The sequence below is a fragment of the Enterococcus rivorum genome (assembly GCF_001742285.1).
Taxonomy (GTDB): Bacteria; Bacillota; Bacilli; order Lactobacillales; family Enterococcaceae; genus Enterococcus_L; species Enterococcus_L rivorum.
This window is the reverse complement of record NZ_MIEK01000006.1, coordinates 1-57,671: the sequence shown is the minus strand read 5'-3', so window position 1 is coordinate 57,671 and position 57,671 is coordinate 1. Positions and strand designations below refer to the sequence as shown.

Below are 57,671 nucleotides of genomic sequence, written 5' to 3'. Positions count from 1 at the left end.
CGCAATTCTTCCATCATACTGGTTTTACCTTTAGTCTTCTCATCAATATCTTTGATTTTTTTGGCTGGAACACCTGCCACAACCGTATATGGCGCCACATCGTTTACAACGATTGCACCTGCAGCAACAACGGCTCCTTCTCCTACGCGAACCCCTTCTAGAACAACAGCATTTGCGCCAATCATTACGTTGTCTTCAATAACGACAGGTTCAGCACTAGGCGGTTCAATCACACCTGCTAAAACAGTTCCTGCTCCAATATGACAATTTTTTCCAACAGTTGCTCGTCCGCCTAAAATCACGCCCATATCAACCATCGTTCCAGCTCCGATTACAGCACCAATATTGATAACCGCACCCATCATAATAACTGCATTGTCTCCAATTTCGACTTGATCTCTAATAATCGCGCCTGGCTCAATTCTTGCATTGATCTCTTTAATATCCAGCATTGGAATTGCCGAGTTTCGCGCATCATTTTCAATAACGTAATCAATAATTTTATCTTGATTTATCTCTAAAAAGTCTTTAACATCTGCCCATTCGCCAAATAATGTTCCTGTTTTACAATTCGTAAAAGCTCTAATTGTTTCAGGGAAAACCACTTCTTTCAAACGACCTTTTAAAGTTACCTTAACGGGTGTTTTCTTTTGGGCATTTCCTATATAATTAATAATTTCATTTGCGTTCATAAATTAACTCCCTTCAAATCACTTTCATTTCTGATTCTTTGTCAGATGTTTTTGGTATAACAAGGTTTCTTTTTTCTAGTTCATGAGCCATATGATTCACAGCTTTTAATAGTTCTTTGCGAGTAATAATCCCTTTGAAGCGTTGCTTTTCATCCACTACAGGAACGAACGAAGCATTGACTAATAGATGGAGAACGTTCTCTAGTTCCCAATCTTCTCTAATGACAGGAACATTCACTTCCATAACATCTGCAACAGTAAACTCATTTAGCTTTTCTAAGTCTACTTTTGTAAGATCAAACATTTTATCTACTACATCGGACAAGCTGATCAAGCCGACAAAACGATCCCCTTTATCTAGAACAGGAATCCGTGAATATTTTACTTGAGACAACACAAGTAGCGCATGACTTAATGGATTTAAGTACATCACATTTGCTACATTTTCTGCTGGTATTAGAAAAGTTTCTTGTTTCTCTATCAATAGTTCTTTTACAGCCATTCCAATCATTGGAGTGCCTCCATTTCTATTTTTCCTCACTACTCTATTCTACCGAAAACGGCTCCAGAAGTCTTGGTTTTATCATTTTTTTTAACGCTATTACGAAAAAATTAACGTTTTTTCACTGTTTATTCAAATTTTCTTCTAATTCTCCATTGTGAGTCATCCTTAATTTGTTGTAAAAATAAAAAGTACCCTTTTCTACAAAATTAGAAAAGAGCACTTTTTTATTCATTTTACATAAGGAGTTTTAGTACACAAGATCTATAATTTTTTCTTCCAACGTTTTTGCCATTTTTTCGGAACGAGTGATAATTAATATCGTATCTATTCCTGCAACAGTCCCAGCAATTTCTTCATATCCTACATCATCCAGATAATTCGTAATCACATCTGCTCGATCGTATTCTGTATGAATCAATAAAATAAATTTGATTCGCTCCATCTTTTTGAAAGCTTCCTGCAATGATTCTCGCAACTTATGTTCATAGTTCTGTTCTTCATCAAAAGCCAAAATGACATATTTTGTTTTCCCATTTTCCAAGTATGTTTTAACAATTTTTAATTCGTAAGCATCTCTAGAAATCGTTGATTGCGTAGCTTTTACTCCATTTTTTTTAAGTAACTCCAGCAACTCTTCTTGTGTTTCAATTTCATTCTGGATGATTAGTTGTTTCAATATTCTTTGTCGTTCATCTTTTTTCATTTTGTACACCTCGAGGTAAGAAGTCAAGTTAAGACGATAGTAGCAACATTGAAATGATTAAAACCAATAAGTTCATTGCCCCAATCGCAATGATTGGTTTTACCATAAATTTTATCCAAGTAGCATACTCGATTTTAGAAATTTCTAATCCCCCCATTACGACACCAGAAGTGGGTGTAATCAAATTGATAAGCCCACAACCTGCTACAAAAATCATGACCATCACATCTGGGCTTAACCCAATATTATGTGCCAATCCTCCCATTACAGGGATTGAAACGTAGGCTAATCCAGAGGTTGAAGGAATTAGGAAAGATAGGAATAAATAAAGAGCGTATGCACCAATAACGAAGAGCACAGGTGATAACCCTTGCAATGCTGTAGCTGATTTATCTAATATGAATAAATCTAAATGAGTGGTTGCCATCAAAACTGAAGCTCCTCTAGCTACTACAATAATTAAAACTACCGATAAGATGTCTTTGACTCCATCAATAAAAATTGAGATTGTTTCTTTTTCAGAGAAGCCATAGACAACTGCTACAATCAGGCTCATTAAGAAAAACCACATGGCAAGATCGCCAAAATACCAATCACCAAAACTATTTCCAGTCAGAAAAGCCGTCCAGCCATCAAAAAAGTGCACATTAAATGAGCCCCAAGGAATTAATGACGTCACCATTACTAAAAAACAAAAAGCAAAAATACTGAGAATCATTTTATGCTTTTTAGAAAATAGGGTAGTTTCATCTTCATCTTGCGAAAAATGCTTTTCCATCTCCTCTTGTTCCTGTAAAGAAAGGAGGGTGGAACCTTTATCTAATTTAACCTTTTTAGCATACTTCATAACATAAAAAATAGAGAATGCAGTCGTTGTTAGCCATAAAATTAGCCCGACAATCAAAATGATCCCCGTATTCGGTTGGACATTGACGCTCTTTAACGCATCCATTGCGACACCTGTTGCAAAAGGATTTACCGTTGATCCAATCACTCCGGAGCCCGAACCTAAAAGAACAATTCCAACGGCAACCAGCGAGTCAAAACCAGAAGCCACCATAGTAACAATGATTAAAGCATAGAAGGGTAACGTTTCTTCTGCCATTCCATAAGTCGATCCCCCGATAGAAAAAAGAATCATCAAAATAGGAATAATAATCAGCTCGTTCCCTTTTAGCTTTTTAACGACAGAATGGATACCTGATTTCAAAGCACCTGTTTGAGTCACAATATTTAAAAAACCACCGAGAACTAAAATAAATACACAAATATCAATCGCATCTCGAAACCCGTTAAAAGGGGACATTACTAAATCTGAAATCTTAGCACCAACGACTTGATCCACTGCTGTTGTTCCTCCGGCAGGAATCGTTGGTGAAAATTGTTGACCTGAAAGTAACCAAGAAACAATTGTTAATACAATGATAATAAGAAACAGGATGCTAAAGGAAGACAATGATTTTTTCTCTTTTTTCTTCAATTTTTATTCCTGAGATTGAGACAAAAATGAGTTCAATCTTAGTAGCAAATTAGCGAGCTATTTCCTCAATCCATATAACTTTTTACCTATCGACTGATTCAACTGTATAAACGAGCAAACTTCTTTTTAATGCACACATTACATACTATCAATTTAAATAGGCTATATTTTTTGAGTCTAATACTTACGCTTTTTTGATGAACAAACATTTTTTCTCACTATTCCTTCCATCACTAAAAACCTGAAAAGATTAATTTATTTGTCCCATTCCCTTTTCCTTTCTATTTTTTTCAGATATTTTAAATAAGAAAAAGTACAGGGAAACCCTACATAGAATCTAAAGAAAAATAATCTGGTTCTAAAAAGGTTAGTTCTTTATGAAAATATTGAATTTTCTTTTTTTTGACAAGTTTTTTTATGACATGACTCGTCGTTTCTCTTGTTGTGCCACTACTATGAGAAATGTCATTCATAGAAATAGGATAAGGCACCAAAATTTGATTGCCATAGGTCCTCTCCCCGATATCATGCATTAGTATAGCTAATGTATTTTTAACTCTTACTGAGGCACTTGATGTTACACAACTTTCAATTTTGAGCATGTGTCTTTTCAATTCGGATGATAACTCTTCAAAATAAAAGAGCAGTAGTTGTTTATTTCCCTGTACAATTTTTTCAAAAATTTTCGTTGATAAATAGTAAACTTCGATATCTGTTGCAGCAATTGCTGAAGAAAAATAATTTTTGTCGGTAAAAAGACCTGCCAAAGGAAATATGACCTCTTCTTTAATAAAATTCAAATAAAAAAGGCTACCAGTAGAATCAATCCTCTCAAATTTCACAAGCCCTTTTTTCAAGATGAACATACGGTTTCTTTCGTCGCCTACATCAAAAAGTACTTGCCCTTTTTTATATGATCTACAATAGATATTTTCTTGGATAAACATAAATTCCTCATCCGTTAATAAAGTACGGGAAATATGATCATTCAATGGTTCTTTCGCGTCGATTACTGTCATTTTTTCACCTCCAACGTATCAATGGCCTTCTGCTACTAAAACTACAACAGAACATTACTTTTTATTCTCCCTTAATCAAAGATAATTTCTGTGCCAACTGAACCTTCGCCAAATTCACTTAACTTTTCTAACGAAGTAATAATCGCTTTGTTTTTTGGTCTAGCTTTTACGTATTGAATTGCTGCTTCAATTTTTGGAAGCATGCTTCCAGGAGCAAAATGACCTTCTTCTTTATAATGTTCCAATTCACTGACCGTAACTTGCTTCAATTGTTGTTCATTTTCTTTGCCAAAATGAATAGAAACGGCATCAACACCAGTCAAAATAACAAACAAATCCGCATTTATCGCTTCCGCTAATTTTTCTGAGGCAAAATCTTTATCAATCACCGCTTCAACACCATCTAGTTCCTTACCGACAACTGGAATACCTCCACCACCAGCACAGATAGGAATAATCTCATTATTTATTAACGTTTGAATGACCTGTTGCTCTTGAATAGCTATCGGCAACGGACTTGGAACAACCTTGCGCCAGCCTCTTCCAGCATCCTCAACATAAGTAGAGCCTGACTTTTCTATCGCTTCTTGTGCCTGTTCTTCCGTTAAAAAAGGACCAATTGGTTTAGTTGGATGTTGAAACGCGTGATCTTCTCTGGCTACAATCACTTGCGTAACAATCGTCGCTACATTTTTCCGAATACCTACTTTGTTCATTTCTTTCACTAACGCATTTTCTAACCAATACCCAATACTTCCCTGTGTCATTGCAACACACGTATCTAAAGGCATCGCAGGATTTTCTTTCGTATTTGCCAATTGCTGTTGCAAAAGAAGATTCCCTACTTGAGGACCATTTCCATGAGAGATAATCAATTGATAGTCTTTTTGAATTAATTTGACTAAATATTTAGCCGTCTCTTTTAATGATTGCTGCTGAGCTTGGGCTCTTGCATCTTTCGATAAAATCGCATTACCGCCTAAAGCAACAACAATTTTTTGCTTTTCCATAAGCAGCCTTCTTTCTTCAAGTAACGTATGCAGAAATTAACTCAATGTAATAAGCTGGCATTTACGATACTTTAGGAATAAATAGATTCCCTAACGTAGCTGCCATAATTGCTTTAATAGAGTGCATTCTATTTTCTGCTTCCTCAAATTGCCTACCGTATTGGCTTCGGAAAACGTCATCTGTAATTTCCATTTCCGTGATACCAAATTTTTCTTCCACCATTTTTCCATACTCAGTTTTTACATCATGAAAAGCTGGTAAGCAATGTAAAACAATTAATTTGCCATTTTCAGTATTTCCTGTTTTATTTACCATATCCATATTGATTTGATATGGTTTTAAAAGATTCACTCGTTCTTCAAACTTATCTTCTTCTCCCATAGATACCCAAACATCTGTATACAGAACATTGGCCCCTCTGACCCCTTCTGCTACATCATCAGTAATCATTAATTGACTGCCTGATTTAGCCGCAAATTCATTCGCATAGTTGATTACTTCTTCAGAAGGGAATAAAGCTTTAGGTGCACAAATGCGAACATTCACTCCCAAAATTGCACCTGTAACCAATAAACTATTTGCCATATTATTCCGTCCATCGCCAACATAAACAAGGGTAATATTCTCAAGTGTATTGAAATTTTCTTTGATGGTCATAAAATCTGCAATCATCTGTGTTGGGTGCCATTCATCGGTTAAACCATTCCAAATTGGAACGCCAGAATATTTGGCTAAATCTTCCACAACTTCTTGGCTGAACCCTCTAAATTCAATGCCATCAAACATGCTTCCCAACACTTTAGCAGTATCTTCTACAGATTCTTTTTTTCCTAATTGGATATCATCTTTTCCTAGGAATTCAGGATGAGCCCCTAAGTCAATGGATGCCACGGTAAAGGCAGAACGTGTCCGAGTAGATGTTTTTTCAAAAAGCAACGCAATGTTTTTCCCCTCCAAATAGCGATGAGGAATTCCTCTTTTTTTCATGTCCTTTAAGTGTATTGAAAAATCTATAAGATAGTTTAATTCTTCTTTTGTAAAATCTTTTTCAGCTAATAAGCTACGTCCTTGAAATACTGAGTTTGTCATAATATTGCCCTCCTTAAATTTAAATATCTTCTCTATAAAACGGCATGCTCATACAGCGCGGACCTCCACGCCCACGGACAAGCTCACTACCCGGTATATAATTTAGCTTTATTCCTGCTTCTTCCAGTTTTTTGTTCGTAATCGTATTTCGGTCATAAACAACCACTTCACCAGGAGCAATGGCCAACGTGTTGGACCCATCGTTCCATTGTTCACGAGCCGCAGCAGTAATATTCCCTCCACCACAGCGAATTAAGGAAACACTGTCTAATTCAAGGTATTTACACAAAATATGCTCTAAAGTACCTGTTTCTTTAGAAATAACTAAGTCCTTCGTTCCCTTAGAAATCGAATAAACAGTTAAATCTCCTTCAATTTCTGGGTGAATCGTAAATTTGTCATAATCCACCATCGTAAAGACAGTGTCTAAATGCATGAACTTTCTTTCCTGACCGATATCAAAAGCTAAAACATGCTCAAATCCCCACTCTTCTTTAAAAATGTTTCTTGCTAGCTTTTCAATAGAAACAATATCTGTTCTTTGCGAAATACCTACAGCAATTACTTTTTTTGAAAGAATTAGTTCGTCGCCGCCTTCAATTCGAGTGTTTTCATTGCGACTATAAACCATTGGAATATCAGCATCTTTAAACATTGGGTGATGATTGAAAATATACTTACCATATAGTGTTTCTCTTCTGCGAGTAACGGAATACATCCGGTTCAATGAAACACCATGACCAATTGTGGCAAAAGGATCTCGTGTAAAGTACAAGTTAGGCATTGGATCAATAATAAACGGATAATCAGATGAAACTAAATCTGAAAGATGCTTTTTTTCTATTTCTGGTAACTCAGATTTTTGAATCCCTGCCATGGTTGTATCAATCAACTCTCTTGGTTTTTCAATGGAAAATAACATGTCAAACAAATATTGCTTAGCTCCTTCTTCTTTAATATCTGCCTCATTCAAATACTCATGAATAAACTGTTTTTTTATATCAGCATCCGTCAAAGAAACCGCTGCCAATTCTTCTAAATAAAGAACCTCTACTCCTTTCTTTCGTAATGTTTCTGCAAAAAAGTCATGTTCTTTTTGTGCTTGCTCTAAAAATGGAATATCATCAAAAAGAAGTGGCTCCAGATAATCAGGCATCAAGTTCTCTAACTCTTTACCTGGGCGATGCAACATTACGGTTTTTAACTTTCCGATTTCTGAAAAAACATTTAATGGACTCTTCATTTCATTTCCTCCTATCCTTTCTGCTTCTAGGTTAACAAAAATAATCGATTAGATTCCTCTCCTTTTTCGAATTGAAAAAATGGAGTATTTCACATTATGCAAAAATAATGTATATTGTTTCAAAGCAAAAAAATAACAGTTGCTAATGAGAGCAAAATGTTTCATACTTATTCTCTTTTTTTGAAAATATACACCATTTTTTTATAAATAATTATTTTCATCATTAAAGAACTTCTAACTTAAGAGGTAGTATTTCTTTTTACCTCTATCGTTTAATCTATTGGAAAAATAAAAAAACATATAAAATTTCCCATGAGAACCATGCCGCAGCGAATATTTCCTAAGGAAAAATCATATGTCTTTATTTAATTATAACTGAATTTTATTTATTTCAAAAAGATAACATGTCAATTCCTAAAAAATTTATCTTATTATCAGATAACTAAGTATGTTCTTCTTTAATATTCATAATACTATGAAAGAACAGGTGTATTGACCCTATTAAGGAGACAAAACAACGTTTCTTCCTCTAGTTTAATCCGTTCTCAAACAAGGGGAACTACCAGTAGTTAGTGCCAGTAATCATAACCAGAAGACAATGTGAAAGACTTGGACTTGCTATTTATTTAGCCTAAGTTTGAAGCTTGAAAGCTCTGAGACCAGACCATTGGGCTCAGAGCAGTACTACGTTTTTTCACTGACAATACCTGCTGGTAGTGCCAACTAATTTCCCTTTTTTAGTTAAAAAATCGGAATTGTCTAACCTTGTTTAGACAACACTAATGGTCTTTGTTTTTATATGCGGCTAAGTCTAGGTTCAAAAAACTGATTTTTTTCAACGAATCTTTTTTTTTATTTTTTTCTATTTCTTGAATAAGAAATGTAGTTCTTTAACTGGTTGATGACCTCTATCAAAATATTGAACATCATAAGATTCGGGAGTACTATCAATTATTGCATAAGATTTAATTTGAATAGGTCCACGTGGTTGGCGAATGCTTCCAGGGTTCAAAAAAAGAGTATTTTGGTGCATTTCACAACCAATTTCATGCGTATGACCGAACAAAACAATAGTAGCATCAACCTCAGCCGCTTTTGAAGCAATAGTCGTCAAACCCGATCTTACGTTAACTAAATGCCCATGTGTCATAAAAATAGTATCATTTCCTATTCTTTTTACAATTGATTCAGGAAATTCGCCATAATAATCACAATTTCCTTTTACCACAATCAAATCGTTCCATAACTCATCTGTCGGATCTAATTCTGAATCCCCACAATGAAACATAGCGTCAACTTTGCCTTTGTATTCATTTACCAAGTCTTCTAATATTTCACGATCGCCGTGATTATCACTTACTACCAAATATTTCATACTGACCTCCTATTTTTTTAGCCATTCTTCCCACTCTTGCTTCAATTTAGCAACCGCTTTTCCTCTGTGACTTAGTTTATTTTTCGTCTCATCCGATAACTCCGCAGCGGTTTTTCCTTCCTCTGAAACAATAAATAATGGATCGTAGCCAAACCCATTCTCTCCTCTTGGAATCGTTCCAACGAAACCTTCCCACTCGTCTTCAACAACTAAACTATCTTTATCAGGTGCAGCAAATGCGAGAGTACAGTGGAATCTTGCTGTTCTCTTTTCTTGTGGAATTCCTGTCAATTCATGCAACAATTTTGCATTATTTGAAGCATCATTGCTAGGTTGTCCTGCAAAACGAGCGGAGTAAATTCCTGGCATACCATTTAGAGCATCAACAATCAAACCTGAATCATCTGCCAAAACAGGTTGCTTCAAAATAGCAGAAATAGTCTCCGCTTTTAAACGAGCATTTTCTTCAAAGGTCTTCCCAGTTTCTTCTACTTCTGGTAAATCAGGATAATCTAATAAAGTTTTTACTTGGTATCCTTTTTCATTAAAAATTGCTGCAAATTCTTTGGCTTTCCCTTGATTGCGAGTCGCTATAACGATTACTTTTTTTTCATCTATTGCTTGAGAACTGTTTTCCAGTTCAATGGTTGGTAATAAGGCCTCTTTTTGGTAGGCAATCAGATGTTCAATTCCTGTTTTTCCATAAAAAAGCAACGCATTCAGTTCTTCCCCAGAAAAAGTTGACTCTTCTCCTGTTCCTTGAATTTCAACAAAATTACCAGATTCTGTCATTACGACATTCATATCTACCGCTGCCGCAGAATCTTCTGTATAATCTAAATCTAAAACACAGTTTCCATCAGGCAAAATTCCAGCGCTTACGGCCGCTAAATGTTCTTTTATTGGGTCTTCTAAAAGAATTCCTTTTTGTAACAATTTTGCTACAGCTAATTTTACCGCAACAAAAGCTCCTGTAATACTAGCCGTTCTAGTCCCTCCATCGGCCTGAATCACATCGCAATCGACTATAATACTACGTTCACCAAGTTTTTCTAAATCTATCACTGCTCTAAGAGAACGACCAATCAGACGTTGAATTTCCATTGTACGTCCTGTTAATTTTCCTTTTGCACTTTCACGAATATTTCTCGTATTCGTTGCTCTAGGCAACATACTGTATTCTGCTGTGACCCAGCCAGTTCCTTCGCCTCTTAAAAAATGGGGAACTTTTTCTTCTACTGTAGCTGAACAAATCACTTTCGTATCGCCAAAAGACATAACTACTGATCCTTCTGGATGCTTGAAAACATTTGTTTCAATCGTAATTTTTCTTAATTCTTTTCCTGATCTACCGTCGTGTCTAATCATTCTTTTTCTCCCCTAATTCAATATGCTGAACTTCTAGTGATTTTATTTCTAACCATTCATCGGCAATTTCTTTAAACATTTTTGAAGAGCCTGTTGTATAAAATTGATTGGGCTCATTTTTAAAGGCTGGTGAATTAGCAATATTAAAATAATCCAACAACATACTGACTTCACTTACCGTTTCAGCTCCCGAATCAATCAATTTTACCGTATTTCCCATGACATTTTGAATAACTGAGCGTAGTAACGGATAATGAGTACAGCCTAAAATCAGAGTATCAATATGTTTTAATCTAAGCGGCTGGAGTGTTTCTGCAACTACTTTTTTTGCTACAGATGAATTTGTTTCGTTACTTTCTACAATCGGTACAAATTTTGGACAAGCTAGACTTGATACATTTACAACCGGTACTTTATCTTTTAATGCTCGTTCATAAGCACTACTTTTAATTGTTCCTACTGTGCCGATAACACCCACCCGATTATTATTTGTTGCTTTAAGAGCTGCCCGAGTCCCTGGTAATATCACACCCACTACAGGTATATCTAATTTTGCTTTGATTTCTTCTAAAGCTACAGCTGTTGCAGTATTACAGGCTATAACTAACATTTTAATTTTTTTTTCTAGAAGAAAATTCGTCATTTCCCAAGTAAATTGAACAATTTGTTCTACTGGCCTAGGACCATAAGGACACCTAGCAGTATCCCCTAAATAGATTAAACGTTCATTTGGTAATTGTTTCAATGCCTCTTTAATGACCGTCAATCCACCAACACCTGAATCTATAAAACCAATTGCTTCATAATTACTCAAATTAATCAAACCTTTTCCGTTTTTTTCAATAAGTCTATTCTCCACTTTTTAGCTACTTTTTTCAAGTTTAATTCTCTCTTTCTTTCATATAGTAGTAATTTCTTTGAAAATCACTAAAAAATTGGTTCACTATAAAAAAAACTGGTAATCCTTTTTTTCATATGTTATAATTTCTAACATTAAGATACAAATAGAAAAATAGTTTTTCGATTAGATTATGAATAAATTACGCTTTGAACAAGAAAATTTATTCCCATTTTGAAAACAACTCATCTTAAAATTGTTTTACTAGATATACACAATTGCAACTAATCATTTTCTAATTATGAATAAATAGACGACTGACTAAAATAAAATTGTTTGTTCTATTTTTTTACTATTCTATTTTTCATTAAAAAAACTAAAAAACATGTTACAAAACACAACATTAGACTACAGGAGGATATTTATGATTTCATTAGAGCATGTGAATAAGTACTTCGGAGATAATCATGTACTAAAAAATATTTCTTTAAATGTGAAACAAGGAGAAAAAATTGTCATTATTGGCCCTTCTGGTTCCGGAAAAAGCACACTGATCCGCTGTATCAATAGATTAGAAAAAGTCACAGACGGCCATATCCTCGTTGACGGAATCGATATCACGGAGCCTAAAGCGCCTGTCCAGAAAGTAAGACAAAAAGTAGCAATGGTTTTCCAAAGCTTTAATCTCTATGCTCATAAATCAATTATTGATAATTTGACACTCGCTCCCATTAAAGTAAAAGGCGTGAGTAAAGCTGAAGCGACTAAAACTGGCATGGAATACCTTGAAAGAGTTGGCTTAGCTGACAAAGCCAATGCTTTTCCCGCGCAACTTTCTGGAGGACAACAACAGCGGGTTGCTATCGCTAGAGCTTTAAACATGCATCCAGAAATTATTCTGTTCGACGAACCAACCTCTGCTCTTGATCCCGAAATGATTCAAGAAGTTTTGGATGTTATGGTTGATCTTTCAAAGCAAAACATTACGATGATTTGTGTTACTCATGAGATGGGCTTTGCAAGGCAAGTTGCTGACAAAGTTATTTTTATGGATCAAGGTCAAATTATTGAAACAGGAACACCAGAACACTTCTTTACTAACACCCAAAATGAACGAGCAAAAGGATTTCTAAGTAAAATCATTCATAATTAGGATGAATCTGGATATCGTGGTAAAATCCCACATTTCCAGAAGCCCTAGTGAAAGCTATTTTTAGATAATTAAATATGAGGAGGAACAACAAATGAAAAACGTAAAAAAAGTATTAGGTGGACTGTCTCTTGTTTTGTTATTAGGTTTAATCGTTGGATGTGGCAGTGGAAAAGATGCTAGTTCATCAGACTCAGGCAAATCAGCTGATCCTATCCAAAAAATTAAAGATGCTGGTGTCATAAAAGTTGGGGTCAAAGAAGATGTTCCTAATTTCGGCTACATGAATCCTGATACCAATAAGAACGAGGGGATGGAACCCGACCTAGCACGTCTAATTGCAAAAGAGCTAACTGGAAGTGAGGATAATGTTGAGTTTGTCGGAGTAACAGCAAAAACTCGTGGACCTTTACTAGATAATGGAGAATTAGACATGGTCATTGCTACGTTTACAATCAATGACGAACGAAAAAAAACCTATAATTTTACTACTCCCTACTATACTGACGAAATCGGCTTCTTAGTTCGAACAGCAGATAAATTTACCAATATTAAGAGTTTAGATGGGAAAACAATTGGTGTTGTTCAATCTGCTACAACAAAGGATGCTTTAGAAAAACAAGCAAAAGATTTAGGTATCTCTTTCAACTATCAAGAATTAGGCTCGTATCCTGAACTAAAAACTGCTTTAACATCAAAACGGATTGATGCTTTTTCTGTTGATAAATCTATTTTAACTGGTTATGTAGATGATAAAACTGAAATCTTGAAAGATGGTTTTTCACCTCAAGAATATGGAATCGCTACTAAAAAATCCAATGAAAAACTCAATGAAAAGTTAGATGAACTCATTAATAAATGGAAAAAAGATGGTACTTTAGATGAAATTTATAAAAAATGGCACTTGGATTAATCATCCTTTTGTCACGATTTAGGAGGAAATTATATGCTTTTTTTAGCAAATACCTCATGGCTTGAAGAAGGACCATTTGCTTTGTATAGATGGCAAGCTTTATTTAGTGATTGGCAACTTTTCGGAAAAGCCTTTCTCTACACCATCTTATTATCTATCGGCGCTCTTGCTTTAGCTATGTGTTTAGGAATCTTTTTTGGTAGTCTCTCAGCTACACAGAATAAACTTTTTAATGGAATTAGCCGAATCTATGTAGAATTTTTTCAGAATACCCCCTTATTAATTCAGTTTATCGTGGTATACTATGGATTTCCTTTAATCAGCCCGATGTTAACTTTCTCTACGACTACGATTGCTATTCTCTGTGTAGGTCTTTACCACGGAGCTTACATCTCTGAAGTGGTTCGATCAGGAATCGGTTCTGTGCCAAAAGGTCAATTCGAAGCCGCCTTTTCACAAGGCTTTTCCTACGCAGATACCATGAGATTTGTGATCCTCCCACAGGCATGGAGAATTATGTTACCACCGCTTACAAACCAAGTGGTAAATTTGATTAAAAATACGTCTACCGTGGCAATTATTTCTGGCGTGGATGTCATGTTTATCGCCAATAGTTGGTCTTCAGCTAACTTGAACTATATTCCCGCATTCACGGTTGCAGGTCTATTATATTTTATTCTGTGCTTCCCTCTAGCAAAATTAGCTAGAAAGTTAGAAGAAAACAATAAGAAAGCTTATACACGATAGGAGGATTTCGCACATATGTCATTTTCAGAACAAATGAGTCAACTTCTGACCGCTAATAATCTGCGATTTCTTTTTGACGGACTGAAGCTTACACTATATATTTCTTTTGTTGCAATTCTTTTAAGTACAATCTTCGGAACCATACTGGCTGTCATTAGAAATCAAAAACACGGCCCATTACGATTCATTGCTGGTACTTATATTGAAATTGTCCGAAACATCCCTAACTTACTTTGGATTTACGTTATTTTTCTGATTTTCCAAATGAAATCTACCCCTGCTGGGATTGTCAGCTTTACCGTTTTTACAACTGCGGCTTTAGCTGAAATTATTCGTGGCGGACTAAACGGTGTCGACAAAGGACAAAAAGAAGCCGCTCGTTCACAAGGATTCAGTAATTTTCAAATCATCTGGTACGTGGTGTTGCCACAAGCAATTCGCAATGTTTTACCTGCCATTGTTTCGCAATTCGTGACGGTAATAAAAGATACTAGCTTCCTATATTCCGTTATCGCATTACAAGAATTATTTGGTAAATCATACATTTTAATGGGCAAATACGCGCAAACAGGACAAGTATTTACCATTTATGGATTGGTTGCTTTAATGTATTTCACCATTAATTTCTGCATCTCCCAATTTTCAAGATGGTTGTCTAAAAGTTGGGCAAAAGGGTATTAACTTAAAAAGTCATTTCACATTAGTGAAATGACTTTTTAAGTCTTTTAGCGGATAACCACGTTGTATTTTTCAGTCAATGCTTTTTCAACTTTTGTCATTGACTTAGTTATTTCTTCATCTACCAACGTTGCCTCTCCATTAACAAAGGTCAGACTGTATGCCATCGATTTTTTGCCTGGTTCAATGTTGTCTCCTTGGTAAACATCAAAAAGATGTACTTCTTTTAAGAATTTTCCAGCATTGCTCCAAATTGTTTCTGTTAACTCTTGGTTTGTCACCGTTTCGTTAACCAGTAATGCGATATCACGTGAAATCGCTGGGAATTTAGAAACATTTTCATAAACAAGTGCATCATTTTGTTCTTCAACCATTCCATGAAGGTTCAATTCCGCAACATACGTCTCAGAAATCTCATAAGCTTTTGCTATCGTTGGATGTACTTGTCCAATAAAACCAATGACCTGATCGTTTAATTTTACTAAAGCCGTTCTACCAGGGTGCATTTCTTTCATTTCAGTAGTTGCTTCGTAGGTTATTTTATCAGAAACACCTAATGCTTCAAAAATTTCTTCAATCATCCCTTTTAGAGAAAAGAAATCAAATGCTGTCTCCTTTGTTTGCCAATCTTTGACTTGACTATTTCCAGAGAGAGCAATTCCTAGATGTTGTTCCTCATAAGGTAAATGTTTTAAAGAATCATTCTCTTGATAAAACACTCGACCAATTTCGTATAAAGCAACATTTGAATTTTTACGTGCAACATTATAAGCAGTATCATCTAGTAAACCTGAAATCAGATTCATTCTTAAGACTGAACGTTCTTCACTCATAGGCCATTGTAAACGAGTCAAGTTGCTTTCTCTCATTCTAAATTGAGCTGCTTTTGCTTCTGTTGTCAGTGCATAACTGATAGCTTCACTAAGACCGCAACCTTCTAGCAATGCTTTAATTTCACGAACATTTTTTTGTCCCGTTGTTAAACTCCCTGCCACTGTTTCTCCTTTTGGCAAAGTAGAAGGAAGATTGTCATAACCAAAAATACGAGCCACTTCTTCGATTAAATCCGCTTCAATCTTAATATCCCATCTTCTAGGAGGAACAGAAACAACGTAAGTTTCTTTTTCCATTTTAAAATCAAAACCTAATGCCGCAAATATTTCATCAACCACTTTACTGGTTAAAGAAGTACCTAAGTATTGATTAATTCGTTTTAAGGTAATGCTTACGGAAACTTCTTGTGGTGTTATTTCCGAGCCAATGCTTTTTCCTGCAACAACTGTTCCACCAGCTAATCTAGCAATCATTGCTGCCGCAACATCACAAGCCTCTCCAAATGTCACTTGATTAATTCCTTTTTCAAACCGACTAGAAGATTCACTACGTAAATTAAACTGCTTTGACGTACGACGAATAGATAAAGGATTAAACAAAGCCGCTTCTAAAGCAACTGTTGTTGTTCCTTCAGTTATTTCAGAGTTAGCACCACCCATTACACCAGCAAGTGCTACCGGAATTTCACCATTTGTAATAACGATATTTTCTTCTGAAACTTTTCTCATTTCTCCATCTAACGTAATTAACTCTTCGTCCACTTTTCCACGACGGACAAGAATTTTTTTACTAGCTAGTTTTGCATAATCAAAGGCATGCAAAGGTTGACCAAACAATAGTAAAATATAATTTGTCACATCCACCACATTATTGATTGGGCGAATCCCTTCATTCATCAATCGATTTTGAAGCCAGACAGGACTTTCGGCAATTTTAACGTCTTTGATGATGCGCACTTGATAGGCCGGTGCATCTTTAGAATCAGCCACTTCTACCTCTAAATAATCCGCTGCATTTTCAGTTGTATCTTCTTCTAAAACTTCGTCATTAAACGAAGGTGTTTGACGATAGATAGCACCAACCTCGTAAGCAACCCCTCTCATGCTTAGGGCATCTGCTCGGTTAGGTGTAATCGACAATTCAATAATAGAATCATCCATATCTAAATAAGGAAAAACATCACTTCCGTTAACTGCTTCTTCAGGCATGTAATAAATACCGTCAGAATAAGCTTTAGGAATGACATTATCAGAATAACCAAGTTCTTGTAAAGAACAAATCATTCCATTAGAAACTTCGCCTCTCATTTTCCCTTTTTTGATTTTTTGATTGCCAGTAATTCTTGATCCAGGTAAAGCAACGATTACTTTGATACCTGCTTTGACATTAGGAGCGCCACAAACAATCTGTGATAATCCCTCTTCACCAATATCTACTTGGCAAATTGATAAGTGATCTGAGTCCGGGTGAGGAATACACTCTTTTACTTCCCCAACAACAATCTTTTTTAACCCTTCTTGTGGTACTTCAACACCTTCTACTTCGATGCCAGTTAAAGACATTTGATCGGACAATTCTTTTGCTGAAATTTTCGATAAATCCAAGTACTCACTAAGCCATTTATAAGAAACTAACATGTTTTTTTACTCCTTTACCTTAAACTGATTTAAAAAGCGTAAATCGTTTTGATAGAAACTTCTGATATCATTTACACCATAACGTAACATAGCCACTCGATCTGGTCCTAAGCCAAAGGCAAAACCGCTATATTCAGTTGGGTCAATACCAGACATTTGCAGAACATCAGGATGAACCATTCCAGCGCCTAAAATTTCAATCCAACCAGTATGCTTACACACATTACAACCGGAGCCACCGCATTTAAAGCAGCTAACGTCTACTTCAACAGAAGGTTCAGTAAATGGGAAGTAGCTAGGGCGCAAGCGGATGTTACGGTCTTCACCAAACATTTTTTTCATTACCACTTCAAGTGTCCCTTTTAAATCACCCATTGTAATTTCTTTATCAATAACTAAGCCCTCAATTTGGTGGAATTGGTGACTATGCGTGGCATCATCTGTATCACGACGGAAAACTTTTCCTGGAGAAATCATTCTCAGTGCACCTTTTGAAAAATCATGCTTTTCCATTGTCCGAGCTTGAACTGGCGATGTATGGGTACGAATAAGAATCTCATCAGAAATATAAAAAGTATCTTGCATATCGCGAGCAGGATGGTCTTTAGGTAAATTCATTCGTTCAAAGTTATAGTGATCTGCTTCCACTTCATAACCTTCAACAATTTGGTAACCCATTCCCACAAAAATATCTTCGATTTCTTCCATTACTTGCGATAAAATATGGCGAGAACCTTGGGGGGTCTGCTTTCCAGGTAAGGTTACATCCAATGTTTCCTTTTCTAACGCAGCATCTAAAGCAGCCTGTTCCAGTACTTCTTTACGATTTTCAACCGCTTGCGCTAAATAATCTCTAATTTCATTTGCAAAACTCCCTACTACAGGACGTTCTTCTGCGGGTAGCTCTTTCATTCCTCGCAAAACCTCTGTAATTGGACCTTTTTTACCTAATATTTCTACTCTGATTTGGTTTAGTTCCTTAAGATCAGCTACTTTCTGAATTTTCTCAAACGTCTCATCTCTTAAAGATTCTAATTGAGCTTTTAATGTCATTCTTCTAATCCTTTCTTGGTGTAATCATTCAACTGAGTGGTTGTTTCATTTTTGACAAAACAATCAGCACCACCCGTGAGAACGGGTGGTTTGCTCTGCGGGTGAAACCCGCTCTTACCGGCCTTGGTCTAAAGACCTACTGAATCAGTTCGCCTTCCGCACCACATTCCCTCCTAGTTCTTAAAGAACTTTATTTTTTCTTTCTTCTGTTTCCTTGTCCTGTGAACGGATCTACCTCTTCAAATAAACTCAGTTGATCCAATTGTTTATCCTCTGTTAATTGATTTCTTATATACTCCTCAATTCTTTTTTGATTTCTTCCTACCGTATCCACATAATAACCACGACACCAAAATTTTCGATTCCCATACTTATACTTCAGATTTGAATGTTGGTCGAATATCATCAAACTACTTTTTCCTTTTAAATAGCCCATAAACGATGACACACTTAATTTTGGTGGGATACTTACTAATAAATGAATGTGATCTTTACAGGCATTTGCTTCGTGTATCTCTACCCCTTTTCGTTCACATAACACTCGTATGATTTTTCCTATACTTTCTTTGTACCTTCCATAAATAATTTGTCTACGGTATTTTGGCGCAAATACTAAGTGGTATTTACATCTCCATACGCTGTCTGCTAAGCTTTGTTTGTCATTCATGACATGGCCTCCTTTAATACGGATGCGAGCGGTTGGCGAACCTCTTTCATCTTAGCATTTTAGGTGGCTTTTTTTATACCTCGCTGGAAGCTCTCTGGAACCACCGGCACAGCCAGTGGTTTTCAAACATACAATAAATGAATGTGATCTTTACAGGCATTTGCTTCGTGTATCTCTACCCCTTTTCGTTCACATAACACTCGTATGATTTTTCCTATACTTTCTTTGTACCTTCCATAAATAATTTGTCTACGGTATTTTGGCGCAAATACTAAGTGGTATTTACATCTCCATACGCTGTCTGCTAAGCTTTGTTTGTCATTCATGACATGGCCTCCTTTAATACGGATGCGAGCGGTTGGCGAACCTCTTTCATCTTAGCATTTTAGGTGGCTTTTTTTATACCTCGCTGGAAGCTCTCTGGAACCACCGGCACAGCCAGTGGTTTTCAAACATACAAAAAAACTCGTCCCTTTAAAAGGAACGAGCTATCGTGTTACCATCCTACTTCACAACAAAAATTGTTGTGCACTCAATTTTAATAACGGTTTTCACCGGTTTGATCTTTTTTATAGAACAAACAAACTCTGGAAGTGAACTTCATTTTTAGATAACGTAATCTGTTTTCAGTCTTAGACAGATTTTCCCTTTTTCGTATCAACCAAACTACTCTTTTCCATCAACGTTTCGTATTATTCAACTGTATTTAGTGTACAAGAACTTCATCATTTGGTCAACCGCAATCTTCAGTGTCTGCCCATTTTTCTGCCCATACTTTAATTTGCTTCATTGCCAACTGTAAATCTAGTCCTTTGTCAGTAAGAAAATATTCTAAACGACTACTTTCATTACAACGAGCAGCCTTCGTAATAATTCCTTCTGCTTCTAACTCTTTTAAACGTTCCACAAGTACTCGATCACTAAGCATCGGAATTTGCTGTTTTAATTCACTAAAACGTTGAGGACTTTTTTCTAACAAAACGTCAATGATTAAACCATTCCATTTTTTTCCTAATATTGAAAAAGCTTTTTCAAATTTCGGACATAGAGTATAATCAGTAGTTTTTGTTTGCTTCATCTTCTTCACCTCATAGCACAAGTATAGCATAAACCTTACAATTTGTAAGCTAAGGAACCTTCCAATGGACGATCCTACATGCGCTCAACAACTTCTTGTTTCTCCATATCGATGATCGCTCCAGCCGTTAGCAAAATAAGATAGATTTGTTCAACAGGTTTTTCAGTAGCTTGAATCAGAGCTTTTTTATATAAATTTAACTGACCTTGATAACGCTGAATAACTTTTTTCAATGCCACCGGATCTTCAACATTCACCATAAAATCAGTCTTGTAATCATATAAAATACAAGTTTTTTCTTGTTCAATAAATCCGTCAATAATTCCGTGAATCAATAAATCATCCTCTTTTTGGTCAGGATAGTCTTTAATCAACTCTTCAGCTTTCATTAACATCGAAAAAGGTTGTTCTCGCTTCACTTTCGGAGCATTTTTAATTAATTTTTGTCCAAAATCTGTTTGGAAAAATGCCAATATTTTATTTACATCGATTTTTTTACCTACAGCTTCTTGAATGATTTTGGTTTGAATCAACCCTTCTAATAAAGTAGTCACTTTTTCAAACGTTGGTTGTTCCGAAAGATCCACTAGCTGTAACAAATAATGTGTTGCTGTTCCAATTTCGGCCGCTGAAGGTTGTCTGACAGAATCAATAAATTGCGGCTTACGCAAACTTCCTTCAACCATTCGATTGACAATTTGTGACGTACTTTTAACATCGCTGTCACTTAATTCTAATTTACCAATTTCTTTATTGTCTGGATCTTCAAAAACACGTTTAATTTCTGACACCGATTGATAGTTTGTTGTTTTCGTTGCTAATTGATAAGGATAAAAGAAATTGAGTCTTTTTATTCCTCGTTTGGTTATCGATTTATCTTCAGCAATAACTTGGCGACTCTCTCCACTGTTAGCTTCTATAAAATTTAGTTTAGAAAACGATTCTTGAATCGCCGTTTCATTCATAAAAGAAATTGAAAAGCTCGCTGGATGACTACTAATTTGAGTAACTTTCGCTGTATCATAAAAATGTTGAAACTCATCCATTTTCTCATGACGAATTAACGACATTCCTACCCAATTCATCAAGCTGCTTTTGCCCTGCAAACGATTTTCACTCGGCAACGTTTTCCCTTCAAAAGAACTAGCTTTAGCCCACTCTTTCCAAGTTGTTTCTTGATCATTGTAGGAACCGACTAAATAGAGTTTTTGCTCCGCCCGGGTCAAAGCAACATATAATTTCCTCATTTCTTCTGACAATAGCTTCCTGAGTTTCGCTTGCTTAATTGCTAAAAACGGCAGGGTATCATACAAAATACGGTCTAAAGGAGCCATAAAGCGAATCCCCACGCCTAAACGATCATCAAATATATACCGTTCATTTAAATCACCTAAGTTAAATTCTTTGGTCATATCTAAAACAAAGACAACTGGAAATTCTAATCCTTTACTGGCATGAATGGTCATTACTCTAACCGCATTTTCTTCGCTTAAAATAACAGGTTCTGCTAAATCCTTATCCTTCTCCTGCATCTTTTCAATAAAACGAACAAATTGAAAAAGGCCTCTAAAACTTGTTTTTTCATAACTGCCAGCTCGATCAACTAGCGCATACAAATTCGCCTGCCGTTGTTTTCCCGATGACATTCCGCCTACATAATCTAGATACGCTGTATCCCGGTAAATTTCCCAAATTAAAGCGGCTATTTGCTCCCTTCGAGCTAATTCTCGCCATTTGCTAAGGTGAGAAGTAAAACGAAGCAGTCGCTCTTTTAACTGCCAATTCCTTTCTTCTTCCTTCGTCTTCTCGAGAAAAAGCATTAAAGCCTCATAGAAGCTTTTCTCTTTGGCCGCTAAACGAATCGTTGCTAATTCATTTTCTTTTAAACGAACAATCGGCGAACGTAAAACAGCCACTAAAGGAATATCTTGATAGGGATTATCAATGATTTGTAATAACGAAACCATCACTCTAATTTCTGTTGCTTGAAAATAATTTTGAGCATCGTTTACTTGGATCGGAATCCCAGCCGTTTTAAAAGTCTCAAGAATCGTCAAGTTATTTTTTTTGGTTGGTGTTAACAATACAATATCTTTATAACAAATAGGCCGGTTTTCTTTACTAGATTTATCATAAATTAGAAACTGACTGTCTATCAACTCTCTGATTTTCAAAGCAGTCATATGCAGTTCACCTTCTGTTTTATCTTCCATCGTCACTTCTAGTTCAGAAGAAAGGTAAGAAGGTAGCTTTACTCGTTCATTTGTTTGTTCAGATTTCTTTTCATAGATTAAAAGTTCTGTGTCATAGTTCTCTGCTTCTGGGAATTGATCAAATCCGTTAATAAGTTTTGCTGCTTCATCATACTCAATTTGCCCCACTCGTTCATCCATCAGTTGTTCAAAAATTAAGTTTGTAAAATCCAACACATTTTTTCGGGAACGAAAATTCTCAGCTAAAACAATTCGTTTTCCTTCTTTATTTTCCCCATATTGATTATATTTTTCAATAAACAATGTTGGGTCCGCTAAACGAAAAGAATAAATGGATTGCTTCACATCCCCAACCATAAAAAGATTGCCCTCTGTTGGATTGGGACGGCGTAACCAGTACAAAATCGTTTCTTGCAACCTGTTGATATCCTGATATTCATCTACCAATACTTCATCAAACTTTTGGCGATAGTAGTTAGAGGCTTCCGATGCAAGCCATTCCCCTTCTTGCTTGCTGGCAAGTATGGCTAAAGTAAAGTGCTCCAAATCGTTAAAATCCACTAGCCCTTTTTTTAGTTTTTGCTCTCCGTAACGATCGATAAAAGCTCTACCTACACGAGAAATTTCTTCTGCTAGAGGGTAAGAAGCACGCATTACTTCTTTCATTTTTTCAGGTGAAATCGTGAATAAACTACTGACAAGATCCTTCAATGCTTTTTTATTTTGTTCTCGCAAATCCTTAGCTTCAGCTGAAACTTCTTTCAGTTCTTCCACTCGAATACTTGGATAACGCTCAAACGTAATCTTTTGAGAAAACTCGTATGCTGTTTCCAATTCATCATCATAAATTGAGGCTGCTAATTGTTCAAATAGCTGTTTTTCATTTTCAGCAAGGGTCAAAATTTTACTTAATTTTTCTTCGCCTGCCACCATTCGAATCATCGCTTCATAACGTTCAACCGAACGAATCAAGACTTCCATGGCCTGTGGTTTCAGATATTCTTGAAAGAGAGGCAGTGCTCCTAGTTCTTCAGTTACTTTATACGCATTGGCTAAGGAGTCTAACCATTCACTGGGATCTGGATTGGCTTTGGCAAAATCATAAAGAGAAAAAATCAGTTTCGTTAATCCCTCATCATTTCGATCATTAGAAAAATTACTCGTTAACTGGTAAAAGCTCTCTTGATTGCCTTCATAAAACTGTTCTCTGACCTCATCCCACACGTCTTCTTTCATTAACAACATCTCTGTCTCATCCGTCAACATCCGAAAAACGGGGTCGATTTCAATCAAATAATAAAAACGACGAATCACTGTTAGACAAAAAGCGTGCAACGTACTAATATTTGCTGTCGGTAATAATGTTAGCTGTCTAGAAAAATGGCGTTTCTTTTCTGAATCAATTTCACCATTCATTTCTTTTTGAAGAGCTACTTGAATTCGCTCTTTCATTTCCTTCGCTGCTGCTTCCGTATAAGTTACAATCAGCAACCGATCAATATCAACACCACTTTTTAGTTTTTCGATCACTCGACGAACTAATACCGTTGTTTTCCCTGAGCCCGCAGAAGCAGAGACAAGAATATTTTGTTCCCCATCAAAAACAGCTTGCCATTGATTATCAGTAAATTGCTCATGTTCTGGTCTTAAAGGAATCCCTTTACTCATCTGCCTCGCCTCCTGATTCTTGTTCCATCAAACGACGCATAACTTCTTTTTTATTCATCGTTTCCAATCGATGGTAATTGTTTTCTTTTAACATCACATCAAACGTACAAACACTCCTGAAAGGACAAAAGCGACAAGCCACTCTTTCTTTCCCTTGATAAGCAGGATTGAGAGTAATTTCTCCACTAGTTATTTTATTTCCTGCCTCAATAAATTTGCTACGATTATGGGACAACAATGCCTCTAATTCTGATTCTGTCACAAATTTATCTTCCTGCCTTCTACCTGGCTTAATTAACTCTTTTGCTGATTCTTCAATAGGAAAAACGACAGAGCTTTGCTTCGCTTCCAAGCTCTTATCCAAATGATCCAATAAGTGTTGGTCATTTAACATAATCCCGTCCAATTGATATTTCTTTAGGAGCTGATTTTCTCTTTTCTCCTCTTCCTCATAAGAAAGTATCGGATTATGAACATGAAGATAAAAAGAACCAGCTGGCTTAGCAGAGCCGCCAATTAAATTCACTGCCTCCATCATTGCTACATCCAAATAGGTCAACATTTGCATTGCCAACCCATAGTAGGCTTCGGAAATATTGAATTTTTTGTGACTAGACTTATAATCAACTACACCAAGATAGGTTGCTTCAGGCGTAACCAACTGATCTAACCGATCAATCTTGCCTCGAACATGAATTTTCCCATTAGCTTGCAATGGTAACTCTAACCCTTGAATACCTTTTTGAGAAGCTATTTGACCGAATAAGACTTCTGTTTGTACTGTTGTCATGCCACTTCGCTCACTTTGTTTCTTTAAAGCCCAGCTAACTTTTTTTATAGTTTGTCCCAGTTGAAAACGAATATAATTCATTCGACTCGTTGAATTCAAAATAGAAAAACGCGCTTCTCCAAAAATTGATTCTAACACTTTCTCGGTAAACGCCGTAACTTCTTGTTCCGATAGCTGAGATAGTTGCTGATCGGTTGTTAATAAGAGCTTAAAAAACTGATCCAAGGCTTCATGAAAAAAATCACCTGTAGCTGCTGCTGAAAGCCCAAATATATCCCGCTCCTTTAATCCCAACCCAAAGCGAGAAAAATATTGATACTGGCAACGATAAAAACTTTCCATTCTAGAAACAGAAGTATAGATCTCTTTACCATAAAGATTTTCAGCTAACTCATTTTCCAAGTTTTCCGGAATATTTTGATGCGATAAGCTTTCAAAAATCCCTTTAGCAAAGCTAGCATCTGGTTGGCGAAAAAGCTCTTTTTCTAGTGCCAACCACAACGGTAACATTGGCTGTTGCGTTTCTTGCTTCTGCCGTTTCAGATTCGTTAACTCACTAATTAACGTCCTAAAAGTCCCTACATGTTGAATACTAATTTCTTCATTATCAGTTATTGTCAATTCATTCTTTTCTTGGATAACAATCCCTAAAGCTTGCTGAATCCTCAGAAGATATGCTGAGGGCTTAATATCTTGAGCAGTATCTTTCGTACTTGGGTAAGAGAGATAAAGACGTTCTGTTGCAGCACTAAACATTAAATATGCAACAAAAGGTTCCTTCGCAATCATTTTCCCCGCTTCTTTTACTAAAAACTGGTCATCTTCGAGAGTCTCATTTACGAATAATCGTTCTTCATCTGAGAGCAGAGTCTTATTTTCAATTTTTTGTGGAAAAACTTGATCTGTGAAGCCAATCGTAAAAATAACCTTCGCTTGTCCTGGTCTAGCTAAGTCAATTGAACGAACTTGGACTTGATCGATCGCTGTAGGTACTTTACTATAACGAAGTCCTTCTAGCCCACTTGCTAATATCTCTTTAAACGTATCGAAATCAAAAGCTTCTTCCCCGTAGATTGTTACATATTCGTCTAATAAAGTCATCAAGGCATCCCACGTCTGTTCGTGATTTTTGCCAATCTCTAATTGACCTTTTTCAATCGCCTGTTGACGCCACATCAATAACTGTTGCTCAACGCCTACTTCTACTAAAAAACGATAAAAACTATCTGCACCATTTGCTCCTGTTTTTGCCCCTTGCATTTCCTTAAAAAAGTTGGGCAATTTCTGCTGAATTGACTGACGGATTTGATTGGATTCTTGCTCGACTCTTTCTGTATCATCTAGCTTTTCCGCTTCAAAATCATAACGAATAAAATGCCAATCCTCTTTCCTCGTCCAATGGTAGCCTTCATAACCATAGGCTAAGACTACATTCTCTGTTATATCAACTTTTCTGCGCCAATCATTGCGCATTTCTACCCACTCTCGTTGTTCCTTAGTTGTTGTATAAGGAATAAAAAGTTCTGTTCTTAAAAAACGCAAAATATGTTTGTAACGATAATGATAAGCTTCTACATCAAATAAAGCTTGAATAAATTCTACTAAAGGATGTTGCTCCATTGCCATATCTCGGTCTAAATAGACGGGAACTTGATGGATAGAAAACAACGGTTCAATAAGGTTTTCATAACAATCCAACTCTCTTGTTAAAAGTTGAATATCTTTATAACGATAGTTCTCCTCTACAACTAACCGACGAATTTCTTTCGCCACATGATTTATTTCTTCTTTTAAATTTTCTGCTTTCCAAATTTTCAACGGTTCTTGCACTAGATTCGTCAATGGCAGTGCTCGGTGATCTTTTTGTGATGTAATCCAATACTCGTTTAGTTGCTTAAGTATATCCTCTTGTATAAGATTCTTTTCAGTTTCAACATAATCTGCTAAAATCGCTACCTGATTCCTTCTAGCTAATTGATACAATTGAAAATAGGTATTTCCTGTTTCATAAAACAAGTCGTTCCGTTCTGGCTGAGATGTTGCATATTTTTTGTCTAATAACAGCGATATTTTTACTGCGCCACCTTTTTGTAACAGAACTTCAATCAACTTGTACTCTCTAGCCGTAAAATGATGATACCCATTAATAATAAATAATACGTTACTTAAATCTTTTGACTGCAAATAATCCGTTAAATGATTAACAATTTCCGTTGACTTTAAACCATATGAAGCCAATTTTTCTTCGAATTTCGAAAAAATAAGACGAATATCTTGAATTTTCAATTGAATATCTAACTGCTTACTTTCTAGATTTCCTTTTACCAAAAATGGCTCAAAATCTTCTATTTGAATATTGCCTTCTTTCATTTCTTGATACAAGTCAAATAACTGTTGAATAAAACCAGCTTTATTCATTTCACCACGAAAAACTTTAAACTCTTGCTGATTTTCAGATAAAATTTTTCTGAAAATCATTGCTGCTCCTGCTTCTGTTAAGACATCTGAACTATAATATTGCGTATGTTGTAAAAAATACCAAGCCAAACGATAAAAACTGAAGACTTGTAAACGCATAGTTGTAACTGATTTATCTTCACTTCTTTGATTATTCTTTATTCTTTTTAATACATTAATTTCTTGTTCAAACTTCATGTGGTTTGGCACAAGATAAAAAACTTCCCTATCAGAGTCAGCAGCTAACCACTCAATAGAGTCATTGACTAATTTTTCTTCCAAATCCATCATTGCTGTACCACGAATAAATTGTAAACTCACTGCCTCCACACTCCTTTTTAGACGATAAAATAGCTAGGTTTAGTGTACCATATTCACTCTTTCTTTTCTTTAGGAATCATCAAAATTCACGCTCGTTTTCTTATCTAAAAAAGAGATAGAAACAAGGCTCCCACTGAGCTTAATTTCTATCTCTCGTACTTTTTAATCAACGCATTTTAGCCTTATAAGTTCTAACTATTTAGCATCACTTTTAACACTTGGAATCATTCCGAAACGATCTAAAGGCCACATGACGAATTTCACATCACCCATAATTTCCTTCTCATCAATAAAACCAATAATTCGACTATCTTTTGAATTTTGACGATTATCGCCTAAAACAAAGAGCTTTCCTTCAGGAACTTTTTGAGCACCTATTTCTGCTAAACTAAAATTGTCTGTAAACAAGGTTCCCTTAGGCATTTCACTTTTAAATTGATCTAAGTAAGGCTCTTGGATTTCTTCTCCATTAATATAAAGCACATCGTCTCTATACTCTATCGTTTCTCCTGGTAAACCAATCACTCGCTTGATATAATTTTTATCTGCATCATCAGGTGCATGCAATGTCACAATATCAAAACGGTTAATTTTTGTATTTTTTAACGCAATTACTCGCTCGCCATCTGCTAAAGTAGGATCCATAGAATGCCCTTTAACAATCACGGGAGTAAAAACAAATTGTCTTAATAAAAATAAGAACAGCGCCAATGCGGCGAAAAAGACTACAGACTTTATAAACTCTTTAGATTTCAATATCATTCCTCCAAAAATTCTTACTTTCTATAGTTTACCACAAATTGATTAAAACCAAAAAGAATCTTTCTTTCTAAAGCGATTCTTATTAATTATGCGCAAAAAACTAATACAAAACGAATTAAACCTTCATAATTTTAATGAAACAATAACTATTGTCTAGTCTTGATTGCTATAGGTCTATAGAATCTTTTTTTCTTAAAAGAAAATCAAGATTTCAAGAAAAAAAAGATGACTAGATAATAAACATTTGATAAACTATAGAAAGTATCATTTTACAAGGAGGGATAATGTGTTTATTTCATTCAATTTATTTGTTTTACTAATTTTATTAACCATTGTGATGATTGCACTAATCGTCTTCTTAACCTTTACTGGCGGTCCTTCTCGAAAAGAAAGACAACAGAAAAAAGCAGAAACGCTTCATTCAATACCTGCTCATGATGAGAATTCTGCTACTTTAATAGAAACAACACCTGATTCAACTGTTACAGATGTTCCTTTTCTTAGAAATAAGCAACCTGAAAATAATCCCTCGCTTCCGCAAGCAAACAAACCAACTTATGGAGGCAATGATTTTTACTACATTTCTAAAGAAAGCAATCCTCAAAAAACAGATACTGTTGGAGAAGATGATCCTTTTTCAATTTTACCTTATCCTAAAGAACAATTAGATTCCCATCAATCAGATAAAAGTCATACTGAATAAGTGTGGCTTTTTTTCAAACAATTTAACAGATAGCGGAGGATTGTATATAATGATTATTTTTGCTTTCTTCTTGTTAATACTCGTCTTGGATCTATTTCTTTTTTCTTTGTTTAAGGTCTGGAAAGATAGTAGTCAATCCAAATACTATCGCTATTTATTTCTCGCCTTTCTAATTCCTGTCTTTCTAGCCAATCTTGCCCTGCTTTATCCAGTCGTTTGGGTTATCGTATTTGCATTGTCATAACGTAGTGCACTCAATTACCATTACTTATCATTTTAATTGACTATTCTTCTTAGAAATAACTATTTTTTAGCATCCTATTTCTGGAAACTATTACAGAAAATTGCTATACTTTTTTTATACTAAAAAAGAAAGCAGGATTATTATGCCAAATTATGGACATGTTTCATCATCTGAAGAAGTTATTGGTTCTTTTCAAAAACGATTAGACGAGCTTAAACATACACTAAAATTGGATAAACTTACTATCACTGATTCTTCTAACGCTCAAATCGCATCCTATAGAGTTGTAGGAGAAGAACTAATTGAATTAGAATATGTAAACAAAACATTTCGTTATATTCATCCTTCACAGTTTGATTTGAGAATTGATACAACTAGCTAATTTCAATTAAAAAATTGACTTAAAACAACATTAAAAAAATAGAGCATAGAAAAAAACACTCAAATGAGTGTTTTTTTCTAAATATTTTTATTGTAAGAAAAGAATTTCAACTATAGGCGTGCATTCAATTCTTTCGCTAAGTCTTCAAATCCTGGTTTGCCTAATAAAGCAAACATGTTTTTCTTGTACGCTTCGACTCCTGGTTGATCGAATGGATTCACTCCATTTAAGTAACCAGAAATACCAACCGCTATTTCAAAGAAATACATTACATATCCTAATGAGAAAGCATCCATTGCTGGAATTTTTACGATTAAGTTCGGCACTCCACCATCCGTATGAGCTAATAGCGTACCTTCAAATGCTTTTGTATTTACATAGTCAATTTCTTTTCCTTGTAAGTAACCTAAACCATCTAAGTCTTCTTCTTGTTGAGGAATTGAGATTGAATGACGAGGTGTTTCCACTTTTACCACTGTTTCAAATAAATTACGCATACCATCTTGAACATATTGTCCCATTGAATGTAAATCAGTAGAGAAATCAGCTGCTGCTGGGAATATTCCTTTTTGATCTTTACCTTCTGATTCACCATACAGTTGTTTCCACCACTCAGAGAAGTAATGCATTCCTGGTTCGTAATTAATCAACATTTCTGTTGTTTTCCCTTTACGATATAAAATATTTCTTAAAGCAGCATATTGATACGCTTGGTTTGTTTTTAAATCAGAAGTCGCTGCATATTCTTTACGCGCCTCATTTGCTCCGTTCATTAAAGCATCAATATCTGCCCCACTAACTGCAATCGGCAATAAACCAACTGGAGTTAAGACAGTAAAACGTCCACCAACATCATCAGGAATCACAAATGTTTCCCAACCTTCAGCATCTGCTTCAACTTTTACCGCACCTTTTGCACGATCCGTTGTTGCATATATGCGTTTGTTCGCTTCTTCTTTACCATATTTTTTCACTAGCAACTCTTTAAACACTCTAAATGCAATTGCTGGCTCTGTCGTTGTACCAGATTTAGAAATAACATTTACAGAAAAGTCACGATCACCAATTACATGAATCAGATCTGCTAAATAAGTTGAACTGATGCTGTTCCCTGCAAAGAAAACTTGTGGCGCTTTACGTTCTTCGCTAGACAACATATTCGTAAATGAATGATTTAAAAATTCAATTGCCGCTCGAGCTCCTAAATAAGAACCACCAATACCAATAACAACTAACACTTCTGAATCAGCTTTGATTTTTTCTGCCGCTTTTTTGATACGAGCAAATTCTGCTTTATCGTAATTTTCTGGTAAATCAATCCAACCAGTAAAATCACTTCCAGCACCCGTTCCTTCTCGTAATGCTTTGTCTACTGCAGTGACTTGCGCCTGCATATATTCCAATTCATGGTCTGCAACAAATGGTGTTAAATTGGAATAATCCAATTGAATGTGTGACATTCTTTCTCCTCCTTGAAAGTAAAATTACTACAGTACTACTTTACGTTCTTTTTAAACTTTTTTCAAGCATATTCTAAATAATAATAGTCATCTAAAAGCAAAGAGGACTGGTTAATATTAAAAACACAGCCCTCTCTATTTTTCATTGCAAAATGACGTTTAAACTAGTCCTTGACTTAACATCGCTTGAGAAACTTTTTCAAACCCAGCAATGTTTGCACCTAAAACAAGATTTCCTTCATCACCATATTTTTTAGCTGTATCACGACAAGTTGTATAAATATTTTTCATAATATCATCCAACATACCATCCACTTTTTCAAAGGACCATGATAAACGCTCTGAATTTTGGCTCATCTCTAAAGCTGATACCGCTACACCGCCAGCATTTGCTGCTTTCCCAGGACAATAATGAACACCTGCAGCATGTAAAACATGCACAGCAGCTAGAGTACATGGCATGTTTGCCCCTTCAGCAACAATTTTCACACCATTTTTAACCAATATATCTGCCTGTTCATCATTAATCTCGTTTTGAGTCGCACAAGGCAATGCAATATCACACTTTTCTTTAAAATTCCAAACGGATTGCCCTTCATAATAAACTGCTTCTTTGTGTGTTTCAACATATTTTGCAATACGTTCACGTTTCTTTTCTTTCAATTCTTTCACTAATTCAACATCAATACCATTGGGATCAAAAATAAAACCGCTAGAATCTGAACAAGTTAAAACCGTTGCACCAAGTTCTTTAGCTTTTTCCATTGCATAGATAGAGACATTTCCACTGCCCGATACAAATACTTTTTTACCAGCAAATGAATTGTTAGAATCTTTAAGTAAGTGTTTAACAAAATAAACCGCACCGTAACCAGTTGCTTCCGTTCTTTCTTGGCTTCCCCAGTAGCCTAAAGGTTTTCCAGTCAATACGCCAGCATCATAGTTGCGTAATCGTTTGTATGTTCCATATAAGTAACCAATTTCTCGTGCACCTACACCAATATCACCAGCAGGAACATCTGTGCTTGGTCCGATATGTTTTTGTAATTCAGTCATAAAACTTTGGCAAAAACGCATAACTTCTCCATCGGATTTCCCTTTAGGATCAAAGTCACTTCCACCTTTACCGCCACCGATTGGTAAACCAGTCAAGCTGTTTTTAAAAATTTGTTCGAACGCCAAGAACTTCATCACACTTAGATTCACACTTGGGTGAAAACGTAAGCCACCTTTATAAGGTCCAATTGCAGAATTATACTGCACACGATAACCACGGTTAACTTGCCACTTTCCTTGATCATCTTGCCACGGAACTCTGAACTGTATAATTCTTTCAGGCTCAATCAGTATGTCTAGAATATTCGATTCAATAAACTGAGGATTTTCTTTTAGAAAGACCTCTACTGTTGGTAAAAACTCATCAACTGCTTGAAGATACTCCGTTTGATTTTGGTCTTGCTCGTGAATTCTCTTCTGAATACTTTTTACATACTGTGTTGCTTCCATTTAATCACCCTCTCATTGTTGTAATCCTATTTTAACCTAATTTTTGAAAATTTGCACAAAAATTTGCATAATATTATCAGAAAATCAGAAAAATTTTAGAATTTATGGTAAACTACCATTGAACTGGAGGTTTCTCATGAAAATTTTTGATGTAATTGTTGTTGGTGCAGGCACCAGCGGCATGATGGCAGCAATCGCTGCAGCAGAATCAGGCAGTAAAACGTTACTGCTCGAAAAAAACAAACGCTTAGGAAAAAAACTATTAATGACTGGTGGCGGTCGCTGTAATGTCACGAATAATCGCCCGACTGAAGATATTATTGCTCATATTCCAGGAAATGGAAAATTTTTATATAGTGCTTTTTCACAATTTGATAACTATGACATAATGAACTTTTTCGAATCTAACGGAACACATTTAAAAGAAGAAGATCACGGTCGGATGTTTCCAGTATCAGACCGTTCTAAAACAATTGTTGATACCCTTTATAAAAAAATTGAAGAACTTGATGTAACTCTGTATACAGAAGCTAAAGTAGAAAAAATACTACGCAAAGAAAATCAAATCATCGGTGTTCAATTAGCTCACGAAAAAATCTATGCGCCCTGTGTCATTCTCACTACAGGTGGCAGAACCTACCCTTCTACAGGCTCTACCGGAGATGGCTATAAATTAGCTAAACGGTTAGGGCACACAATAAGTACCTTGTACCCTACAGAATCACCTCTTATTTCAGAAGAGACCTTTATTAACAAAAACGAATTGCAAGGCTTATCTTTACAAGATGTCTGCCTATCTGTATTAAATACAAAAGAAAAAATAGTTGTTAGTCACCAAATGGATTTACTATTCACTCATTTCGGATTATCTGGCCCTGCTGCTTTACGCTGTTCAAGCTTTGTTAATCAAGAACTACGAAAAAACAACAGTCAACCTGTTACGCTCTCTTTAGATGTCTTTCCTGAAATAAGTCTGTCCGACTGCAAAAAGAAGGTGGAAAATAAATTAGAAGACGAACCAAATAAAACAGTAAAAAATGCTCTTAAAAACTTAATCCCAGAACGGCTACTGACTTTTTACCTAAATAAGCTTGCTTTAGCAGATATTGCTGCCAAGCAAGTAACAGAAAAGCAAGTTGAAGAATTTTCTAGCCTATTGAAAGGATTTAGAATGTCTGTCGTAAAAACACTTCCTATAGAAAAGTCTTTTGTAACTGGCGGCGGTATTTCTTTAAAAGAAGTGAACCCTAAAACGATGGAGAGTAAGCTGGTTAGTGGACTATTTTTTGCTGGAGAATTACTAGATATTAATGGTTATACAGGTGGCTATAATATTACTGCTGCTTTTGTTACTGGTCATACTGCTGGTAAACATGCTGCTGAAATTGCAGAATACACCTATTTACCGATTGATGAAGAGTAATCTTTTTCTGTCAAATAAATAAATACTCTATTTTTGAGAATAAGCAAAAAATGGATCAACTTTAAAAAAATCAAATTATGAAGAAGAGTACATGTTGTTCATTAACTTTTAATAGCTTGCTTTTTCTCTCTGTTCCCCTTTACAGTCATAATTTTCTTGATTATTCTTGGTCAAAAGGGGGATCTACATGAAGAATATTATTGAATTTCTGTTATCTGCAAAACAAAATACTTATGCTAACGATTCTGGTCAAACCAAAAGTTCTCGCCCAAATAGTTATGATTTAGAGTATTCTGAGGATGATTATCATTGTTTAGATACTTATCTGGGTACACATTCCTTTTCTGGACTAGAAGTCTTATGATATAAAAATGATCCTGTTTTGGTCAATGAATTATTATGGTCAAGTGATTGATAATAATTTCAAAAATTCATTTTTGAAAGAAGCGTTAATGCATCCTAGTTTTGACCTCCCTTATAGAGGAAGGGAAATATATGTAAAAGAAGACTACACTTATAAAATGGATGTATCTGGAGATTTCTCATGCTTCAAAGGATCTGAAAAAATTTATTTCAAAAACATCCTTACCTACGCTCTATCCTTTCATGGTGGAAAAATCATTGATAAACATTTTGATTGATTTTATAGTCATTATTTGGACTCTATAATTTAAAGGACTGATGAATCAGAAATGATTCATTAGTCCTTTTCTCATTTCAAATAACAAAAAACCGGACTTGGCTAGTCCGGTTTTTCTTGTGTGACAATATGCTATTATATATGAATTGGCAAACCTAAAGCCAATTCAGAAGCATCCATAGTGATTTCTCCTAAAGAAGGATGTGGATGAATTGTTAATGCGATATCTTCGGCATTCATACCAGATTCAACCGCTAATGCTAATTCAGAGATCATATCACTGGCACCTACACCACCAATTTGAGCACCAATAATAACACTGTCTTCATTGGTTGTTACTAAACGAACAAATCCTTCTGTTTTTGCTAAAGAAATTGCACGCCCATTACCAGCAAATGGGAATTTATAAGCTGTTGCTTCTAAGCCAGCCTCTTTGGCCTCAGCAAGAGTCATTCCGACACTAGCCAATTCTGGATCAGTAAAGGCTACTGCTGGCATTGCTTTGTAGTCTACTTCTACTTTTTTACCTGCAATTGCTTCTGCAGCAATTTTGGCTTCATAACTTGCTTTATGAGCAAGCGCAGCACCTGGAACAATGTCCCCAATTGCAAAGATATTTGATACATTAGTTCTTCCTTGCTTATCAACTTCAACAAGTCCACGCTCACCCACGTTAACACCTGCTTGTTCTAAGCCAAGATCATCTGTATTTGGACGACGTCCTACTGTTACCATTACATAGTCAGCAACGATACTTTCTTCTTTACCATCTACTTCATATTTCACAGTAACACTTGTACCATTATCAATTGCTTCTTTGGCCATTGCAGAAGTTACTACAGTTACATTTTTCTTCTTGAAGTCATCTGTTACTAGTTTTACCATATCTTTCTCATAAGTAGGTAAGATAGAAGGACTTCCCTCTAAAATAGTTACTTCTGAACCTAGGTTAGCATAAGCTCCACCTAATTCTGCACCGATAACACCGCCACCGATAATTACGAATTTTTTAGGTACTTCTTTTAAATTTAATCCGCCAGTAGAATCTAATACGCGTCCACCAAATTTAAACCCTTTAATTTCAATTGGACGAGAACCAGTTGCTACGATAGCATTGTTGAAAGAGTATGTTTGAGCAGAATCTGGATGAATGACACGTAAAGTATTTTCATCAACAAAAAATGCTTCTCCTTCAATAATTTCAACTTTATGTTTTTTAAGCAGGAAACCAACTCCTGTTGTTAACGTATTAACAACTTTATTGTCTTTCCAATCTTGTGTTTTTTCAAAATCCAATTTTACGTTCTCAGCAGTTACACCAAAAATCGATGAGTCTAAAGATTCTTGATAATGATGTCCAGCTGCAATCAACGCTTTAGAAGGAATACAGCCAACATTTAAACAAACGCCACCAATCCATTCTCTTTCAATAATGGCTACTTTTTGACCCATTTGAGCTGCACGAATCGCAGCTACATATCCGCCTGGGCCTGAACCAATGACTACTGTATCTAATTCAATGGCGAAATCTCCTACTACCATCTGATAATCATCCTTCCATTAATAATAATTCAGGGTCAGCCAATAAACGTTTGATATTGTTCATTGCTTTTTGAGCAGTTGCTCCATCAACAATACGGTGGTCGAAGCTTAATGAAAGTTTCATTACACGACCAACAACAATTTCTCCATCAGCATTTACAACTGGCTGTTGTGCAATCGTCCCTACACCTAAAATAGCTACTTCAGGGTAATTAATTACCGGTGTAAACCAACCACCACCAACTGAACCAATATTACTAATCGTGATTGAGCCATCACGCATATCTTGTGCTGTTAATTTACCTTCTATAGCCAATGCAGCTTTTTCATTGATTTCATCTGCAATTGCAAACATGCTTTTAGTATTAGCATTTTTAACATTCGGTACATATAAACCATGATCTGTATCTGTAGCAATCCCAATGTTATAGTAGTTTTTATAAACAATCTCTTGTGCCGCATCATCAATCGAAGCATTCATGATTGGGAATTTTTGAACTGTTGCTGTTAGAGCTTTAACAACGTAAGGCAAGAACGTTAATTTTGTGCCGTTTGCAGCAGCAACATCTTTAAATTTCTTACGGTGGTCCCAAAGTTTTGATACTTCTACTTCATCATGTAATGTCACATGAGGTGCGGTATGTTTACTATTCACCATCGCTTTAGCAATTGCTTTACGAGTCGGTGTCATTTTTTCACGAGTCTCAGCTTCACCTAAATCAGAAACAAATGGTTTAGCTGGTCCTTTTGGTGCTGCTGCTTTTGGTGCTGCTACCGTTTCAACTACTGGAGTTGAGACAGTCGTTGCTTCTTCTGTCACAGTTGCTGGTGCAATGACTTGACCGCCACCAGCAATGAAAGTGTCTATGTCAGCTTTTGTTACTCTTCCACCTTTTCCGCTTGGAGCTACTTGAGTGATATCAACATCTTTTTCACGAGCGTACTGACGTACAGATGGCATAGCAAGAACGCGTTTGCTTGGATTTCCAGCTGCAACCACGCCTGTAGCCACTGCCGGTGTTGAAGCAGTTTGTTTAACTTCTTCAATAGGAGCTTGTGCTACTACCGAACTTGCAGAGTTATGTCCAGGAGCATCAATTTCGACCAAAACATCGCCTACATTCGCAACAGTTCCTTCAGGTACTACAATTGCTTTTACTGTTCCTGTCACTGGAGATGGAATCTCTTCGACTGATTTATCATTTTGCACTTCTAATAAAGTGTCATCTTCCTTGATTGTATCGCCTACTTTGACGAACCATTTTACGATTTCGCCTTCTGCTATTCCTTCACCAATATCTGGTAATTTAAATTGGAAAACACCTTCGCTTGCTACTGGTGTTGCAGCAGCTTCTTCTACAGGTGCAGCGCTTGAAGTCGCTTCGTTTCCTTCATGCCCAGGAGCATCGATTTCGATCAAAACATCTCCTACGTTTGCAACAGTTCCTTCAGGTACTACAATTGCTTTTACTGTTCCTGTTACTGGAGATGGTATTTCCTCTACTGATTTATCATTTTGCACTTCTAATAAAGTGTCATCTTCTTTGATTGTATCGCCTACTTTGACGAACCATTTTACGATTTCGCCTTCTGCTATTCCTTCACCAATATCTGGTAATTTAAACTGATAAGCCATTTTTTAGTCTTCCCTTCCTATTAGATTAAAATCCTGCGATTTCTCTTGCTTTCGCTTCGATATCATTTGCATTTGGCAACCAAGTGTTTTCTGCTTGTCCAAATGGGAAGATTGTATCTGGAGCAGATACACGGCCAATTGGCGCTTCTAATGACAATACTGCGCGTTCAGATATTTCAGAAACAACCATGGCACCAACGCCAGCTTGTTTTTGAGCTTCCTGAACAACCACCACACGTCCTGTTTTCTCCACTGATTCAATAATCGTTTTTATATCTAGAGGGGCAACAGTTCTTAGGTCAATAATTTCAGCAGAAATATTGTCTTTCGCTAAATTGTCAGCAGCTTTAATTGCTTCACGAACCATAGCACCGTAAGTAATAATTGAAATATCTGTTCCTTCACGAGTAACTGCTGCTTTATCTAAAGGTACTTCGTAAGACTCATCTGGCACTTCATCACGGAAAGAACGGTACAATTTCATGTGTTCCAAATAAACAACAGGGTCGTTGCTTCTGATTGCAGAAATCAAAAGTCCTTTCGCATCGTAAGGATTTGATGGGATTACCACACGAATACCAGGTGATTGTGCAATTAATCCTTCTAAATTATCTGAGTGAAGCTCAGGTGTATGCACACCACCACCAAAAGGAGCACGAATCGTAATCGGCATGTTACGAGTTCCTCCCATACGATAACGGGTACGAGCCATTTGACCAACGATTTCGTCAAATACTTCAAAGACAAATCCAAAGAATTGGATTTCCGGAACAGGACGGTAGCCTTGTAATGCTAAACCGAAAGCTAGACCACCGATTCCAGACTCAGCTAAAGGAGTATCGAATACACGATCTTCACCAAATTTTGCTTGTAAACCTTCAGTTGCACGGAATACGCCACCGTTTTTACCAACGTCTTCACCGAACATCAATACGTTTTCATCATGTTCTAATTCAAGAGCTAAGGCATCTGTAATTGCTTGGATCATTGTTTTTTGTGCCATGATTATTTCGACTCCTTTGCTTCATAGATTGCAATTTGTTCTTTAATACTTTGAGGTTGAACTTCAAACATGCTCTTCAAGAAATCAGATACTTTTTGTTTTGGAACACGATCTGCTTCAGAAATAGCTGTTTTTATTTCTTCTTTTGTTTGTTCAATAACTTGTTCTTCTTTTTCTTCTGACCAAAGTCCTTTGGCTTCCAAATATTTACGGAAACGAGTTAACGGATCTTTTTGTAGCCACTCGTCATCCATATCTTTTGAACGGTAGCGAGTTGGATCGTCACCTGATAATGTATGCGGACCATAACGATAAGTTAATGTTTCAATTAAAACAGGACCATTTCCATTTGCTGCCCATTCACGAGCTTGCTTAGAAACTGTATAAACTGCCAATGGATCCATTCCATCTACTTGAATCCCTGGAATTCCAGCTGCAACAGCCTTTTGTGCTAATGTTTTAGCTGCAGTTTGTTGTTCACGAGGAGTTGAAATCGCAAAACCATTGTTTTGGATAATGAAAACACCATTCGCTTTATAAACACCCGCAAAGTTGATCGCTTCATAAAAATCTCCTTGTGAAGATCCACCATCACCTGTATAAGTGAAAACAACATTTTTCTTACCACGTTTTTTCATTCCTAAAGCTACACCAGCAGCTTGAATATATTGAGCACCAATGATGATTTGTGGTGGCAAAGCATTTAAATCTTCAGCGTAAAGGTTCCCTGCAACGTGACCACGAGACCATAAGAAAGCTTCTTTTAAAGGCAAGCCATGTTGAACCAATTGAGGTACATCACGGTATCCTGGTAAAAGGTAATCTTCTTTTTCCATAGCAAAGTGACTTGCCAATTGGCTAGCTTCTTGTCCAGCTGTTGGAGCGAAGAATCCTAAACGTCCTTGACGGTTCAATGCAGTTGAGCGTTGATCTAACACACGAGACCAAACCATACGAGTCATTAATTCCACCAATTCTTCATCAGATAAATCAGGTTCTACATCTTTGTTTACAAGTTTCCCATCTTGATCCAAGATTTGGTATGTCGGGAAATCTTTGTCGACTTCTTCCACTAATGCGTTAAAGTCAATAGGTTTTTGTTTCTTTGCCTTTGCCATTTTGTCACACAATCCTCTCTATTACGTTTCTTTAATTCCGATGAAATTAAAACAGCATCAAAAACTGTATTAGTTTTCATCGACTACACTAACAAATTATCACTAATCAGACAAAAGAGCAAGTAAAAAGTTTTGAAATTTTAAAATCCTTATTTCTTAAAAATCCTTTAATATCATAGAGTAGTGATAAAATTCACAATTAAAAGAACGCTCTCTTTTCTTAATTGACTATCATAATCTAATCTATCAAAACTGTTACAGTATACAAAAATGCAATACTACAACAGAATTCGTAAAATAAATCAAATGATTTGCTAGTTACGAACATTCCACTCTAATCTATTTTATTCTTATTAATTAGATAAGCTATATATTTAACCAAAAATATAATTAAACTAAATTTTAATCAAATAAAAAAACTAGGAGTCATACGATCCTAGTTTTAAATACACGAATATATAGTTAACATGAGAACTTAAATACAAACAATTAACGAACATTCTATCTGTTATAGTCTTGCTAGAAAAAAGAACACAGAATAATCACTGAAAATGGGTTGTTAAGCTATTTGTCTCTTTTTGCTCTAAATCCATTCTTTTGTAATATGAATATATAGTCTTTTGGCGATTTCTACAAAGACTAAATACAACCCAACAATCATCAAGAACCATAGCCAGTAATTAGAAGGAAGCTTCACAAAGTCAAAAACTTCTCTTATAGGTGTTAAAACAATCAAAATACCTAAAATTATCGCTCCTAAACTTGACAATATCACTTGTGGTGAAGCAATACTTTGAATAAATGGAATTTTTCTTGTACGAACCATATGAACAACTAGCGTTTGACTAACAAGCCCTACAACAAACCATCCTGTTTGGAATAAATGTTGATTTCCGACAGTATTAGCACCGAAAACAAACCACATCACAGCATAGGTAACTAAATCAAAAATACTACTGACTGGCCCAATGCACAACGTAAACTTCGCTAACCCATTTGTTTCCCAGCGAACTGGCTTTACCAGCTCCTCTTCATCTACGTTATCCCAAGGAATCGTTAGTTGTGCAACATCGTAAATTAAATTTTGAATCAGCAGTTGGATGGACAACATAGGCAGAAAGGGTAAGAAGGCACTAGCTATCAAGATAGAAAAAACATTTCCAAAGTTAGAACTTATTGTAATTTTTATATACTTCATCATGTTGCTGAATACTTTACGCCCTTCAATCACTCCATCTTCTAACACATTTAAACTTTTTTCTAGCAAAATAATAGAACTAGCATCTTTTGTAATATCAGCGGCTGTATCTACCGAAATTCCTACATCTGCTTTTCGTAATGCAGGAGCATCATTAATCCCATCCCCCATAAAACCAACTGTGTGCCCATTTCCTTGTAGAATTTCAATAATCCGAGATTTTTGCATCGGGTTTAACTTCGCAAAAAGATTGGTTTTCTCCACTTCTTCTTTCATTTGTTCGTCGTCCATTTGATCTATTTCAGAACCAAGAATCACATGAGAAACCTCAATTCCGACATCTCCACATACTTTTTTCGCTACAATATCATTGTCTCCAGTCAATACTTTGACATTCACACCATGTTCATGCAGAGATTTGATTGCTGTAATCGCTGATTTTTTTGCTGGATCGAGAAATCCCATAAAGCCTATCAAAATCATATTTTTTTCATCTTCCACAGTATAGATAGCTTCTTTATGAACATCTTTTTTTATCGCAACCGCTAATACACGCATCCCCTGCTCATTCATACGAACATTTACGTCTCTCATTTTTTTACGTAGTTCTGGTGTCAATTCGACAATGTCACCATCAATTTCTGCATGGGTACATACAGCATCCATTTCTTCAACTGCACCTTTTGTAATCATCAATTGATGTTCATCAACATTTACAACCACAGTTAAACGACGACGAGAAAAATCAAAAGGAATCTCATCCAACTTTGTTACTTGTTGAGATCTACTTTTAGGCTGATTTTCATTGTAAAAATTAATGACAGCAATATCCATTAAGTTTTTCCAACCAGTTTGATAGTGAGAATTTAAAAAAGCCATGTCTAAAACGTGCTCATTTACTTCTCCTAATGGATTCAAATGCTGTATTAGTACAACCTCATCTTCTGTTATAGTACCTGTTTTATCCGTACATAAAACATCCATACTGCCTAAATTTTGAATTGACGGTAATTCCTTAACGATGACTTTATGCTTAGATAAGCTCAACGCCCCTTTAGCCAAATTACTAGTCACAATCATCGGCAGCATTTCAGGTGTCAGACCGACAGCTACCGCAATTGCAAAAAAGAATGCTCCAGCCCAATCACCTTTTGTTATTCCGTTTATCAGAAAAACAATTGGAAACAAGATCATTACCATCCGTAAGAGAAATTTACTAACTTTAGTTAACCCAATATCAAAAGAGGTTTTTCCTCTTTGAGTCGTCGCATTTTTTGCAATGTCACCAAAAAATGTATTTTGTCCTGTCTTCAAAATAATTGCTTTTCCTTGCCCACTTAATACATCCGTTCCCATAAAAACTAAATCTTGCATGTCTAGAGCTGATACATCTTGTTGGTTTTTGTCGATTCCAGCATCAACAAATTTTTCTACCGGCATTGACTCTCCAGTTAAAGAGGATTGGTTGATAAATAAGTCTTTCGTCCAAATCAACACTGCATCTGCAGGAATCATATCGCCAGTTGCTAAAGTTACTATATCTCCCGGAACAACTTCATCCATTGGAATTTCGCTTATTTTCCCTTCACGAGTCACAGCAGTAGTATTTTCAATCAGTTCTTTTAAATTAAGGCTTGCCTTTTGAGAACGATACTCTTGAATAAAAGCAATGATAACACTCGCTAAGATCATCGTCATCATTACAATTGCTGCTTCAAAATCCTTGGTTAATGTCGAAACAATCATTAGTAGGGCTAAGACATACACGAAAGGATCTCTAAACGCTGATAAAAACATAATTATTGCTGGTGTCGGTTTTTGAGCTGAAATCTCGTTGGGGCCATATTCATCTAGCCGATTTTTAGCATCGTCTTGCGACAACCCTCGTTCAGATGTCCTTAATTCCATCATCAATTCTCGTTCTGAAAGCATCGCTAGCTTTCTTAACTCTTGATCCTTAGTTACTTTCTTAGCATCAAACATTTTCTTATTCATCATCATTAAAATCCTCCTAGATACCTAACTGCTCTAAAAGGTAAAAAATCTACTCTAGTTCAGAAAAGGTAGTATTTATTCTTTCTAACCTACCACTGGGATCTTCCATTATTACCTTCCTTTCCATTGCCTTTCATTTATTGGAAACGCCAAGCTATTTCAGACTAAAAAATCATCTTCTATTACACCAAAAAGCACACTCAAACAATAGAGTGTGCCCTTAATAGGATACATTAAAAATTTCTCCATTGTTGAGCTTTAACACTATAGGGCGTAGATAATTTCTTATCAGCTACATTAAAAATAACCTTAACGATTATTTCTGTTAAACCAACTAAGAGTCTCTCGATTCTTTCGCGGCAGCAGCTTGTGTCCAAATAGGAGCCTCACCTAACAATTATTTAGTTGTCTCTTCTTCATCATAGTGCATATTCTTCTACCTGTCAAAAATATATTTTTAACTTAAGCTAGTCTAAAGAAAAAAGAACCAAAGCAATTCTCTCTGCTCTAGTTCTTTATTCTCAATAAGATAATTATTTTCTATTTGTCTAAAGTTTCAATATACTTATAAGCTTCTTGACCTGCAATCCCACCGTCACCAACGGCTGTTGTGATTTGTCTTAATGTTTTCTCACGAACATCTCCAACCGCAAAGACACCTGGAATCGCTGTTTGCATCTCTTGATCTGTTTGAACCCAACCTTCTGAATTCAAAATTCCAGCATTTTTAAATGGCTCGGTTAATGGATCTAAACCAACATAAATAAAGACACCATCTGTTTCGACTTCTTTTATTTCATTTGTTTTCACATTTCTTAAACGACTACCAGTCACAACCATGTCATTCCCAGTAATTTCTTCTAAAATGGAATCCCATTCAAAAGAAATTTTCTCGTTTGCAAATGCACGATCTTGAATGATTTTTTGAGCTCTCAACTCATCACGACGATGAACAATAACAACTTCTGATGCAAATTGCGTTAAATAAATGGCTTCTTCTACGGCGGAATCTCCACCACCTATAACTAATAAACGCTTATTACGGAAAAAGGCGCCATCACAAACTGCACAATAAGAAACACCACGTCCAGCAAATTCTTCTTCACCTTTTACACCTAATTTACGGTGCTCACATCCAGTCGCTATGATAATTGTTTTTCCTTGGTACGTTTGCTCTTCACAAATTACTTCTTTATAAGTTCCTTGATCTTTAATATCCATAACAATTCCATAGGCATTTTCAGTGCCAAATTTTTCAACACTTTCATACATCTTATAAGCTAAATCAGGTCCCATAATTAAATCAAACCCAGGATAGTTTTCTATTTCAGCAGTGTTATTCATCTGCCCACCAGGCGCTCCTCGTTCAATCATCAACACTGAAAGATTTGAGCGTGAGGCATACAAAGCTGCAGTCATCCCAGCTGGTCCTGCACCAATTACAATTACATCATACATAGTTTTCCCTCCGAAACTTTTATCAAGTATATCCACTGTACCTTTTTACGAATAAATTGTCTATACTTCTGCTTGAAGTTTTAAAGAATTTACTTTTCACGTCCAGTTACATACTTGATATTTTTAGAATCGTCCCCTACTCTGATACCTATCAGTTATCGAAAAACATATAGATCAACATCAATTCGTTAGTAATCAACATCTAGTCATTCTTCTTAGTATTTCTTGGTAATTCCCATGAATTGCTTCTTATTTCATAAAGCTAACAACTTTTACCCAGTCTAACCTTATTGGCTATTCAATAAATATCAGCTGCTATTGCTTTATCCAGACATTAGCTTTTCCTGGTATTTCGCCTTTTGTCCACCACTTAGCTTTATAGAATGTGCCCTCATGTTCTACAATATTGCCTCCTGTATAGGCAATTACTGCTTGCCACTTATCAATTCCGGAACTTATTTTTTGCCAAACATCTGCTGACCCAGGCTTCTCATTTCTTGTCCACCATTTTGCACGATATTCTTGTCCTTGATAACTTACTACATCTCCAGAAGTATAGACTTGAGTAGATACCCATGAACTTGGCTTCTCCGGTTTTTCTTCCACATTTTCCGGTAAAGTCGTCACTGAATAACTCTCAGAAATTTGAGATTGATTACCAGCATCATCAACTGCAACAATTGCGAACGAATACGTTTTATTTGCAACTAAACGGTTAAACTCAATCTTCGTAAGGGCTGTTGTGGCAGTTTTTTTCCCATCTACATATAATTCATATTTAGAAATACCTCTATTATCTGTAGCTGCTTCCCAAGACAACATCAAACTGCTACTGGTAACATTTTTGGCGTTAATTCCTGTCACTTGGCTCGGTGCTTGAACATCATTCAGTTCTGTTGAATGATCCAAATATTTAGCGATAAAGTTATAATTACTGCCAGTTAATTTTAATCCACTATTTTCTGTAGCAATCCCATTCCATGTATGATAGGTTGTATGAACACCAATTACTTGATTATTTGTATCAAATATTGGCCCTCCAGAATTTCCTCCTATTGTGTCTACGTCATATCTAAAGCGATAAGTTCCTTGCGATTTAATTTCTCCATCTCCACTCCATAGCTCCTTACGCCTATCTGTCGGATAACCAGGGATGATAGCTTTTGAACCTATCGTAACACTTGCATTATCAGCGATTGAAAGTAACGGTACTACATCACCAATGGATTGACCATTCTTATTTGGCTTAACTTTAATAACCGCAAGATCATGATCTTTATTTGGACTGTAATTATCATGAAGAATCATTTTTTCAATCTCGAATCTGCCAAACGGCTCTTTATCATTATTTTTCCCTGGAGCCACGAAAGATTTTGCAAGCAATTCTGAAGACACATTTTTTATCACATGACCTGCAGTAACTAAAGTATCTTTCCCAACTACAAACGCTGTCCCTCTAGAATAATTACTAGTACTTGTATATATCTGTAGATACGCAATACTAGAATAGGGTTGCTTAGATGTATCGCTTATACGAAACCTGTCATCTTCTCCAATCACTTTTCGACTTTCAATTTGCAAAGATTCAGCCATCACGACACTACTCTGTAAAGTAACTCCAGTAAAAGTACCCAAAGCTGTTAAAACCATCATTTTTTTCAACCAAACCATAAATAAAACCTCCTTCTCTTGTCTGTAAATTGTATCAAAATACTTTATTATCAAAAAGTCGAATTTTTCTCTTTCGAATGAACAAATTGAACTTTCACTGCATCAGCTTTTATGCTCTCTTAAAAATGAAACAATCACATCCGTGCAATCAAGCCTCAAAAATAGCTACTTCAGGTTTTTATTAGTTACTTATTTACCAAATAAAAGATAGAGGATGAAAAAACTGATTGTTTTTTCATCCTCTAAATCCAAATAAATAATCTTTAAAAGTATATAAACTCAATATTTCTCAACTAAAAACAACATTTTTCTCAGTCTCAGAAAAGTTATAGACAGTTTGTCACGTCACGTTCTAATTGATTTTCACACTCTTCAATATCTACAAAAGAATCTTTCAAGTAATACAAAAAAAGATCTTTTATGATTTAACTACATTTTTCACTCAAATGTTACACTTCACTACTTTGTAATTTGTACATATCTGAATACAGGCCTTCTTGCTTTAACAGTTCCTCATGATTTCCTTGCTCCACAATATAACCTTTATCTAATACTAAAATCAAATTCGCATCTCTGATGGTTGATAATCTATGAGCAATTGCTATCGTTGTTCGACCTTGGCGCATATTGGCTAAGCCTTCTTGAATCAAACCTTCTGTCTCAGTATCAATGTTTGCTGTTGCCTCATCAAGGACTAAGATCTTTGGATCAGTTACCATTGTTCTTGCAAAAGAGATTAGTTGCCTTTGTCCACTTGAATAGCTTGCACCTCGTTCAATTACTTTTGCATGATAGCGGTCAGGTAAGGTTTCAATAAATTTATCTGCTTGAACAAAGGCCGCTGCTTCCCGAATTTGTTGATCCGTTATCTCTGGATTCAACATACGAATATTCCCTGAAATATCTCCATAGAACATAAAAGCATCCTGTAATACTAATCCTAATTTTTTTCTTAGTTCTGATAAAGAATACTCACGAATGTCGCGATCATCTATCAAAATTTCACCTTCATAAAATTCATAAAAACGCATTAAAACATTAATAATTGAGCTTTTTCCACTTCCTGTATGACCAACTAACGCAACTGTTTCTCCAGGCCTTGCTACGAAGCTGATATTGTTTAGTACATTATTTTCTCCATCATATGAAAAACTTACATTACGAAACTCGGTTTTTCCTAAAATAATTTCACCCTTGGCATCAGGATTTTGTTGTGGTGTTAGCTCTTCATGATCGAAAATCTTAAGAATTCTACTGCCAGCAACGATTCCATCTGTAAAAACACTTAAAAAATCCATCATTTGAATCATCGGTTGGAAAAAAGATTGTACATAGGTAACAAACGCATAGATTAATCCGACTTCAATTGGTGAATGCAACGCATCAAACCCAAAAAGTGTTAAAACTAAAGCCACTGCAACGGTATAAAGGAAATTAATAATCGGACCTAACAACAATGAATTAATTCGAATCATTGAAAACCGAATCGCTAGATAGTCTTGATTGGTCGCTTCAAATTCACTTTCTAATCTTTTTTCTTGCCGAAACTGTTGAATAATTGACATTCCTGAAATATATTCATTCAACTTAGTATTTAACTGACTCAATTTTTCACGCATATTGCGATAGATACGAGAGCTGAATCTTTGATAAAACCAAATCACAGTCAACAATATTGGTAAGAACAGTAAGCAATAAAAAGCAATCTGACTATTTATTTGAAACATCCCAACAAAAGAAGACGTTACCGCAAAAATCCCCGTTAAAACCATCAAGAAAACATACCAGAATTCAAATAACGTTTCTGTGTCATTGGTTACTCGAGAGACAATAGAGCCCGCTGGTGTTTGGTCAAAATACCGCATGCCTAAGGTTTGCAACTTTTCAAAAAGTTTGACTCGAATAAATTGATAGGTTTTCAAAGAAGCTGTTGAATATAGGAACCATTGAAAAAACCACACGATACTTTTAATAATTACACCAAACAAATACAAGCCAGCAAAAAAGAAAACTATTTGATTCGTAGCTGTTTTCGGTGTTAGATAATTATCCATAAAAGTTTGAATGATTCTTGGTAACAATACATTGATAATCGAAAGAATGAAAGCAAATAGAATTGCAATAAAAAATGTCATTCGAAAAGGTCGCGCATATTTAAATAGACGCTTCACAATTGAGACTTGTTCTTTAACCGGAATCGATTTGGTCCATTCTGATTGATGTTTTTCCATTATGCTTCACTCCCTTCTATTTTAGCTTCTAATTGTTGTTTATCCCACATTCGCTTATACCATCCATCTAATGCTAACAACTCTTGATGAGTACCACGCTCCACAATTTTCCCATCGTCTAACACAATAATTTCTTTTGCATGCATCACACTACTTAATCGATGGGCTGCAATAATCGTTGTTTTCTCTTTACGAGCAACTTTCAAATTAGATAAAATTGCTTCTTCCGTTTTAGCATCTACCGCAGAAAGCGCATCATCCAAGATTAATAACTCTGGTTGAACAATTAAAGCTCTTGCAATCGAAATTCGCTGCTTTTGACCACCAGAAAGAGAAACCCCTCGTTCTCCTACTAGAGTATCGTAACTATTAGCAAATGCTTTTATATCTTCATCAATATAGGCCATTTTCGCTGCTTCCTCTACTTCTTCTTGCGTAAAATCAGGATTAGCGAATCGAATGTTATCTCGGACAGTCATGGAAAATAAGAAATGATCCTGAGGCACATAACCAATAGATTGAAGTAATGCGTCTAATGTATAATTTTTGATATTCTGTCCACCGATAGAAACCACACCGTCGTAATAGTCGTATTCTCTCATAAATAACTTCAATAGCGTTGTTTTTCCTGCACCTGTTTTCCCAACTATTCCTAAGGTTTCACCTTCATCGATAGCGAAAGAAATATCTTCTAACGTAGCTATTTCCTCTTTTGGATAAGCAAATTTGGCTATCTTCATTGAAAGTCGACCTTTGGCTGTTGTTTCAATCGCATTTTCAATTTCAACAATGTGCGTTTTTTCATGTAACAATTCATTTACTCGATCATAACTTGCGTTTCCACGTTCTAATACATTAAACAACCGACCGATCGCAAACATCGGCCAAACTAGCATACCGATATAACTAATAAATGATACTAACTGACCAATCGTTATTTCCCCACTTAGTATGAAATTGCCACCTACAATAATGGTTAAAACATAAGATACACCAATAATTAATGTAATAAATGGATCAAACAAAGCATCTAAAAAATTCACCCGCTTATTTTTTACAATGGCATCATCAATTTTTCCAGTAAAATCTTGAATATCTTCTTGCTCTTGTCCAAATGTTTTAATTACTTTCATACCAGTAATACTTTCCTGTGTTTTATCATTAATCGTAGAGAAAGCTGCTTGTGACTCTCTAAATGCATCGTGCAACTTAGAACCTAATACTCTGGAAGTCACCGCTAGCAATGGTAATGGAATTAAAGCAATCAAAGTCAAACGCCAATCCACAAACAGAATCATTGCGACAATCGTTGCACCACCAGTAATTATAGAATCGGCAAAAGTTAAGATTCCAGCTCCGGCAACATTTTGAATCGCATTTAAATCATTTGTAGCATGAGCCATTAAATCCCCCGTTCGGTATTTCTGATAAAAAACACTATCCATTCTAGTAAAATGATGAAATAATTGTTTCCGTAAATCCTTTTCTAACCGAGCTGCACTTCCCCAAATATGTGTCCGCCAAATGAAACGGAAAAAATATTGTGCAGCAGCTGCAGTCAGTAAAATACCAATCCAAAATAAAATCGACTTCATAGTAAAATCCTTCTTCGCTATTTCATCAATAACAATCCCAATCACTTTCGGTGGAACTAATTGAACAAGTGCTACCATGATTAATGAAAAGACACCTATAATGTAACTCTTTTTCTCTTTTTTAAAAAACCAGCCTAATTTTCTGAATATTGACATACACACACTCTCTCCTATCTAAATTTATTCAGTATTTCGAACCCCTTCCATCGTATTTTTATGATTTTAAATACAAAAAAACAGGCATGAAAAATTCAGCCCGTTTTGCTTTTGAATTCTGAATACAAATAAAAAACTATTTATCCCCTTGGTTTTTCATTTGTTGCATCATTTGACGTACCTTCTTCTCAGAAGGCTTTTGTCCCATAGACATCATCATCATTCTTAACATATCCTCATTAACGGGAGGATTCTTCTTGAAATAATCTTGCATATATTTGCGAGCAAGGAAAAATCCGCCTGCCGCACCTACTAATAAAGCGATAATCGCAATGATAACTACTACAAATGTTGACATATAAATCTCTCCTTTCTAATAAAAAAGCGCCACAAAAGACGTTGCTTAGTTGTCTTGCTTTTTTCAACTTTCAATTTATTAATTTTTCCTTTCCAAAAGAACGTGTTTCTGGTAAAAAATCTTTTTTCTACGTTTCTTAATAAATTGCTCTCAAGAAATCATTTTACTAGATAATCCACTAAAAGAAAAGCTATTTTATCATATTCAACAAAAAATTCTATAAAAAAGTGAATTATCCTATTTAAGGTTGAGTAAAAAGAAAAAGAGGATGAAACAAAACTAAAAATCAGTTTTGTTTCATCCTCAAAATCCGAATAAACGGTGGTCAAAAATCTGGGTTTTCGTTCCAATTTCTCGCCCCAAAACGACTTCTGTCTCAACTTCAAAGAACAGATTCTTGCTTTCCTGATTGGTTAAGCTTGTTGCTGAATTTTTTCTAACAAGTTTGGATCAAATACATTCGCTTTTAGCATCGCTATTTCATATCCATAAGGAGCTTTGCTTGTTTTTTTATCTTCTCCCACATAGGGTGTTTCTAATATTTTAGGAAGTTCTTTTAATTTCTCGTGGTGAACAACTTGACTCAAGGCATCAAAACCAATCGTACCAAATCCAATATTGGCATGACGGTCTTTGTGAGAACCTTGCGGATTTTTTGAGTCATTGACATGAACAACCTTTAATCGATCCAGTCCAACAATCTTATCAAATTCTGTTAAAACACCATCGAAATCTTCTCTTACATTGTAGCCAGCATCGTTAATATGACAGGTATCCATTGTTACAGATAATTTTTCATTCAACGTCACACCATCAATAATCATTGCTAATTCTTCAAATGTACGACCTAACTCAGTTCCCTTACCAGCCATTGTCTCCAAAGCAATTTGAGGAATTTGTTCCTTCCAAAGAACTTCATTCAAACCTTTAATAATTTGGTTAATGCCCGCTTCAACCCCTGCGCCAACATGTGCTCCTGGATGCAAGGTAATTTGAGTAGCTCCCAACGCTTGAGCTCGTTCAATTTCTTGCCTTAAAAATTCTGTTGCAAAGCCAAAGTTCTCCGGCTTGATTGTATTTCCCAAATTAATTATATAAGGGGCATGAACCACAATATTACTTAATCCATGTTCTTTCATAAATTCTTGACCAGATTCGATATTCATCTCTTCAACTGGTTTTCTTCTTGTATTTTGCGGCGCTCCTGTATAAATCATAAATGTTGATGCACCATAGCTAGCAGCTTCTTTTGCTGCACCTAATAACATGGGTTTCCCACTCATACTTACATGTGAACCTATTAACATCTTGTTCCTCCTTCAGTCTGCTCTCTTCAAAAAGAGTACGTGAAAAATAAGAAATTGACAATATTTTTGCTTCTATTTAGACGTTTTTTTCGCGACGCTGTATTTTTGATAGGCATTAATCCACTCTTCCATACTCATTTTTGTAACTAACTCTCCAATTAACTCATAGGGTATTTTTTCTGGATTTGTAAATCGAATACAGCTTTTCCCCATATTTAATTTAGTTGGAACTTGCTCTTTATAGGCTTCTTGAAACCATTCTAATAACTTCTTATTTCCCATAATTCCCATATGATACAAAGCCAAGTGCCTTTTCTGAGCTGCTAAACTAATAAAAGGTAACGGTTCATCTGACCGATGCAGATACCCTTCTGGATAGACTGATAACGGTACAACATACGTTGGAAAGCCATATTGCATTTGTAATTCAAAACCTTCTGGGATATTATCTGCTACGATCTTTGCTAATTTTAAATAACTTTCCTGCCATTTTGAATCGATTTTTTCCTCATACTCTCTTATCTCGTTCAATTTCCTGAGCCCCCACTATCTTTTAAAAACTGTTGATAGAGTGTTCTAGATTTATAGCCCTTCTCTAAAATCATCATCATTTCAACTTTTCGTTTCGCTTGTGTCTCTTCTTGCTTGGCACTATAAATATAGCGTGCCCAATCTTTTTTATACCCTGGCGTTAATTCAGAAAAAAACTGTCTGACCTTTTCATTTGAAGAAAGGGCTGCTTCTACCTGTGGGATAAAATCAACATAATTATTAACTGACTGAGTATTTCTTACTTTAGAGGTTTCCTTTTTTTCACTATTCTTGATTCCAACAATGGTAAAAACCTCATCTAAACTGACCATACGATTGAATTTGTATGTTGTTCCTGCGATGTATCCATCTTCCCCCACACCCAATGTTGGAAATATCTCATCCCGATGAACAAACGTTTCATACTTTTTATTGCCCTTTTTGGGATAAGCAACGTAAAGAAGTCCATTATTAACTAAAAGTTGCTTCTCGATTACTTGACTCACAATTGATTTGAATTCCTCCGCATTTGTCACAAAAACAATCATCAAATCTACTGGGTTTAAAGGAAGTTCCTCTTGTACCTGTTGAAGTTCAGAAAAATACTCTTTATTAGGTCTATTTAAAATAACTTTTTGTTTATACTTCGTCAGATTTAACTTCTCAACAATTGTTTTTTCCATATAAATGCCCCTCCATTCATTTCATCGTTTTCCATATTTTATCATAGATTCATTTTTACTTCGCTTTTTTAGAACTGACAAAAAGAACATGGTATACTTAACACAATAAAGAAAGTGAGGAATTTACTATGACTCCCATTGAAGAATATATTGCCACTTGTCCAAAAGAACGGCAGTTAAAATTGAACGAATTATACCAGACAATCAAAAATATCGTTCCTGATGCCACCGAAAAAATTGCTTACGGTATGCCAACGTTTTACCTACATGGAAATTTAGTGCATTTTGCAAATGCGAAAAAGCATATTGGTTTTTATCCAACCCCATCAGCAATTACTACCTTTCAAGCTGAATTAGTTCCTTATAAAACGTCTAAAGGAGCCATTCAATTTCCAGTGACGGAAGAACTGCCAATTGATTTAATCGAAAAAATCGTTGCATTTCGAGTACAAGAAAACTTAAAAAAATAATCTCTTCGGAAGGGCAACTTGTGTCCATTCCAAAGAGATTTTTCTTTAATATTTTAGTAAAAAGTATTTTTTCTTACCACGTCTCACCACAGTAAATTGATTTTCAATTTTATGTGTATCTGTCAATTCAACGGTTACATCTTGCACACGTTCCCCATTAATATAGATTGCACCATTTTGGACATCTTCACGAGCTTGACGTTTAGATGCTTCAATTTTAGAAGCTACCAGCAATTCCACAATATTCATATTGTCATCTGCTTGTACATCATAGGTTGGTACATCTTTGAATCCTTGAATAATTTCCGTAGCATTTAAACTTTTAATCTCTCCACTAAATAATGCTTGCGAAATGCGAACTGCTTGTTGATAAGCTTCTTCACCATGAACAAGAATCGTTACCTCTTTCGCTAAAGCCTTTTGGGCTGCACGTTGTTCAGGAGCTGCAATAAACTCTTTTTCGATTGCAGAAATTTCTTCTAGCGACAAGAATGTGAAATATTTTAAGAATTTAACAGCATCACGATCATCTGTATTTATCCAAAACTGGTAAAATTCATATGGAGAAGTTTTTTCTGAATCTAACCAAACTGCATTTCCTTCTGTTTTACCAAATTTTGTACCATCTGCCTTAGTAATCAATGGCATGGTTAATCCAAAGCCTTGAACTTCTTTCTCACGACGTAATAATTCGATACCAGAAGTGATATTTCCCCATTGATCGCTACCTCCTAATTGTAACAAACAACCATGAGCTTCATATAATTTAACAAAGTCATATGCTTGTAGCAATTGGTAAGCAAATTCTGTGTAGGATATTCCCGTTTCAATTCGACGTTTCACACTTTCTTTACTCATCATATAGTTAATAGTAAAGTTTTTCCCTACATCACGAAGAAAATCAATCAAAGAAATTTTCCCTAACCACTCATAGTTATTTGCTAAAATAGCCGGATTTGTTTGATCTTCAAAATCAATAAATCGTGACAATTGATTTTTGATGCTATCTGACCATTCCTGAACAGTATTCAATGTATTTAGACTACGTTCAGCATCTTTAAATGATGGATCCCCAATCATTCCAGTTCCTCCACCAACTAATGCGATTGGCACATGACCATTTTGTTGAAAACGTCTTAACATTAAAATCGGTAGCAAATGACCGATATGTAAACTATCAGCTGTTGGATCAAAACCGATATATAATTTCACAGACTCTTCATTTAATTGTTTTTCTAAAGCAGTTTCATCTGTTGTTTGATGAACTAACCCACGTGTTTTAAGCTCTTCAAAAAAAGCTGAACTCATTCATATTTCCCCCTAAATCATTCTTCATTGTCTTAAATTTTTTTGTGTTCACTAATCCATCTTACTTGATTTTAAGAGTAAATAAAAGGCGAAAGCTGATTTTTTATAAGGATTATGTAATTTTCTTTGATAAAAAGACCATAAATAACTGAACAACTGTTCATTACTTGTTTTTTTTGCTATAATATCACGGAATATACATTTGTATTGAGGTGAAACTTTTTGGAAAATCATGATAATTCTAGTAATACAGAACAACCTTCACATAAAAACAAAAATACTGAAAAAGGTTTTTTAATCGCTAATGTAGTGGTACGCGTCTTACAATCTTTATTTGTTTTTGCTGTAGTCGCCGTTCTATTTGCCGGCTCGTTAGGTCTAGGCATTGGCTTAGGTTACTTTGCTTATTTGGTGGAGGGAACACAACCTCCTTCAAAAGAAGAACTACAAAAAGAAATTAGCGATATCACAGAAGTCTCAAATATGACTTACGCTGACGGAACAAACATCGCCACTATTAAATCAGACTTGATTCGAACAAGAGTTAGTAGCGATCAAATTTCTCCTCTTTTGAAAAAAGCGATTATTAGTACCGAAGATGAGTATTTTGAAGAACATAAAGGAGTGGTTCCAAAAGCCGTCATTCGTGCTCTTGTCTCTGACGCTACTGGAATCGGTGGTTCTTCAGGTGGATCTACACTGACTCAACAGCTAGTAAAACAACAGATTTTAACCAGTGAAACAACCTTTAAACGGAAAGCAAATGAAATTCTGCTTGCTTATCGTATTGAAAAATTCATTTCAAAAGATGATATTGTGACCACTTATTTAAATGTTTCTCCTTTTGGAAGAAATAATAAAGGAGAGAATGTTGCCGGTGTAGAAGAAGCCGCGAAAGGACTATTTGGAAAAAATGCTATTGATCTTTCCTTACCTCAAGCAGCTTTCATTGCAGGCTTACCACAAAGTCCAATCGTCTATACCCCTTATACAAATACTGGCGATTTGAAAGAAGACATCTCAGCTGGTTTAGAGCGAAAAGATTTTGTTTTATTCAGTATGTATAGAGAAAAAGCTATTACAAAAGAAGAATATGAAGCGGCAAAAAATTATGATTTGACCCAAGACTTCCAACCAAGACAGGAAGCAAATACCAATACAGAAGGCTTCTTATATTATACTGTTCTCGACGAAGCTGTAAAAGTCATTATGGACAAAAACATCGCCAAAGCAGGAGTAGATCGTAAGCAATTGGATACTATTGGCTTAAGTCAATACGAAGAACAAGCTAGACGTGAAATTCAAAACCGTGGCTATACCATTCAATCTACTATTGATCAAAATATCTATAATTCTATGCAAACAGCTGTAGCTAATTTTGGCTATATGTTAGATACTTCCTACAGTGCAGCCCCAGTTGAAACAGGAAACATTCTAATGGACAATAAAACTGGACGAATTGTTGGGTTTGTAGCTGGTAGAAATTATGGCTACAGTCAAAATAACCATGCTTTCAATACCAAACGTCAAATAGGCTCCACCATCAAACCAATCTCGGTTTTTGCTCCAGCCATTGATCAAGGAATGATTGGTTCAGAAAGCCGTCTAGCCAATTATCCTACTAAGTATAGTACTGGACAAGAATTAAAAAATGCTACAAATCTTGGTACAAATACCTTTGATACTGTCCGAACAACATTGGAATGGTCTTATAATATTCCAACGTATCACCTTAATGAAGCGATAAAACAGCAAATGGGTGATGAAAATTTTGTTTACAATAATTATTTAAGTAAAATGAATTATCCTGAAAATATAGCTTGGGCTGTAGAATCTGCTCCATTGGGTTCAATTGAAACCACTGTTTATACGCAAACCAACGGGTTCCAAACCTTAGCAAATAACGGAACGTATCAACAAGGCTATATGATTCAAAAAATTGTCGATAAAGCTGGCAATGTCATCTATGAACACACTGAAAAACCTGTTCAAGTTTATTCACCAGCGACAGCTAGTATCATGAATGACTTACTGCGCTCTGTTCTTAATTCAAAAATAACTACACCTTTCAAAGATGTGGTTGGAAGCCTTAATCCGCAATTAGCCTCTGCAGACTGGGTTGGGAAAACAGGGACATCAGATGAATTTAAAGACTCTTGGCTCGTCGTTTCTACCCCTACCATGACATTAAGCTCTTGGTCGGGATACGATGAAAACTTTGCAATGACAGATACCAATGGGATCCAAAGTGGGACGTATCTTGCCTATTTAGCAAATGCTATTCACAATGCTAACCCAGAAATTTTTGGGATTGGGCAAAAATTCACTTTATCTGATGATGTGATTAAATCAACTGTCTCTAGCTTTACTGGTGAGAAACCGGGAACCTTTAAATACAATGGTTCTTCTGGCACTGCACCAGGTCCAAATACGGTTTCTCTTTATGCAAAAGGCAGTGCCCCTGCTAGTCAATACAAATTTGGCTATGGTGGAACGGATGCAAATTATGCTGCTTACTGGAACAAATATTTTAGTAGTGGAAATGGTTCATCTTATACTAAACCTAGCTCAGATGATAATAAAGAGAAGGCTCCCCCTTCTTCTGGCAGTTCAGAAAGTAATGCTAGTGAAAGTAAAACTAACGAATAAATTTTGTTACTAAAATAGAGAGTGGGACAATAAACTACTATTTATAGAAAACAGAGACGATTTTGACTATTATTATCAAAATCGTCTCTGTTTTTTCTTTTGAAAGAGCTTTT

At 35.6% G+C, this 57,671-nt stretch carries 45 protein-coding genes, 1 pseudogene, 1 riboswitch and 1 other annotated feature (1 of these 48 running past the window's edge); of the genes and pseudogenes, 11 read left to right on the top strand and 35 right to left on the bottom strand.

Annotated elements, in window-relative coordinates; all coding sequences use genetic code 11:
- The 11 genes from dapD to racE form a co-directional block, all read right to left on the bottom strand.
- Nucleotides 1–692: the 5' portion of a 2,3,4,5-tetrahydropyridine-2,6-dicarboxylate N-acetyltransferase gene (dapD, locus tag BCR26_RS03325; protein ID WP_069697551.1), read on the bottom strand. Its footprint begins 10 nt before the window's first position; only the first 692 of its 702 coding nucleotides appear in the window; it begins with the start codon at nucleotides 690–692; the stop codon falls past the left edge of the window.
- A 13-nt stretch (nucleotides 693–705) separates the two neighbouring features.
- Complete coding sequence (cbpB, locus tag BCR26_RS03320; RefSeq protein WP_069697550.1) at nucleotides 706–1,203, bottom strand: cyclic-di-AMP-binding protein CbpB; 498 nt, start codon at nucleotides 1,201–1,203, stop codon at nucleotides 706–708.
- A gap of 241 nt (nucleotides 1,204–1,444) precedes the next feature.
- Nucleotides 1,445–1,900 carry an arginine repressor gene (locus BCR26_RS03315; protein WP_069697549.1) on the bottom strand — a complete coding sequence of 152 codons (456 nt, stop codon included), beginning with the start codon at nucleotides 1,898–1,900 and terminating at the stop codon, nucleotides 1,445–1,447.
- A 28-nt stretch (nucleotides 1,901–1,928) separates the two neighbouring features.
- Nucleotides 1,929–3,380, bottom strand: coding sequence for a YfcC family protein (locus BCR26_RS03310; protein ID WP_069697548.1), 1,452 nt, complete (start codon nucleotides 3,378–3,380; stop codon nucleotides 1,929–1,931).
- A gap of 326 nt (nucleotides 3,381–3,706) precedes the next feature.
- Nucleotides 3,707–4,399, bottom strand: coding sequence for a Crp/Fnr family transcriptional regulator (locus BCR26_RS03305; RefSeq protein WP_069697547.1), 693 nt, complete (start codon nucleotides 4,397–4,399; stop codon nucleotides 3,707–3,709).
- Between the two features lie 71 nt (nucleotides 4,400–4,470).
- Nucleotides 4,471–5,409, bottom strand: coding sequence for a carbamate kinase (arcC, locus tag BCR26_RS03300; protein ID WP_069697546.1), 939 nt, complete (start codon nucleotides 5,407–5,409; stop codon nucleotides 4,471–4,473).
- A gap of 61 nt (nucleotides 5,410–5,470) precedes the next feature.
- Entirely contained in the window at nucleotides 5,471–6,499 is a 1,029-nt protein-coding gene (gene argF / locus BCR26_RS03295; protein ID WP_069697545.1) for an ornithine carbamoyltransferase, read from the bottom strand.
- Nucleotides 6,500–6,518: 19 nt separating this feature from the next.
- Nucleotides 6,519–7,742 carry an arginine deiminase gene (arcA, locus tag BCR26_RS03290; protein WP_069697544.1) on the bottom strand — a complete coding sequence of 408 codons (1,224 nt, stop codon included), beginning with the start codon at nucleotides 7,740–7,742 and terminating at the stop codon, nucleotides 6,519–6,521.
- 862 nt (nucleotides 7,743–8,604) lie between these two features.
- Nucleotides 8,605–9,117 carry a metallophosphoesterase gene (locus BCR26_RS03285; protein WP_069697543.1) on the bottom strand — a complete coding sequence of 171 codons (513 nt, stop codon included), beginning with the start codon at nucleotides 9,115–9,117 and terminating at the stop codon, nucleotides 8,605–8,607.
- A 9-nt stretch (nucleotides 9,118–9,126) separates the two neighbouring features.
- Nucleotides 9,127–10,485 carry a ribonuclease PH gene (gene rph, locus BCR26_RS03280; protein WP_069697542.1) on the bottom strand — a complete coding sequence of 453 codons (1,359 nt, stop codon included), beginning with the start codon at nucleotides 10,483–10,485 and terminating at the stop codon, nucleotides 9,127–9,129.
- Nucleotides 10,478–11,305 (bottom strand): glutamate racemase, encoded by an 828-nt coding sequence (gene racE, locus BCR26_RS03275; protein ID WP_069697572.1) that lies wholly within the window; start codon nucleotides 11,303–11,305, stop codon nucleotides 10,478–10,480. Before racE ends, rph begins: the two co-directional genes overlap by 8 nt.
- Before the next feature lie 442 nt (nucleotides 11,306–11,747).
- Between racE and BCR26_RS03270 the strand changes: the two genes are divergently transcribed.
- The 4 genes from BCR26_RS03270 (at nucleotide 11,748) to BCR26_RS03255 (ending at nucleotide 14,814) form a co-directional block, all read left to right on the top strand.
- Nucleotides 11,748–12,476 carry an amino acid ABC transporter ATP-binding protein gene (locus BCR26_RS03270; protein ID WP_069697541.1) on the top strand — a complete coding sequence of 243 codons (729 nt, stop codon included), beginning with the start codon at nucleotides 11,748–11,750 and terminating at the stop codon, nucleotides 12,474–12,476.
- A 91-nt stretch (nucleotides 12,477–12,567) separates the two neighbouring features.
- The gene (locus BCR26_RS03265; protein ID WP_069697540.1) at nucleotides 12,568–13,386 is read left to right on the top strand and encodes a transporter substrate-binding domain-containing protein; all 819 of its coding nucleotides are present in this window, start codon (nucleotides 12,568–12,570) and stop codon (nucleotides 13,384–13,386) included.
- Between the two features lie 33 nt (nucleotides 13,387–13,419).
- Nucleotides 13,420–14,133, top strand: a complete 714-nt coding sequence (locus tag BCR26_RS03260; RefSeq protein ID WP_069697539.1) for an amino acid ABC transporter permease — start codon at nucleotides 13,420–13,422, stop codon at nucleotides 14,131–14,133.
- Nucleotides 14,134–14,148: 15 nt separating this feature from the next.
- Nucleotides 14,149–14,814: an amino acid ABC transporter permease gene (locus tag BCR26_RS03255; RefSeq protein ID WP_139124868.1), complete on the top strand. Its 666-nt coding sequence runs from the start codon at nucleotides 14,149–14,151 to the stop codon at nucleotides 14,812–14,814.
- Between the two features lie 44 nt (nucleotides 14,815–14,858).
- Here the strand turns inward: BCR26_RS03255 and pheT are convergent, their stop codons facing one another.
- From pheT to lepB, 8 genes and pseudogenes are all read right to left on the bottom strand, one after another.
- Nucleotides 14,859–17,282 (bottom strand): phenylalanine--tRNA ligase subunit beta, encoded by a 2,424-nt coding sequence (pheT, locus tag BCR26_RS03250; RefSeq protein ID WP_069697538.1) that lies wholly within the window; start codon nucleotides 17,280–17,282, stop codon nucleotides 14,859–14,861.
- A gap of 6 nt (nucleotides 17,283–17,288) precedes the next feature.
- Nucleotides 17,289–18,335, bottom strand: a complete 1,047-nt coding sequence (gene pheS / locus BCR26_RS03245) for a phenylalanine--tRNA ligase subunit alpha (protein ID WP_069697537.1) — start codon at nucleotides 18,333–18,335, stop codon at nucleotides 17,289–17,291.
- Nucleotides 18,336–18,525: 190 nt separating this feature from the next.
- Complete coding sequence (gene tnpA, locus BCR26_RS03240; protein ID WP_069697536.1) at nucleotides 18,526–19,002, bottom strand: IS200/IS605 family transposase; 477 nt, start codon at nucleotides 19,000–19,002, stop codon at nucleotides 18,526–18,528.
- A gap of 131 nt (nucleotides 19,003–19,133) precedes the next feature.
- Nucleotides 19,134–19,328: pseudogene (tnpA, locus tag BCR26_RS03235) on the bottom strand (IS200/IS605 family transposase); the annotation flags it as partial.
- A 150-nt stretch (nucleotides 19,329–19,478) separates the two neighbouring features.
- Nucleotides 19,479–19,694, bottom strand: a binding site (T-box leader).
- A gap of 41 nt (nucleotides 19,695–19,735) precedes the next feature.
- Nucleotides 19,736–20,080: a winged helix-turn-helix transcriptional regulator gene (locus BCR26_RS03230; RefSeq protein WP_069697535.1), complete on the bottom strand. Its 345-nt coding sequence runs from the start codon at nucleotides 20,078–20,080 to the stop codon at nucleotides 19,736–19,738.
- A 74-nt stretch (nucleotides 20,081–20,154) separates the two neighbouring features.
- A complete protein-coding gene (addA, locus tag BCR26_RS03225) occupies nucleotides 20,155–23,961 on the bottom strand; it encodes a helicase-exonuclease AddAB subunit AddA (RefSeq protein WP_069697534.1) in 3,807 nt (1,268 codons plus the stop codon).
- Nucleotides 23,954–27,529 carry a PD-(D/E)XK nuclease family protein gene (locus tag BCR26_RS03220; RefSeq protein ID WP_069697533.1) on the bottom strand — a complete coding sequence of 1,192 codons (3,576 nt, stop codon included), beginning with the start codon at nucleotides 27,527–27,529 and terminating at the stop codon, nucleotides 23,954–23,956. The genes addA and BCR26_RS03220 overlap by 8 nt, the downstream gene beginning before the upstream one ends.
- Nucleotides 27,530–27,724: 195 nt before the next feature.
- Nucleotides 27,725–28,291 carry a signal peptidase I gene (lepB, locus tag BCR26_RS03215; RefSeq protein ID WP_069697532.1) on the bottom strand — a complete coding sequence of 189 codons (567 nt, stop codon included), beginning with the start codon at nucleotides 28,289–28,291 and terminating at the stop codon, nucleotides 27,725–27,727.
- A 286-nt stretch (nucleotides 28,292–28,577) separates the two neighbouring features.
- On the opposite strand from lepB, the gene BCR26_RS03210 reads away from it, so the two are divergent.
- A complete protein-coding gene (locus BCR26_RS03210) occupies nucleotides 28,578–28,994 on the top strand; it encodes a hypothetical protein (RefSeq protein ID WP_069697531.1) in 417 nt (138 codons plus the stop codon).
- 386 nt (nucleotides 28,995–29,380) lie between these two features.
- Nucleotides 29,381–29,620 (top strand): hypothetical protein, encoded by a 240-nt coding sequence (locus BCR26_RS03200; protein WP_069697529.1) that lies wholly within the window; start codon nucleotides 29,381–29,383, stop codon nucleotides 29,618–29,620.
- A 110-nt stretch (nucleotides 29,621–29,730) separates the two neighbouring features.
- On the opposite strand, the gene BCR26_RS03195 is transcribed toward BCR26_RS03200, so the two are convergent.
- Entirely contained in the window at nucleotides 29,731–31,080 is a 1,350-nt protein-coding gene (locus tag BCR26_RS03195; RefSeq protein WP_069697528.1) for a glucose-6-phosphate isomerase, read from the bottom strand.
- A gap of 159 nt (nucleotides 31,081–31,239) precedes the next feature.
- Nucleotides 31,240–32,586 (bottom strand): NADP-specific glutamate dehydrogenase, encoded by a 1,347-nt coding sequence (gene gdhA, locus BCR26_RS03190; RefSeq protein WP_069697527.1) that lies wholly within the window; start codon nucleotides 32,584–32,586, stop codon nucleotides 31,240–31,242.
- Nucleotides 32,587–32,722: 136 nt separating this feature from the next.
- Between gdhA and BCR26_RS03185 the strand changes: the two genes are divergently transcribed.
- The 3 genes from BCR26_RS03185 (at nucleotide 32,723) to BCR26_RS18720 (ending at nucleotide 34,650) form a co-directional block, all read left to right on the top strand.
- Nucleotides 32,723–34,009 carry a BaiN/RdsA family NAD(P)/FAD-dependent oxidoreductase gene (locus tag BCR26_RS03185; RefSeq protein ID WP_069697526.1) on the top strand — a complete coding sequence of 429 codons (1,287 nt, stop codon included), beginning with the start codon at nucleotides 32,723–32,725 and terminating at the stop codon, nucleotides 34,007–34,009.
- A 187-nt stretch (nucleotides 34,010–34,196) separates the two neighbouring features.
- A complete protein-coding gene (locus tag BCR26_RS18725) occupies nucleotides 34,197–34,373 on the top strand; it encodes a hypothetical protein (RefSeq protein ID WP_209591825.1) in 177 nt (58 codons plus the stop codon).
- A gap of 25 nt (nucleotides 34,374–34,398) precedes the next feature.
- Nucleotides 34,399–34,650 carry a DUF5680 domain-containing protein gene (locus BCR26_RS18720; RefSeq protein WP_211272282.1) on the top strand — a complete coding sequence of 84 codons (252 nt, stop codon included), beginning with the start codon at nucleotides 34,399–34,401 and terminating at the stop codon, nucleotides 34,648–34,650.
- A 134-nt stretch (nucleotides 34,651–34,784) separates the two neighbouring features.
- Here BCR26_RS18720 and lpdA read toward each other — a convergent pair whose 3' ends face one another.
- From lpdA to BCR26_RS03115, 13 genes are all read right to left on the bottom strand, one after another.
- On the bottom strand, nucleotides 34,785–36,191 hold the full coding sequence (gene lpdA / locus BCR26_RS03175; protein WP_069697525.1) for a dihydrolipoyl dehydrogenase: 1,407 nt from the start codon (nucleotides 36,189–36,191) through the stop codon (nucleotides 34,785–34,787).
- 7 nt (nucleotides 36,192–36,198) lie between these two features.
- Complete coding sequence (locus BCR26_RS03170; protein WP_069697524.1) at nucleotides 36,199–37,827, bottom strand: dihydrolipoyllysine-residue acetyltransferase; 1,629 nt, start codon at nucleotides 37,825–37,827, stop codon at nucleotides 36,199–36,201.
- 25 nt (nucleotides 37,828–37,852) lie between these two features.
- Nucleotides 37,853–38,830 carry an alpha-ketoacid dehydrogenase subunit beta gene (locus BCR26_RS03165; RefSeq protein ID WP_069697523.1) on the bottom strand — a complete coding sequence of 326 codons (978 nt, stop codon included), beginning with the start codon at nucleotides 38,828–38,830 and terminating at the stop codon, nucleotides 37,853–37,855.
- Nucleotides 38,831–38,832: 2 nt separating this feature from the next.
- Nucleotides 38,833–39,948, bottom strand: a complete 1,116-nt coding sequence (gene pdhA, locus BCR26_RS03160; RefSeq protein ID WP_069697522.1) for a pyruvate dehydrogenase (acetyl-transferring) E1 component subunit alpha — start codon at nucleotides 39,946–39,948, stop codon at nucleotides 38,833–38,835.
- A gap of 583 nt (nucleotides 39,949–40,531) precedes the next feature.
- Nucleotides 40,532–43,144 carry a magnesium-translocating P-type ATPase gene (gene mgtA / locus BCR26_RS03155; protein WP_069697570.1) on the bottom strand — a complete coding sequence of 871 codons (2,613 nt, stop codon included), beginning with the start codon at nucleotides 43,142–43,144 and terminating at the stop codon, nucleotides 40,532–40,534.
- 233 nt (nucleotides 43,145–43,377) lie between these two features.
- Nucleotides 43,378–43,546: riboswitch (M-box (ykoK) riboswitch) on the bottom strand.
- Between the two features lie 135 nt (nucleotides 43,547–43,681).
- Entirely contained in the window at nucleotides 43,682–44,599 is a 918-nt protein-coding gene (gene trxB, locus BCR26_RS03150; protein ID WP_069697521.1) for a thioredoxin-disulfide reductase, read from the bottom strand.
- A gap of 315 nt (nucleotides 44,600–44,914) precedes the next feature.
- Nucleotides 44,915–46,270 carry a trypsin-like peptidase domain-containing protein gene (locus BCR26_RS03145; protein WP_069697520.1) on the bottom strand — a complete coding sequence of 452 codons (1,356 nt, stop codon included), beginning with the start codon at nucleotides 46,268–46,270 and terminating at the stop codon, nucleotides 44,915–44,917.
- Nucleotides 46,271–46,719: 449 nt separating this feature from the next.
- Nucleotides 46,720–48,504: an ABC transporter ATP-binding protein gene (locus BCR26_RS03140; protein WP_069697519.1), complete on the bottom strand. Its 1,785-nt coding sequence runs from the start codon at nucleotides 48,502–48,504 to the stop codon at nucleotides 46,720–46,722.
- Entirely contained in the window at nucleotides 48,501–50,252 is a 1,752-nt protein-coding gene (locus tag BCR26_RS03135) for an ABC transporter ATP-binding protein (RefSeq protein ID WP_069697518.1), read from the bottom strand. Before BCR26_RS03135 ends, BCR26_RS03140 begins: the two co-directional genes overlap by 4 nt.
- A 136-nt stretch (nucleotides 50,253–50,388) precedes the next feature.
- A complete protein-coding gene (locus BCR26_RS03130; RefSeq protein ID WP_069697517.1) occupies nucleotides 50,389–50,610 on the bottom strand; it encodes a YneF family protein in 222 nt (73 codons plus the stop codon).
- Between the two features lie 413 nt (nucleotides 50,611–51,023).
- On the bottom strand, nucleotides 51,024–51,917 hold the full coding sequence (locus tag BCR26_RS03125) for a deoxyribonuclease IV (RefSeq protein WP_069697516.1): 894 nt from the start codon (nucleotides 51,915–51,917) through the stop codon (nucleotides 51,024–51,026).
- A gap of 72 nt (nucleotides 51,918–51,989) precedes the next feature.
- A complete protein-coding gene (locus tag BCR26_RS03120; protein ID WP_379962729.1) occupies nucleotides 51,990–52,418 on the bottom strand; it encodes a DUF1801 domain-containing protein in 429 nt (142 codons plus the stop codon).
- Nucleotides 52,419–52,444: 26 nt separating this feature from the next.
- A complete protein-coding gene (locus BCR26_RS03115; protein WP_069697514.1) occupies nucleotides 52,445–53,131 on the bottom strand; it encodes a YdeI/OmpD-associated family protein in 687 nt (228 codons plus the stop codon).
- Nucleotides 53,132–53,259: 128 nt separating this feature from the next.
- Here BCR26_RS03115 and BCR26_RS03110 point away from each other — a divergent pair, with 128 nt between their 5' ends.
- Complete coding sequence (locus tag BCR26_RS03110; RefSeq protein ID WP_069697513.1) at nucleotides 53,260–53,601, top strand: iron chaperone; 342 nt, start codon at nucleotides 53,260–53,262, stop codon at nucleotides 53,599–53,601.
- A 45-nt stretch (nucleotides 53,602–53,646) separates the two neighbouring features.
- Here BCR26_RS03110 and tyrS read toward each other — a convergent pair whose 3' ends face one another.
- Nucleotides 53,647–54,909: a tyrosine--tRNA ligase gene (gene tyrS, locus BCR26_RS03105; RefSeq protein WP_069697512.1), complete on the bottom strand. Its 1,263-nt coding sequence runs from the start codon at nucleotides 54,907–54,909 to the stop codon at nucleotides 53,647–53,649.
- A gap of 222 nt (nucleotides 54,910–55,131) precedes the next feature.
- On the opposite strand from tyrS, the gene BCR26_RS03100 reads away from it, so the two are divergent.
- Entirely contained in the window at nucleotides 55,132–57,558 is a 2,427-nt protein-coding gene (locus BCR26_RS03100) for a transglycosylase domain-containing protein (protein ID WP_069697511.1), read from the top strand.
- Nucleotides 57,559–57,671: the final 113 nt, after the last annotated feature.

Bases quoted from the DNA above. Each gene is read 5' to 3' on its own strand.
- cbpB (WP_069697550.1), bottom strand. From the start codon at position 1,203: ATGATTGGAATGGCTGTAAAAGAACTATTGATAGAGAAACAAGAAACT.
- BCR26_RS03315 (WP_069697549.1), bottom strand. From the start codon at position 1,900: ATGAAAAAAGATGAACGACAAAGAATATTGAAACAACTAATCATCCAG.
- BCR26_RS03305 (WP_069697547.1), bottom strand. From the start codon at position 4,399: ATGACAGTAATCGACGCGAAAGAACCATTGAATGATCATATTTCCCGT.
- arcC (WP_069697546.1), bottom strand. From the start codon at position 5,409: ATGGAAAAGCAAAAAATTGTTGTTGCTTTAGGCGGTAATGCGATTTTA.
- argF (WP_069697545.1), bottom strand. From the start codon at position 6,499: ATGACAAACTCAGTATTTCAAGGACGTAGCTTATTAGCTGAAAAAGAT.
- arcA (WP_069697544.1), bottom strand. From the start codon at position 7,742: ATGAAGAGTCCATTAAATGTTTTTTCAGAAATCGGAAAGTTAAAAACC.
- BCR26_RS03285 (WP_069697543.1), bottom strand. From the start codon at position 9,117: ATGAAATATTTGGTAGTAAGTGATAATCACGGCGATCGTGAAATATTA.
- rph (WP_069697542.1), bottom strand. From the start codon at position 10,485: ATGATTAGACACGACGGTAGATCAGGAAAAGAATTAAGAAAAATTACG.
- BCR26_RS03270 (WP_069697541.1), top strand. From the start codon at position 11,748: ATGATTTCATTAGAGCATGTGAATAAGTACTTCGGAGATAATCATGTA.
- BCR26_RS03265 (WP_069697540.1), top strand. From the start codon at position 12,568: ATGAAAAACGTAAAAAAAGTATTAGGTGGACTGTCTCTTGTTTTGTTA.
- BCR26_RS03260 (WP_069697539.1), top strand. From the start codon at position 13,420: ATGCTTTTTTTAGCAAATACCTCATGGCTTGAAGAAGGACCATTTGCT.
- BCR26_RS03255 (WP_139124868.1), top strand. From the start codon at position 14,149: ATGTCATTTTCAGAACAAATGAGTCAACTTCTGACCGCTAATAATCTG.
- pheT (WP_069697538.1), bottom strand. From the start codon at position 17,282: ATGTTAGTTTCTTATAAATGGCTTAGTGAGTACTTGGATTTATCGAAA.
- pheS (WP_069697537.1), bottom strand. From the start codon at position 18,335: ATGACATTAAAAGCTCAATTAGAATCTTTAAGAGATGAGACGTTTGAG.
- tnpA (WP_069697536.1), bottom strand. From the start codon at position 19,002: ATGAATGACAAACAAAGCTTAGCAGACAGCGTATGGAGATGTAAATAC.
- BCR26_RS03230 (WP_069697535.1), bottom strand. From the start codon at position 20,080: ATGAAGCAAACAAAAACTACTGATTATACTCTATGTCCGAAATTTGAA.
- addA (WP_069697534.1), bottom strand. From the start codon at position 23,961: ATGAGTAAAGGGATTCCTTTAAGACCAGAACATGAGCAATTTACTGAT.
- lepB (WP_069697532.1), bottom strand. From the start codon at position 28,291: ATGATATTGAAATCTAAAGAGTTTATAAAGTCTGTAGTCTTTTTCGCC.
- BCR26_RS03200 (WP_069697529.1), top strand. From the start codon at position 29,381: ATGCCAAATTATGGACATGTTTCATCATCTGAAGAAGTTATTGGTTCT.
- BCR26_RS03195 (WP_069697528.1), bottom strand. From the start codon at position 31,080: ATGTCACACATTCAATTGGATTATTCCAATTTAACACCATTTGTTGCA.
- gdhA (WP_069697527.1), bottom strand. From the start codon at position 32,586: ATGGAAGCAACACAGTATGTAAAAAGTATTCAGAAGAGAATTCACGAG.
- BCR26_RS03185 (WP_069697526.1), top strand. From the start codon at position 32,723: ATGAAAATTTTTGATGTAATTGTTGTTGGTGCAGGCACCAGCGGCATG.
- BCR26_RS18725 (WP_209591825.1), top strand. From the start codon at position 34,197: ATGAAGAATATTATTGAATTTCTGTTATCTGCAAAACAAAATACTTAT.
- BCR26_RS18720 (WP_211272282.1), top strand. From the start codon at position 34,399: ATGAATTATTATGGTCAAGTGATTGATAATAATTTCAAAAATTCATTT.
- lpdA (WP_069697525.1), bottom strand. From the start codon at position 36,191: ATGGTAGTAGGAGATTTCGCCATTGAATTAGATACAGTAGTCATTGGT.
- BCR26_RS03170 (WP_069697524.1), bottom strand. From the start codon at position 37,827: ATGGCTTATCAGTTTAAATTACCAGATATTGGTGAAGGAATAGCAGAA.
- BCR26_RS03165 (WP_069697523.1), bottom strand. From the start codon at position 38,830: ATGGCACAAAAAACAATGATCCAAGCAATTACAGATGCCTTAGCTCTT.
- pdhA (WP_069697522.1), bottom strand. From the start codon at position 39,948: ATGGCAAAGGCAAAGAAACAAAAACCTATTGACTTTAACGCATTAGTG.
- mgtA (WP_069697570.1), bottom strand. From the start codon at position 43,144: ATGATGAATAAGAAAATGTTTGATGCTAAGAAAGTAACTAAGGATCAA.
- trxB (WP_069697521.1), bottom strand. From the start codon at position 44,599: ATGTATGATGTAATTGTAATTGGTGCAGGACCAGCTGGGATGACTGCA.
- BCR26_RS03145 (WP_069697520.1), bottom strand. From the start codon at position 46,270: ATGGTTTGGTTGAAAAAAATGATGGTTTTAACAGCTTTGGGTACTTTT.
- BCR26_RS03135 (WP_069697518.1), bottom strand. From the start codon at position 50,252: ATGTCAATATTCAGAAAATTAGGCTGGTTTTTTAAAAAAGAGAAAAAG.
- BCR26_RS03130 (WP_069697517.1), bottom strand. From the start codon at position 50,610: ATGTCAACATTTGTAGTAGTTATCATTGCGATTATCGCTTTATTAGTA.
- BCR26_RS03125 (WP_069697516.1), bottom strand. From the start codon at position 51,917: ATGTTAATAGGTTCACATGTAAGTATGAGTGGGAAACCCATGTTATTA.
- BCR26_RS03115 (WP_069697514.1), bottom strand. From the start codon at position 53,131: ATGGAAAAAACAATTGTTGAGAAGTTAAATCTGACGAAGTATAAACAA.
- BCR26_RS03110 (WP_069697513.1), top strand. From the start codon at position 53,260: ATGACTCCCATTGAAGAATATATTGCCACTTGTCCAAAAGAACGGCAG.
- tyrS (WP_069697512.1), bottom strand. From the start codon at position 54,909: ATGAGTTCAGCTTTTTTTGAAGAGCTTAAAACACGTGGGTTAGTTCAT.